General features: G+C 65.7%; 42 protein-coding genes and 1 tRNA gene (1 of these 43 only partly in view). 14 read left to right on the top strand and 29 right to left on the bottom strand.

All coding sequences use genetic code 11. From position 1 onward, the window contains the following. From LQG66_RS24955 to LQG66_RS24935, 5 genes are all read right to left on the bottom strand, one after another. On the bottom strand, nucleotides 1-400 hold the 5' portion of the coding sequence (locus LQG66_RS24955; RefSeq protein WP_231327927.1) for an AprI/Inh family metalloprotease inhibitor. The gene continues 197 nt to the left of window position 1, outside the view; the window shows 400 of its 597 coding nt (coding positions 1-400); it begins with the start codon at nucleotides 398-400; its stop codon lies off the left edge, out of view. Nucleotides 401-495: 95 nt separating this feature from the next. Further along, the gene (locus tag LQG66_RS24950) at nucleotides 496-1,479 is read right to left on the bottom strand and encodes a 2-hydroxyacid dehydrogenase (protein WP_231318308.1); all 984 of its coding nucleotides are present in this window, start codon (nucleotides 1,477-1,479) and stop codon (nucleotides 496-498) included. After that, on the bottom strand, nucleotides 1,479-2,294 hold the full coding sequence (locus tag LQG66_RS24945) for an ABC transporter permease (protein ID WP_231318307.1): 816 nt from the start codon (nucleotides 2,292-2,294) through the stop codon (nucleotides 1,479-1,481). Before LQG66_RS24945 ends, LQG66_RS24950 begins: the two co-directional genes overlap by 1 nt. Next, the gene (locus LQG66_RS24940) at nucleotides 2,291-3,097 is read right to left on the bottom strand and encodes an ABC transporter ATP-binding protein (protein ID WP_231318306.1); all 807 of its coding nucleotides are present in this window, start codon (nucleotides 3,095-3,097) and stop codon (nucleotides 2,291-2,293) included. Before LQG66_RS24940 ends, LQG66_RS24945 begins: the two co-directional genes overlap by 4 nt. Before the next feature lie 24 nt (nucleotides 3,098-3,121). Beyond that, nucleotides 3,122-4,141, bottom strand: a complete 1,020-nt coding sequence (locus LQG66_RS24935) for an ABC transporter substrate-binding protein (protein WP_425601241.1) — start codon at nucleotides 4,139-4,141, stop codon at nucleotides 3,122-3,124. Between the two features lie 98 nt (nucleotides 4,142-4,239). On the opposite strand from LQG66_RS24935, the gene LQG66_RS24930 reads away from it, so the two are divergent. The 7 genes from LQG66_RS24930 to LQG66_RS24900 all read left to right on the top strand — a co-directional run bounded on the left by LQG66_RS24930 (nucleotide 4,240) and on the right by LQG66_RS24900 (nucleotide 15,857). Continuing rightward, nucleotides 4,240-5,055: a creatininase family protein gene (locus LQG66_RS24930; RefSeq protein ID WP_231318305.1), complete on the top strand. Its 816-nt coding sequence runs from the start codon at nucleotides 4,240-4,242 to the stop codon at nucleotides 5,053-5,055. Between the two features lie 145 nt (nucleotides 5,056-5,200). Further along, nucleotides 5,201-5,479, top strand: a complete 279-nt coding sequence (locus LQG66_RS24925) for a hypothetical protein (protein WP_231318304.1) — start codon at nucleotides 5,201-5,203, stop codon at nucleotides 5,477-5,479. A 373-nt stretch (nucleotides 5,480-5,852) separates the two neighbouring features. Continuing rightward, nucleotides 5,853-7,847, top strand: a complete 1,995-nt coding sequence (locus LQG66_RS24920; RefSeq protein ID WP_231318303.1) for a carbohydrate porin — start codon at nucleotides 5,853-5,855, stop codon at nucleotides 7,845-7,847. Nucleotides 7,848-8,350: 503 nt separating this feature from the next. Continuing rightward, nucleotides 8,351-9,661, top strand: a complete 1,311-nt coding sequence (locus LQG66_RS24915) for a hemolysin family protein (protein ID WP_231318302.1) — start codon at nucleotides 8,351-8,353, stop codon at nucleotides 9,659-9,661. Nucleotides 9,662-10,663: 1,002 nt separating this feature from the next. After that, nucleotides 10,664-12,397 carry an ABC transporter permease gene (locus LQG66_RS24910; RefSeq protein ID WP_231318301.1) on the top strand — a complete coding sequence of 578 codons (1,734 nt, stop codon included), beginning with the start codon at nucleotides 10,664-10,666 and terminating at the stop codon, nucleotides 12,395-12,397. 15 nt (nucleotides 12,398-12,412) lie between these two features. After that, on the top strand, nucleotides 12,413-13,714 hold the full coding sequence (locus LQG66_RS24905) for an ABC transporter ATP-binding protein (protein WP_231318300.1): 1,302 nt from the start codon (nucleotides 12,413-12,415) through the stop codon (nucleotides 13,712-13,714). Between the two features lie 46 nt (nucleotides 13,715-13,760). Beyond that, on the top strand, nucleotides 13,761-15,857 hold the full coding sequence (locus LQG66_RS24900; RefSeq protein ID WP_231318299.1) for a DUF4139 domain-containing protein: 2,097 nt from the start codon (nucleotides 13,761-13,763) through the stop codon (nucleotides 15,855-15,857). Between the two features lie 298 nt (nucleotides 15,858-16,155). Here LQG66_RS24900 and LQG66_RS24895 read toward each other — a convergent pair whose 3' ends face one another. The 3 genes from LQG66_RS24895 to LQG66_RS24885 form a co-directional block, all read right to left on the bottom strand. Next, nucleotides 16,156-17,781 carry an FMN-binding glutamate synthase family protein gene (locus LQG66_RS24895; protein WP_231318298.1) on the bottom strand — a complete coding sequence of 542 codons (1,626 nt, stop codon included), beginning with the start codon at nucleotides 17,779-17,781 and terminating at the stop codon, nucleotides 16,156-16,158. A 249-nt stretch (nucleotides 17,782-18,030) separates the two neighbouring features. Continuing rightward, nucleotides 18,031-19,596: an acyl-CoA synthetase gene (locus LQG66_RS24890; protein ID WP_231318297.1), complete on the bottom strand. Its 1,566-nt coding sequence runs from the start codon at nucleotides 19,594-19,596 to the stop codon at nucleotides 18,031-18,033. A gap of 210 nt (nucleotides 19,597-19,806) precedes the next feature. Then, on the bottom strand, nucleotides 19,807-20,580 hold the full coding sequence (locus LQG66_RS24885; RefSeq protein ID WP_231318296.1) for a ferredoxin--NADP reductase: 774 nt from the start codon (nucleotides 20,578-20,580) through the stop codon (nucleotides 19,807-19,809). Between the two features lie 285 nt (nucleotides 20,581-20,865). Between LQG66_RS24885 and LQG66_RS24880 the strand changes: the two genes are divergently transcribed. Next, nucleotides 20,866-21,810, top strand: a complete 945-nt coding sequence (locus LQG66_RS24880; protein ID WP_231318295.1) for an ATP-grasp domain-containing protein — start codon at nucleotides 20,866-20,868, stop codon at nucleotides 21,808-21,810. A gap of 26 nt (nucleotides 21,811-21,836) precedes the next feature. Here the strand turns inward: LQG66_RS24880 and LQG66_RS24875 are convergent, their stop codons facing one another. Together LQG66_RS24875 and LQG66_RS24870 are read right to left on the bottom strand one after the other, a co-directional pair. After that, entirely contained in the window at nucleotides 21,837-22,763 is a 927-nt protein-coding gene (locus LQG66_RS24875) for an amino acid ABC transporter substrate-binding protein (protein ID WP_231318294.1), read from the bottom strand. A gap of 11 nt (nucleotides 22,764-22,774) precedes the next feature. Further along, nucleotides 22,775-24,070, bottom strand: coding sequence for a dicarboxylate/amino acid:cation symporter (locus LQG66_RS24870; RefSeq protein ID WP_231318293.1), 1,296 nt, complete (start codon nucleotides 24,068-24,070; stop codon nucleotides 22,775-22,777). Between the two features lie 382 nt (nucleotides 24,071-24,452). Here LQG66_RS24870 and LQG66_RS24865 point away from each other — a divergent pair, with 382 nt between their 5' ends. Next, a complete protein-coding gene (locus LQG66_RS24865) occupies nucleotides 24,453-25,592 on the top strand; it encodes an FAD-dependent monooxygenase (RefSeq protein ID WP_231318292.1) in 1,140 nt (379 codons plus the stop codon). After that, on the top strand, nucleotides 25,589-27,202 hold the full coding sequence (locus LQG66_RS24860) for a benzoate-CoA ligase family protein (RefSeq protein WP_231318291.1): 1,614 nt from the start codon (nucleotides 25,589-25,591) through the stop codon (nucleotides 27,200-27,202). Before LQG66_RS24865 ends, LQG66_RS24860 begins: the two co-directional genes overlap by 4 nt. 38 nt (nucleotides 27,203-27,240) lie before the next feature. Here the strand turns inward: LQG66_RS24860 and LQG66_RS24855 are convergent, their stop codons facing one another. Both LQG66_RS24855 and maiA read right to left on the bottom strand, forming a co-directional pair. After that, nucleotides 27,241-27,750: a MarR family winged helix-turn-helix transcriptional regulator gene (locus LQG66_RS24855; protein WP_231318290.1), complete on the bottom strand. Its 510-nt coding sequence runs from the start codon at nucleotides 27,748-27,750 to the stop codon at nucleotides 27,241-27,243. Continuing rightward, complete coding sequence (gene maiA, locus LQG66_RS24850; RefSeq protein ID WP_231327925.1) at nucleotides 27,740-28,372, bottom strand: maleylacetoacetate isomerase; 633 nt, start codon at nucleotides 28,370-28,372, stop codon at nucleotides 27,740-27,742. The genes LQG66_RS24855 and maiA overlap by 11 nt, the downstream gene beginning before the upstream one ends. A 101-nt stretch (nucleotides 28,373-28,473) precedes the next feature. Here maiA and gtdA point away from each other — a divergent pair, with 101 nt between their 5' ends. Continuing rightward, the gene (gtdA, locus tag LQG66_RS24845) at nucleotides 28,474-29,511 is read left to right on the top strand and encodes a gentisate 1,2-dioxygenase (protein ID WP_231318289.1); all 1,038 of its coding nucleotides are present in this window, start codon (nucleotides 28,474-28,476) and stop codon (nucleotides 29,509-29,511) included. Between the two features lie 5 nt (nucleotides 29,512-29,516). Here gtdA and LQG66_RS24840 read toward each other — a convergent pair whose 3' ends face one another. The 12 genes from LQG66_RS24840 to LQG66_RS24785 all read right to left on the bottom strand — a co-directional run bounded on the left by LQG66_RS24840 (nucleotide 29,517) and on the right by LQG66_RS24785 (nucleotide 43,832). Further along, the gene (locus tag LQG66_RS24840; protein ID WP_231318288.1) at nucleotides 29,517-30,347 is read right to left on the bottom strand and encodes an ABC transporter permease; all 831 of its coding nucleotides are present in this window, start codon (nucleotides 30,345-30,347) and stop codon (nucleotides 29,517-29,519) included. Further along, nucleotides 30,340-31,113, bottom strand: coding sequence for an ABC transporter ATP-binding protein (locus LQG66_RS24835; RefSeq protein ID WP_231318287.1), 774 nt, complete (start codon nucleotides 31,111-31,113; stop codon nucleotides 30,340-30,342). The genes LQG66_RS24840 and LQG66_RS24835 overlap by 8 nt, the downstream gene beginning before the upstream one ends. A gap of 42 nt (nucleotides 31,114-31,155) precedes the next feature. After that, a complete protein-coding gene (locus LQG66_RS24830) occupies nucleotides 31,156-32,157 on the bottom strand; it encodes an ABC transporter substrate-binding protein (protein ID WP_231318286.1) in 1,002 nt (333 codons plus the stop codon). Nucleotides 32,158-32,268: 111 nt separating this feature from the next. After that, nucleotides 32,269-32,691 carry a hypothetical protein gene (locus LQG66_RS24825; protein ID WP_231318285.1) on the bottom strand — a complete coding sequence of 141 codons (423 nt, stop codon included), beginning with the start codon at nucleotides 32,689-32,691 and terminating at the stop codon, nucleotides 32,269-32,271. A gap of 179 nt (nucleotides 32,692-32,870) precedes the next feature. Beyond that, a complete protein-coding gene (locus LQG66_RS24820) occupies nucleotides 32,871-33,356 on the bottom strand; it encodes a hypothetical protein (RefSeq protein WP_231318284.1) in 486 nt (161 codons plus the stop codon). A 139-nt stretch (nucleotides 33,357-33,495) separates the two neighbouring features. Continuing rightward, the gene (locus tag LQG66_RS24815) at nucleotides 33,496-34,182 is read right to left on the bottom strand and encodes an alpha/beta hydrolase family protein (protein ID WP_231318283.1); all 687 of its coding nucleotides are present in this window, start codon (nucleotides 34,180-34,182) and stop codon (nucleotides 33,496-33,498) included. Between the two features lie 115 nt (nucleotides 34,183-34,297). Next, nucleotides 34,298-36,331 (bottom strand): methyl-accepting chemotaxis protein, encoded by a 2,034-nt coding sequence (locus tag LQG66_RS24810; RefSeq protein WP_231318282.1) that lies wholly within the window; start codon nucleotides 36,329-36,331, stop codon nucleotides 34,298-34,300. A 15-nt stretch (nucleotides 36,332-36,346) separates the two neighbouring features. Next, a complete protein-coding gene (locus tag LQG66_RS24805) occupies nucleotides 36,347-37,291 on the bottom strand; it encodes a TRAP transporter substrate-binding protein (RefSeq protein WP_231318281.1) in 945 nt (314 codons plus the stop codon). A 209-nt stretch (nucleotides 37,292-37,500) separates the two neighbouring features. Next, complete coding sequence (locus LQG66_RS24800; RefSeq protein ID WP_231327924.1) at nucleotides 37,501-39,516, bottom strand: methyl-accepting chemotaxis protein; 2,016 nt, start codon at nucleotides 39,514-39,516, stop codon at nucleotides 37,501-37,503. A 35-nt stretch (nucleotides 39,517-39,551) separates the two neighbouring features. Next, a complete protein-coding gene (locus LQG66_RS24795; protein ID WP_231318280.1) occupies nucleotides 39,552-40,529 on the bottom strand; it encodes a TRAP transporter substrate-binding protein in 978 nt (325 codons plus the stop codon). A 188-nt stretch (nucleotides 40,530-40,717) separates the two neighbouring features. After that, a complete protein-coding gene (locus LQG66_RS24790; protein ID WP_231318279.1) occupies nucleotides 40,718-41,356 on the bottom strand; it encodes a Rossmann-fold NAD(P)-binding domain-containing protein in 639 nt (212 codons plus the stop codon). Between the two features lie 157 nt (nucleotides 41,357-41,513). Next, nucleotides 41,514-43,832, bottom strand: a complete 2,319-nt coding sequence (locus LQG66_RS24785) for a Tex family protein (protein WP_231318278.1) — start codon at nucleotides 43,830-43,832, stop codon at nucleotides 41,514-41,516. A gap of 196 nt (nucleotides 43,833-44,028) precedes the next feature. Between LQG66_RS24785 and LQG66_RS24780 the strand changes: the two genes are divergently transcribed. Continuing rightward, the gene (locus LQG66_RS24780; protein WP_231318277.1) at nucleotides 44,029-46,089 is read left to right on the top strand and encodes an ATP-dependent helicase; all 2,061 of its coding nucleotides are present in this window, start codon (nucleotides 44,029-44,031) and stop codon (nucleotides 46,087-46,089) included. Nucleotides 46,090-46,343: 254 nt separating this feature from the next. Here the strand turns inward: LQG66_RS24780 and LQG66_RS24775 are convergent, their stop codons facing one another. Next, nucleotides 46,344-47,297: a fatty acid desaturase gene (locus LQG66_RS24775; protein WP_231318276.1), complete on the bottom strand. Its 954-nt coding sequence runs from the start codon at nucleotides 47,295-47,297 to the stop codon at nucleotides 46,344-46,346. Nucleotides 47,298-47,313: 16 nt separating this feature from the next. Further along, a complete protein-coding gene (locus tag LQG66_RS24770) occupies nucleotides 47,314-48,345 on the bottom strand; it encodes an alpha/beta fold hydrolase (protein ID WP_231318275.1) in 1,032 nt (343 codons plus the stop codon). A gap of 877 nt (nucleotides 48,346-49,222) precedes the next feature. On the opposite strand from LQG66_RS24770, the gene LQG66_RS24765 reads away from it, so the two are divergent. Continuing rightward, nucleotides 49,223-50,275: an LLM class flavin-dependent oxidoreductase gene (locus LQG66_RS24765; protein ID WP_231318274.1), complete on the top strand. Its 1,053-nt coding sequence runs from the start codon at nucleotides 49,223-49,225 to the stop codon at nucleotides 50,273-50,275. Nucleotides 50,276-50,497: 222 nt separating this feature from the next. On the opposite strand, the gene LQG66_RS24760 is transcribed toward LQG66_RS24765, so the two are convergent. Beyond that, nucleotides 50,498-52,612, bottom strand: coding sequence for a tetratricopeptide repeat protein (locus tag LQG66_RS24760; protein WP_231318273.1), 2,115 nt, complete (start codon nucleotides 52,610-52,612; stop codon nucleotides 50,498-50,500). Nucleotides 52,613-53,014: 402 nt separating this feature from the next. On the opposite strand from LQG66_RS24760, the gene LQG66_RS24755 reads away from it, so the two are divergent. Beyond that, nucleotides 53,015-56,554, top strand: coding sequence for an autotransporter domain-containing protein (locus tag LQG66_RS24755; protein WP_231318272.1), 3,540 nt, complete (start codon nucleotides 53,015-53,017; stop codon nucleotides 56,552-56,554). A gap of 73 nt (nucleotides 56,555-56,627) precedes the next feature. Here the strand turns inward: LQG66_RS24755 and LQG66_RS24750 are convergent, their stop codons facing one another. Continuing rightward, nucleotides 56,628-57,320, bottom strand: coding sequence for a flavin reductase family protein (locus LQG66_RS24750; RefSeq protein ID WP_231318271.1), 693 nt, complete (start codon nucleotides 57,318-57,320; stop codon nucleotides 56,628-56,630). A gap of 206 nt (nucleotides 57,321-57,526) precedes the next feature. Further along, nucleotides 57,527-57,603: transfer RNA gene (locus tag LQG66_RS24745), tRNA-Arg, on the bottom strand. Nucleotides 57,604-57,671: the final 68 nt, after the last annotated feature.

The raw sequence follows: 57,671 nt of genomic DNA, 5'->3' as shown, positions 1-57,671 counted from the left end.
CGTTGCCGGCGTCGTTGTTGGTGAGCACCAGACTGCAGATCGTGGCGCCGTTGCCGCGGACCATGGCCCAGTCGCCGATCATCTGGTCCATCGATTTCGCCAGCGACCGCGCCGCGGCCAGGTTCTGCAGGATGTAGACACCCTCGCCCTGGCGCAGGCCCTCGAGGATGCCGGCCTCGACCTCGGTGAAGTCGATGACGGCCTCGCCGTTGGCGGCCTGGAGGCTGACGATGTCGAGGCCCTTCACGTTCCAGCCGGCGATGTCCTTGGTGAAGGGCAGTGCCGCCGCGCAGCTCGGCTCCAGCTCGAGCTTCTGCCCGCGCGGCGCGGCGTCGGGCTTCAGGGTAACGACGCAGGTCTTGCTGCGATCGGTGGTCGCGAGCTCCCACTGCCCGATCATCGCCTTCTTCAGGCTGGTCGCGTCCTGCGCGCCAGCAGCCATGCTCGCGGCGAGCACCGACAGCAGCGCGATCGTCAGCAGGAGGGAGCGATTCATCAGCGGCCTTTCACCGGCGTTTCCGGAACGGGCGTCAGCGGCGGCTTGCCAGCGAACCAGACCTTGAGATTGTCGACCACCAGTTGATCCATCGCGTTGCGGGTTACGATGGCAGCCGAGCCGATGTGTGGCAGCAGCACGACGTTGTCCATCGCCCTGAGCTCCTCGGGCACCAACGGCTCCTTCTCGAACACGTCGAGGCCGGCGGCGAGAATGGTGCCGGACTTGAGCGCCGCGATCAGCGCCGGCTCGTCGATCACCGAGCCGCGGGCGACGTTGACGACGACGCCGCGCGGTCCGAGCGCCTTCAGCACCTCCGCATTGACGATCCTGTTGGTGCCGGCGCCGCCCGGCACGATCACGACCAGCGTATCGACGTCCTTCGCCATCGCGAGCAGGTCGGGATAGTGCTTGTTGGCGACGCCGGCGGCCGGCTTGCGCGAATGATAGACGACGGGCACCAGCGAGGCTTCGAGCCGGCGCGCGATCGCCTGGCCGATGCGGCCCATGCCGATCATGCCGACGGTGCGGTCGCGCAGCGAGCCGACGCTCAGCGGATAGGGCTTCGACGTCCACTCGCCGGAGCGCACGAAGCGGTCGGCCTTGATGAACTCGCGGCACGTGGCGATCAGCAGCCCCATGGCGACGTCGGCGACCTCCTCGGTCAGCACATCCGGCGTGTTGGTGACGATGATGCCGTGCTGGCCGGCGTGGCTGGCCGCGATGTGGTCGTAGCCGACGCCGAAGCTTGCGATCATCTCCAGCTTCGGCAACATCGCCATGACCGCGGCATCGGTCTTGACGGTGTGGAAGGTCACGGCGACGCCGCGGATCCGGCCCTTCACATCCGCCGGCAGCGCTTCGAGATCGGCCTGCGTCGTCGCATGGTGCACGTTGAAGCTGTCCGGAAAACCTTTTTCCAGGATCGGCCGCAGCGGCCCATAGATCAGAACATCGATCTTGTCAGACGAAGTGGCCGCCATCAGGTGTCCTTTCCGAGCGCGCTCTCGTGCCAGCGCCGCAAAACGAGGTGCGAAACTAGCGCCAGCAAGCCATAGATGACAATCCCGGCGACCGACAGCAGCACCAGCGCTGCGAACATGCGGGGTATGTTGAGACGATAGCCGGATTCCGCGATGCGATAGGCGAGACCCGAGCCGGCGCCGGCGCTGCCGGCCGCGATCTCGGCGACGACAGCGCCGATCAGCGACAGCCCACCTGCGATGCGCAGGCCCCCGAGAATATAGGGCAGCGCCGCGGGCAGCTTCAGATAGCGCAGCGTCTGCCAGCGCGAGGCGCTGTAGAGCTGGAACAATCCGGCGAGATTGCGGTCAACCGAGTTGAGACCGAGCGCCGTGTTGGACAGCACCGGAAAGAAGCCGACGATCCAGGCGCAGACGACGACGGCCGTCTGCTGCGGCAGATAGATCAGAAGCAGCGGCGCGATCGCGATCACGGGCGTGACCTGCAGCACCACGGCATAGGGAAACAGCGCCCATTCCAGCCATTTCGACTGGTTGAACAGCAGCGCCAGCGCGATGCCGCCGAGCGCCGCGGCAACGAAGCCTTCGAGCGTCGTGATCAAAGTGGTCAGCAGCGACTGCGCAAGGATATCCCAGTCGGCGATCAAGGTCTTCAGCACCAGCAGCGGCCCCGGCAGCACGTAGGGCTGGATGCCGTTGAGGCGCACCACCAGCTCCCACGCGGTCATCGCGGCGACGAAGACGAGCGCGGGAAAGACGAGGCTCGCGAGACGCGTGCCCGCGGCGGATGTCGCTCGCTCACGCACGCCGCTCACAGCGCATGCACTCCGGTATAGGCCGGCGCCAGCGCGTCCGACACGCTGCGACAATAGCCGGCATAAGCGGGCGAGCTGCGAAACGCGTCGTCGCGCGGTGCGCCGATATCGATCTTGATCTCGGCGCTGAGCCGGCCGGGCCGCGCCGTCATCACCAGCACGCGTTGCGACAGATAGACCGACTCGAACACCGAATGGGTGACGAACACGACGGTCATCTTCAGACTGCGCCACAGCGCCAGCAGATCATTGTTGAGACGGAAGCGCGTGATCTCGTCGAGCGCGGCGAACGGCTCGTCCATCAGCAGGACGTCCGGGCGCGTCACCAGCGCCCGCGCCAACGAGGCGCGCATCTTCATGCCGCCGGACAATTCGCGCGGAAAGGCGTCGGCAAAATCAGAGAGTCCGACCTGCGCAAGCGCCGCATCGACCCTTGGCCGTACCTCGGCGGCAGGCACATGCGCGAGCGTCAACGGCAGGCCGACGTTGTCGCGCACGCTGGTCCAGGGCATCAGGGTCGGCTCCTGGAACACGAAGCCGATGCGATGGCCGGGCCTCGTCTCCGACGCCGCCGCGGCGACCTCGAGCGCGCCGCTGCTCTGGCTTGCAAGGCCCGCGATCAGCCGCAACGCCGTCGACTTGCCGCAGCCGGACGGACCGAGCAGCGAGACGAACTCGCCCTCCGCGATCGCAAGATCGATCGGCCCCAGCGCGACAACGCCGGTGTCGTAGACCTTGGTGACGCCGCGCAGGCGCACCGCGGTCCTGACGGCGCCGCTCTCGGACAAAGGGGACGAGCTCATCTGCTGCAGGCGCCGGTCGCGCGTCTACTGCTTCGGCCTGAGATCGACGCCGACGCCCTTGTTGACGAAGCGCAGCGTATAGGACTTGCGATAGTCGATCGTCGGCTTGACCACGCCGGCCCGCACCATCTTGTCGAAGAAGCTCATGACGCGCTCGTCGGTCATGGCGCCGATGCCCTTCTCGACGCTGTCGCCGGAATCGACGATGCCGTACTCCTTCATCTTGGCGACCGAATAGGCGAGGAGATCGTCGGTCATCTCCGGGTTCATTTTCTTGATCAGCGCGTTGCCGGCCGAGTTGTCGCCGTAGATGTAGTGGTACCAGCCGACGATCGAGGCATCGACGAAGCGCTGCACCAGGTCCGGCTTGCTTTCGATCAGGTCGCGCCGCGTCTCGATCAGGGTCGAATAGGTGTTGAAGCCGTTGTCGGCGAGCAGGATCACGCCGGGCTTGAAGCCGGCGGCGCGCTCGACCGCGAACGGCTCCGAGGTGACGTAGCCCTGCATTGCGCTCTGCGCGGTGGCGATAAAGGGCTGCGGATTGAACGTGTAGGGACGCACGTTCTTCTCGGAGAACCCGTATTCCGACTTCAGCCATTGATAGTAGCTGGAAATGCCTTCCTTGGAGACGAACAGGGTCAGCGGCTTCAGCTCGTCGAGTTTGGTGATCCTGGACTCGGGGTGCGTCAGCAGCACCTGCGGGTCCTTCTGGAACATCGCCGCGATCGACACCACCGGGACGTTGTTGGCGACCGCATCGAACGACATCAGCGTGTTCGCCGCCATGAAGAACTCGATCCTGCCTGAGATCAGCAGCATGCGGTTGTTCTCGTTGGGACCGCCCGGCACGATCGTCACGTCGAGTCCGTATCGCTTGTAGGTGCCGTCGGCGACGGCCTGGAAGAAGCCGCCATGCTCCGCCTCGGCCACCCAGTTGGTGCCGAACGACACCTTGTCCAGGGTCTGGGCCGTGGCCGCCGGGACCATCGCACCCGCGACGAGCAAAGCCGCCATTAACGTTCGCGACAGAAGCCCCTGCGTCATGATTGGATTCCCCGGTTGGTCTCGCCCAAGATGCCCGTCGAGATGTTATTATCGGCGATAAGTACCCTGCCCGACGGACGAAGGAAACAGCCTGCACGATGACCTTGCCGCCCCGCGACTGGACCGAGCTGCACTGGCCCGCGATTGGAACGCCCGAGACCGCGCGCTGGATCGCGGTGCTGCCGCTCGCCGCCACCGAGCAGCACGGGCCGCATCTGCCGCTCGGCACCGACGTCTACATTGCGGAAGCCTATCTCGCCCGCGTCCGTGCGCTGCTGCCGCCCGCGCTGCCGGCAACCTTCCTGCCGGTGCAGCCGGTCGGGATCTCGACCGAGCATGTCGACTATCCGGGCACGCTGAGCTTGCCGACCGACGTGGCGCTGAGGAGCTGGCAGGCGATCGGCGAGAGCGTGGCGCGCGCCGGGATCAGGAAGCTCGTGATCGTCACCAGCCATGGCGGCAACAGCGCCGCGATGACGTTGATCGCGCAGGACCTCCGCGCCGCCCATCGCATGCTGGTGGTGACGACGTCCTGGTCGCGCTTCGGCGTGCCCGACGGCCTGTTCTCCGCCGACGAGCTGCGTCACGGCATCCATGGCGGCGCCGTCGAAACCTCGATCATGCAGGCCTGCCATCCCGCACTGGTGCGCAGCGACGCGATCGCGAATTTCGCATCATCAGGCGCTGAGATGGAGAAGAATAACCGCGTGCTGTCGACGCAGCGGCCGGCGCCGATGGCTTGGCAGACGCAGGATCTCAATCCCAGCGGCGCGGTCGGCGATGCCACCCAGGCCTCGGCAGAGAAGGGCGAGCGCGTGCTCGACCACGGCGCACGCGCGTTCTGCGCGCTGCTCGAGGACGTCGATAACTTCGACGTGAACACACTCGGCGCAGGCCCTCTGGCGGGGCGCTAGAGCGACGCCAAACCTCTCCATTTCCTTGAGAATTTTGATCGCACCGCGGTCCCCATCAGGCGATTCGAACCGAATTTGAGAAGCTCCCGTCCAATTGGCAAGCGGCCAGGAACGGCCGCTCCAACGCAGAACAGGAGCCTTCACCATGTCGATCAAGACCAAGATTGCCGCCCTCGCGCTTGCCGCGCTCGCCGTCACCGGCAGCATCGCCGCGACATCCACGCCTGCCGCCGCCCACGGCTTCCATCACGGCTGGGGTTGGGGCGTCGGAGCCGGCCTGGTCGGAGCCGCTGTCGTCGGCAGCGCCATCGCCGCCAGCAACGAGGGCCCTTATTACGGCGGCGGCTATCGCTATTGTCGCTGGGCGCCGCAGTACGACGTCTACGGCCGGTATGTCGGCCGCGTCAGGGCCTGCGGCTATTGATGCCACGGCGTTCGCCTCGCCGAGCCGCCGGTCCAAGGCCCGCTCCCCGCCTCGCCCATCCGGCACCACCTTGCTCCCCGCCCGTGACGCGGGTGTCCCATCTCCTCCCATCCGCGTCTCGAAAGCCCGCCCGGCCGCCCCGGGCGGGCCTTTCTGTTGCATGGATGTCACAGCTCCCAACCGGAAGTGGGATCGAGAGCCGCAATCTTGCTGTTGCAAATTATTTGCAATAGAAATCATCCACAAATTGCCGCATGCTGTCCACACTTCCGAACGAACATGGGCTACGCCGTAATCTTCTCGTGACTGTGCGCAGGCAATGAGGTTCTGACCTCAGTCTGTGTCGTGTGCCTTGCCTTAGGACTTTGCTGCCATGATCCGCTCGAACTGCACCAGGGAGATGACCCTGGCCGGCGCCATGATCGCCGTGCTCGGCCCGCTCGCCGTGCCCGCCGCTGCCGCCGACCTGCCCCTCAAGGCCCGGATGGCGCAGACGGTGTTCGACTGGACCGGCCTCTATGTCGGCGCCCACGCCGGCTATACTCGTGACCACGCCCAGGCGACCCTGACCGACCCGAGCGGCGTGGCCACGGCCGGCAGCCCGTTCAGCGGCCTGACCGGCGGCGTGCAGGCCGGCTACAACTGGGTCACCCGATCCGGGCTGCTGCTCGGGCTCGAGGGCGATTTCAGTTTTCCGAACTATCTCACCTCGAACCACACCGTCGCCAGGCTGGGCACGGCGCAGTCGAGCGTGGGGGAGCTGTGGGACTATGTCGCCACCGCGCGCGGCCGTGTCGGCTACGCCAATGGCGACTGGCTGGTCTATGCCACCGGCGGCCTTGCCTGGACCGGCGGCCGCTTCATCAACACCAATGCGGCCGGCGAGGACGAGAAGTTGCTGACCACCCGGCTCGGCTGGGTTGCCGGCGCCGGCATCGAGCGCGGCTTTGCGCCGCATTGGAGCTGGCGGCTCGAATACCTCTACAGCCGCTTCGAGAACGGCGGCGTCGGTTTCTCCAACGGCGCCAGCTATTCATCCGTGCTGGACTTCCAGACCTTGCGCGTCGGGCTCAACCGCAAGCTCGATTTCGCCGGCGGCAACGACCTCAAGCTCAAGAGCGATCCGTCCGATCCCGAATCGGACCGCTGGGAGATCCATGGCCAGGCCACCGTCATCGGCCAGGGCTATCCGGCCTTCCGCGCCGCCTACACCGGCACCAACAGCCTGACCCCCGCGCGCCAATTCCAGGAGACCTGGAGCAACAGCCTGTATCTCAATGCGCGGCTGTGGGACGGCGGCGAGGTCTATTACAATCCCGAGCTGCTGCAGGGCTTCGGCCTCAGCAACACCGTCGGAGCCGGCGGCTTCCCCAACGGCGAGGCACAGAAGTCGGACTTCCCCTACCCGCACTACAACACGTCGCGGCTGTTTCTGCGCCAGACCTTCGGCTTCGGCGGCGAGCAGGAAACGCTCGGCAGCGGCCAACTGCAGCTCTCCGGCAAGCAGGATATTTCGCGTCTCACGTTGCAGATCGGCAAGTTCGCCGTGCTCGACGTGTTCGACGGCAACGCCTACGCCAAGGACACCCGCAAGGACTTCATGAACTGGTCGGTGTGGGCGCCGGGCGCGTTCGACTACGCGGCCGATAAGCTCGGCCTAACCTACGGCGCCACCGCCGAGCTGAATCAGAAGAATTGGGCGCTGCGCGCCGGCTATTTCCTGATGGACGCCGTGTCGAATTCGAGCAATTTCGACATGAACGTGTTCCGTCGCGGCGAATATGTCGTCGAGCTGGAGACGCGCTATCAGCTGTTCTCGCAGCCGGGACATTTGCGCACGATCGGCTGGTTCAACAGCGTGTTCGCCGGCAGCTTCCGCGAAACGCTCGACAACCCCGCGCTCAACCTCGATATCAGCCAGACCCGCCGGGGCCGAGGCAAGTTCGGCTACGTCATAAGCTTCGACCAGGCGCTGTCGGACGATGTCGGCCTGTTCGGCCGCTGGAGCTGGAACGACGGCAAGAGCGAGATCATGGCGTTCACCGACATCGACTCCAGCCTGTCGCTCGGCACCTCCATCAGGGGCGCCCGCTGGGGCCGCCCCGACGACACGATCGGTATTGCCGGCGTCAGCAACGGCCTGTCGCGTGATCACCGCGCCTTCCTCGCCGCCGGCGGGCTCGGTCCGCTGATCGGCGATGGCGGACTGAACTATCGACGCGAAAGCATCATCGAGGCCTACTATGCCTATTCCATCAACAAATACCTGACCTTCACCGCCGACTACCAGTTCGTCAACAACCCCGCCTACAACGCCGATCGCGGCCCGGTGTCGATCTTCTCAGGGCGGTTGCACGGGGATTTCTGAGGGCGGCAGGTCGCGACGCACTGCGCACGGCAACCGATATCGCGCATTCAGTGTCGTCCCCCGCGAACGACACTGAATGTGACGCTAGCGAGGAGAACAAAGCTGGCGAGAAGAACAAGGCTGTCGTCCCGGGCAAGCCCGATGACGCAAAGCGTCGGCGGGCGCCGACCCGGGACCCATACCGCGTGATCTCTCGAAGGCGCTTAGAAGGAAGACGAATCTCCGCCAAACGACGGTGGTGGTCATTGGGCAAGGTGACTGCCAGCGACATCCCTCGATAACTTCCGCGGTATGGGTCCCGGGTCGGCGCCTGGGCCGCGCTGGCGCGCTGCCGAGGCTTGCCCGGGACGACAGCGGGGGAATGCACGCGGCAATTCCTCAAACGAACCAGTCTCCACTGCATACCCATGCGCTCACCGCAACGCGGCAATGGGCGGCAGCCGTCCCTATATGGTAGGACCTGTCTCCGTTCCCCGCCCCTCCGGGCACCTCACCAGGTCGAAATGCTGTCCGCCGAACTCGCGATCATTGTCGTCCTCATCGTCGTCAACGGCCTGTTGTCGATGTCCGAACTCGCGATCGTGTCGTCGCGGCCGGCCCGGCTGGCCATGCTGGCAGAGAAGGGCATATCCGGCGCGCGCCGAGCGCTCACGCTGGCGTCGGACCCGGGCCGCTTCCTGTCGACCGTCCAGATCGGCATCACCCTGGTCGGCGTCCTCTCCGGCGCCTTCTCGGGCGCCACGCTGGGCCAGCGCCTGACGAACTGGCTGCTGGAACTCGGCATGTCGGCTTCCGTCGCCGACATCGTCGGCGTCGGCCTCGTCGTCACCACCATCACCTATGCGACCCTGATCGTCGGCGAGCTGGTGCCGAAGCAGCTCGCCTTGCGCGACCCCGAGGCGGTTGCCGTCCGGGTGGCTCCGGCCATGCAGGTGCTCGCCAAGGTGTCGCTGCCGCTGGTGGTGCTGCTCGACCTCTCCGGCAAGCTGATCCTGGCGCTGCTCGGCCGCTCCGGCGACGCCGAGGAGAAAGTGTCGGAGGCGGAGATTCACCATCTGGTGCGCGAGGCCGAGACCGCGGGCGTGCTGGAGCCCGGCGAGAAGGAGATGATCGCCGGCGTGATGCGGCTCGGCGACCGTCCGGTCGGCGCCATCATGACGCCGCGCCCCGAGGTCGATGTCGTCGACCTCAACGACGATCCCAAGGTGATCCGCGAATTGCTCGCCAAGAGCCCGCATTCGCGCCTGCCCGTGTCCGACGGCGAGCGCGACCGCCCGATCGGTGTGCTGCAGGCCAAGGACATGTTGGCGGCTTACTTGCGCGACGAGACGCTGGACCTGCGCAGCCTGGTCCGCGAGGTGCCGATCATTCCCTCGACCGTCGATGCACGCGACGTGATCGCGATCCTGAAGGTCTCGCCCGTCCACATGGGGCTCGTCCACGACGAGTACGGCGCGTTCGAGGGCGTGGTGACCGCGGCGGATATCCTGGAGTCGATCGTCGGCGCGTTCTCATCGGAGCAGGGCCCGCCCGAGCCCGCCTGTGTTCGCCGCGACGACGGTTCGTTGCTCGTCTCCGGCTGGATGCAGCTCGACGAGTTCGCCGACGTGCTGGCGATCGAGGTGCCGCCGCATCGCGGCTATCACACCGTCGCCGGCCTCGTGCTGCAGCACTTCGGCAGCGTGCCGGAGGTCGGCCAGAGCTTCGAGCTCGAGGGCTGGCGCTTCGAGATCATCGACCTCGACGGCCGCCGCATCGACAAGATCCTGGCGACGAAGCTTGCCCCGGATGGCGGCGAGCCGAATGTGGGATAGTGGTGGCCCTGCTGTCGCTGCAATGACAGTGCGCCCCCTCTCCCGCTTGCGGGGGAGGGCCGGGGTGGGGGCGCCACAGCGGCAGTCTTTCCGGAGCATTCCCCCACCCGCATCGCATCTATCGATGCGATGCGACCTCCCCCGCACGCGGGGGAGGCGCACACCGAGCGAGCGGCGCGCTATTTGCTCCACTCACGATACCCATTCTCGGTTCGCCCGTCGGGCAGAGTGACGATTGCGAACACGCCGGCTGGTCGCAGATCAGCTCCGTACGAAGCCTGCGCCAAAACACTCATTTCTCCTGCACGCTCAATATGAAGCTCCCTTTCAAGAGCCTCGACCAAAAATAAATCTCTTCCGAAAATCATAAAATCAGGCTTATGCTCCCTCCCGTTCCGGTCCTGATGAGGGGCGTACGCGTCGTCACGAACGCTGGACCGGCAATGCGATGGACGTGACGGCGGCGCTGGACGAGCGCTGATGTCACGGACGGCGAAATCGTGTGGTCCCGACCTCCCGACGCTGAGGTCCGCGCAATGCGCCGACGGCGCGTTGTCGCCACGGTGGCCAGAAAGCCCGGCGCACCGGGGAGAGCACGTATAAGCCGTAACACTATCGCGCAGGGAGGGCCGGGTCATCCGGCTGAACCTGTGGTACCTGCCGCCTGCATTTTTCTCGCAGGCGGGCCACGGGCCTCAGTCGAGGTCCGACCTTCCCTGCGCCCTCACCTTGCGACGAGGGCTGAACTTCAGGCATACCCCGGACATCGGATGTCGCGGGAACGTGAAGACGTGCCCCGCGTATCCTTTGATACGCCAGCTGATACGCCGGGCCGCGGCCCGGACCACGGCAGCCGTCACTGGATATCAAACCATCACACAGCGCACTTAGGGTGCGGATTTGATCGGCTGTCAGGCCGGCTTGAACCAGCCCCATGCGCCATGACAAGGACACGTCCGGAGCCATCGGCGATGGCTGCGGACGACGAGACGAGACACGCGGATGATGCTTCAGGACCTCCGTACGACCGTGCTGCGGGAAGCCGTGCGTCCCAATATCTGGGACATTGTCGCGCTGATCATCGTGGTCGGCGCGATGGTCCTGATCGTGTATGGCGGCGAGCAGACCACACAGCCGCTATCGGCGCTGGACACCGCTCCGGTCACGCTCGATCCCGCCAACCTGCCGCTCTACGCGCTGCGGACCACGCTCCGCATGCTGCTCGCGATCGCGTGCTCGCTGGTCTTCACCTTCGTCTACGCGGCGCTGGCGGCCAAGAGCCGACGCGCCGAGATCGTACTGATCCCGCTGCTCGACATCCTGCAGTCGGTGCCCATTCTCGGCTTCCTGACCTTCACGGTCGTGTTCTTCATGAACCTGTTCCCCGGCAGGGTGCTGGGGGCCGAGCTGGCCTGCGTGTTCGCGATCTTCACCAGCCAGGCCTGGAACATGACGTTCAGCATGTACCAGTCGATGCGCAACGTGCCGAAGGATCTGGAGGATGCGACGCGCAGCTTCCACCTCTCCGGCTGGCAGCGCTTCTGGCGCCTCGACGTGCCGTTCGCGATGCCCGGCCTGATCTGGAATGCGATGATGTCGATGTCGGGCGGCTGGTTCTTCGTCGTGGCGTCGGAGGCGATCACGGTCGGCAACACCACGGTGACCCTGCCGGGCATCGGCTCCTATGTGGCGCTCGCGATCCAGCAGAAGGATCTCGCGGCGATCGGGACCGCGCTGCTGACGATGCTGCTGGTGATCACGGCCTATGATCAGTTGCTGTTCCGCCCGATCGTGGCCTGGGCCGACAAGTTCCGGTTCGAGCAGACCGCCTCTGGCAATCCGCCGAGTTCGTGGATGCTCGATTTGTTCAGGCGCACCCGCGCGCTGCGGTCGCTGTCCATTCCCTTCGCCGCGCTCAACCGCACCTTCTCCAACCTGCGCCTCAACTGGCCGCAGGCCTGGAGCGGCCCCGTCCGCCATGCGCCGCCATCACAGCTGGTCGATGGCCTCTGGCTTGCCGTCGTCATCGTCGGCTGCGCCTATGCCGGCTGGAAGACCTATCTCTACCTCTCGGCGACGCTGGCGCCGTCCGATGTCCTCACCGCCATCGGCTACGGCCTGATTACGCTCGTCCGCGTCGCTGTGCTGATCGCCCTGGCCTCGCTGATCTGGGTCCCCGTCGGCGTCTGGATCGGCCTGCGGCCGAAGCTCGCCGAGCGGCTCCAGCCGCTGGCGCAATTCCTCGCCGCATTCCCCGCCAATCTCGCCTTCCCCGTATTCGTCGTGCTGATCGTCCGCTACGGCCTCAATGCCAATGTCTGGCTGAGCCCGCTGATGATCCTGGGCACGCAGTGGTACATCCTGTTCAACGTGATCGCCGGCGCCAGCGCCTTCCCGACCGATCTGCGCGAGGCCGCCGCGAGCCTGCAGCTGACCGGCTGGCGCTGGTGGTTCAAGGTCGTGCTGCCCGGCGTCTTCCCCTATTACATCACCGGCGCCATCACCGCCTCCGGCGGCTCCTGGAACGCGGCGATCGTCGCCGAGGTCGCGAGCTGGGGCGATACACACCTGACCGCGAGCGGCCTCGGTGCCTACATCGCCGCGGCCACGGAGCGCGGCGACTTCCCGCGCGTCGTGCTCGGCATCGCGGTGATGTGCATTCTCGTCACTCTGTTCAACCGGCTGCTGTGGCGGCCGCTCTACGCCTTTGGCGAACGCCGGCTGCGGCTGGGCTGACCGGGAGAATTTGTCATGCGCGACCAGGTCAAAGACACATCGCTGATCGAGATCAGAAGCGTGAGCCGGCTGTTTCCGAAGGGCAGCGGCGAGGATCTCGTCGTGCTGGAGAAGGTGGACCTCACGATCCGTGCCGGCGAGATCGTCGGCCTGCTCGGCCGCTCCGGCTCGGGCAAATCGACGCTTCTGCGCATCATCGCCGGGCTGGTGTCGCCCTCCTCAGGCGAAGCAAAATGCCGCGGCGAGATCATCGCAGGTCCCCCTGTTGGCGTCGCGATGGTGTTCCAGTCGTTCGCGCTGTTTCCCTGGCTCACCGTGCTGCAGAATGTGGAGCTCGGCCTGGAGGCGCTCGGCATCGAGGCGGCCGAGCGGCGCAAGCGGGCGCTCGCGGCGATCGACCTGATCGGCCTCGACGGCTTCGAATCCGCGTTTCCCAAGGAGCTGTCCGGCGGCATGCGCCAGCGCGTCGGCTTCGCGCGCGCACTGGTCGTGCATCCGGACCTCCTGCTGATGGACGAGCCGTTCTCGGCACTCGACGTGCTGACGGCCGAGACACTCCGCACCGACCTCGTCGATCTCTGGACCGACGGACGGCTGCCGATCAAGTCGGTGCTGATGGTGACGCACAACATCGAGGAGGCCGTGCTGATGTGCGACCGCATCCTGGTGTTCTCCTCCAATCCCGGCCGCGTCGCCGCCGAGTTCAAGGTCGACCTGCCGCATCCGCGCAACCGGCTCGATGCGGCGTTCCGCCAGCTGGTCGACAGTCTTTATGCGCGCATGACGCAGCGGCCCGAGCCGAAGCTGCCGAGCACCGCGAGCGCCGGTGTCGGCATGGTGCTGAGCCACGTGTCATCGAACTCGATCTCAGGCCTGGTCGAGACGCTCGCCGGCGAACCCTATAATGGGCATGCCGACCTGCCGGTCCTGGCGGGCCATCTGCAGCTCGAGGTCGACGAGATCTTTCCGTTGGCCGAGGCGCTGCAGCTGCTGCGCTTCGGCCAGCTCAGCGAAGGCGATCTGACCTTGACCGAGGCCGGACGGCGGTTCGCCCATCTCGATACCGACGAACGCAAGAAGCTGTTCGCGCAGCACCTGATGGAGAACGTGCCGCTGATGGGGCTGATCCGCCGCGTACTCGACGACCGCCCCGCGCACGCCGCTCCGGCCGCGCGCTTCCGCATCGAGCTCGAGGACTACATGTCCGAGCACTATGCCGACGAGACGCTGCACACCATCGTGTCATGGGGCCGCTATGCCGAGCTGTTCGCCTATGACGAGCAGTCCGAGACCTTCAGCCTGGAGAACCCGCATTGATCCCGCACTTCGCAAGTGATGCGCGAGCTTGGAACAGGAATCATCAATGAAGCCCCTCATGCGCTTAACTCACGTCGCAGCCGTGATCGCCATATTCAGCGTGGCCGCGATGCCCGCCATGGCGGGGGATCTCGCGCTGAAGCGCGTCATGCTGTCAGCCGGCGGCGTCGCCTATCTCGAGCACGAGGCGGAGGTCACCGACAACGCCGAACTGACGCTCGATGTGCCGCTCGGCCAAGTTGACGACGTGCTCAAGTCGATCGTCGTCTATGACAATAAAGGCGGCGTCGGCAGTGCGCAGCTCGCCGGGCGCGATCCGCTCAGCCAGATATTCAACGACCTTCCGTTCGCCGCGGACACTCTTACCTCGCCGGCCGCATTGCTCAACGCCCTGCAGGGCGCGGAGATCAAGGTAGGGGCGAGCAAACCGATCGTCGGCCGGTTGCTTCAGGTGGTCCCCGAGACGGTGCAACTCGGCGACCGCGGCACCCTCACCCGCAACCGCGTCAGCGTGTTGACCAGTACCGGTCTTCAGCAGTTCATGCTCGAGGATGCCGACAGCGTGAGCTTCGTAGACCCGGCGCTGCAGGCGCAGGTCGATAAAGCGCTCAGCGAGATTGCAACGCATCGCGCCAAGGATCGCCGCCAGATCGTGCTCAAGATCCAGGGCAACGGCACGCGCACCTTGCGGGTCGGCTACGTCGTGGCAGCCTCACTGTGGAAGGCAAATTACCGCGTGACGTTGCCGCAGGACCTGAAGGCTGACAAGGCCCACCTGCAGGGCTGGGCCGTGCTGGAGAACATGAGCGGCCAGGACTGGAAGGGCGTCGAGCTGACATTGCTCTCGGGCAATCCGGTGAGCTTCCGGCAGGCAATCTATGAGGCCTATTATGTGACCCGTCCTGAGGTGCCGGTCGAGGTGCTGGGCCGCGTTCTGCCGAAACCCGACACCGGCGTCCTGGCGTCCGAACAGGCACGTTCCAACCAGGAGAAGCGATCAGCGACCGAATATCGAGATCGAACGCAAGTGTTTCACTTTGGGGGAGGAACATCATTCGGAGGAGAGCCGGCGGAAGCGCCAAAGCTCCAATATGATCGCGCTCCGAGTGCCCTGACGGGCAAATCGCCTGATGCGGACCAACAATTGATTTCCCGTGCTCTAGGCACCGCGGAAGCCGAGGAAGGCGCCACCCAGGTCTCTTTCCGCATTCCGACTGCCATCCGCATCGGCAGCGGCCAATCGGCGCTGGTGCCGATCGTCGAGCGCGATCTGCCGATCGAGCGGCTCGCCCTGCTTCAATTCTCCACCAGCACGGCGCGCCCGTTCGCCTCGCTCCGGCTGCGCAACGACACCGCGTTTGGCCTGCCGCCTGGCGTCCTCACCATCTACGAGCAAACCGGCGCAGGCATGACCTATGTCGGCGACGCCCGGCTGGCCCCGTTTCCGGTGGGTGAGAGCCGTCTGGTGAGCTACGCGGTCGATGAAAAGACCAAGGTCGCCCAAGAGACGCAGTCGACCTGGGCGATCAGCAAGGCCGCGATCGCACAGGGCGTCCTGACGCTCACGCGCACCCAGCGGCAAATGATCGTCTACCGGATCACGGCGCCGGCGACCGAGGATCGGCGGCTGATCATCGAATATCCGAAATCCGCGAATTGGACTCTGGTCGAGCCGGCCAAGGCCGAATTGACCGCATCGACCTATCGGATCACCGTCGACCTCAAGGCCGGCGAAGCAAAGACGGTGACGATCAGATTGGAAGCCCCGGTGATGGAGACATTGAGCGTCGCCAACATGGAGGGGGCTCAGATTGCCGCGGTGACCAGCACGGACAGCGTAGCTCCGGCAGTCAAGAGCGCCTTCGCGGAGCTTGCACGGCTGCGGCGTGTCGTCGACGACAAGAAGACTGTCGAGGCTGACCTTCACAGCAAGCTCGAGGCGCTGCAATCCGACCAGTCGCGCATCCGCGACAACATCGGCAAGATCGGTCCCGACAGCGCCCTGTACAAGCGCTATCTGGAGAAGCTGGCTGAGCAGGAGACACAATTCGAGACGCTGCAGGCAGCAGCCGCCAAGGCCGCGGCAGACACCCAGGCCGCGCGTGCGAGCGTGGATGCCTTCATTGCGAAAATGACGATCTGATTGGAGGCAATTCACTCCGTGGGTATGGGTCTCGGCTTACGTCTTGAGAGATGCGCACATCCTGGAAGACGTTTCGCGAGGTCCCGCGCAGACGAAGATGGCCCTCTCCCCTTGCGGTGGAGGATTGGATGGGGGCCTCGCGGACCGAGTTCGTGGAGAGTTCCCCTCACCCGGTCGCCATCTTCGACGGCATCCGACCTCTCCCCGCAAGCGGGGCGAGGTTGAAACCAGCGTACCGCAAGATGTGTGCGTGCCGCGGCGCTTGGCAGGGACGACACCCAAAATGCGGAAAATGGTCCTATCCCACCGCCGCGAACGTCTCCGCCCGCGCCATCGCCCAGGCGTCGCGGAAACGAACGTCCTGGGTGCCGTCGAGCAGCTCTCCGGGCCGCAGCGCCGGATAGAGCTTGGCGAAGGAGGCGACCTCGGTGGTCGAGGTGCGCTGCGAGAAGTGGATCGGGCGCAGGTCCTGCGGATGTTCGAGACCGGCGGCGGCCAGCAGTTCGGACAACGCATGCAGGGTGGCGTGGTGATAGTTGTAGACGCGCTCGAGCTTGTGCGGAACGACGAGCGCGCGACTGCGCGTCGGATCCTGGGTGGTGACACCGGTCGGGCAACGGTCGGTGTGGCAGCTCAACGACTGGATGCAACCCAGCGCGAACATGAAGCCGCGCGCCGAGTTGCACCAATCGGCGCCGATGGACATCGCGCGCGCCATGTCGAAGGCGGTGGCGATCTTGCCGGAGGCGCCGATCCTGATGCGATCGCGGATGTTCATCCCGACCAGCGCATTGTGCACGAAGTTGACGCCCTCGCGCATCGGCATGCCGAGATGGTCCATGAACTCCAGCGGCGCCGCACCTGTGCCGCCCTCGTTGCCGTCGACGACGATGAAGTCCGGGTAGATGCCGGTCTCCAGCATCGCCTTGCAGATCGCCAGAAACTCCCAGGGATGGCCGATGCACAGCTTGAAGCCGGCCGGCTTGCCGCCCGACAGCCGTCGCATCTCGCCGATGAACTGCATCATCCCGACAGGCGTGGAAAAGGCGCGGTGCGCCGAGGGCGAGATGCAGTCCTCGCCCATCGCGACGCCGCGGATCTTGGAAATCTCCTCCGACACTTTCGCGGCCGGCAGCACGCCGCCATGGCCGGGCTTGGCGCCCTGGCTGATCTTGAGCTCGACCATCTTGATCTGGTCGGTGGCCGCGACGCGCGCGAAGGCCTCGGGGTCGAAGCTGCCGTCGTGATGGCGGCAACCGAAATAGCCGGAGCCGACCTCCCAGATGATGTCACCGCCCATTTCGGCGTGATAGGGGCTGAAGCCGCCCTCGCCGGTGTCGTGCGCGAAGCCGCCCTTCCTGGCGCCGCCGTTGAGTGCGCGCACCGCGTTCGGACTCAGTGCGCCGAAGCTCATGGCGGAAATGTTGAAGACCGATGCCGAATAGGGTCTTGCGCAGTCGGGGCCGCCGATCACGACGCGGTATTTCTCCTCCGCGCGCGGCTTGGGCGCCACCGAGTGATGCATCCACTCGTAGCCCTCCCGATAGACATCCTCCTGGGTGCCGAACGGACGCTTGTCCAGCACCATCTTGGCGCGCTGGTAGACCACCGCACGGGTATCGCGCGAGAACGGCATGCCGTCCTTTTCGCTCTCGAAGAAATACTGCCGCATCTCCGGCCGGATCTCTTCGAGCAGAAACCGCAGATGCGCGGAGATCGGATAGTTGCGCAAGACCGCATGACTCTTCTGCACGAGATCCCGGACGCCGAGCAAGGTCAGCGCGCCGAAGATCAGCAGCGGAATCAGAACGAGATCGAAGATCTTGCGGTCATAGATGCCGAGCACGAGCAGCAGAGCCGTCGCGACGGCACAGACCGTCAGCACGATGAAGCGCGGCGAGAACGGAAGCAGCAGCGTATCCATGGGATACCTCTGGGGAGATCTTGGACGGTCGTGACCAGTGACGATACTACGGGTATCGCGAAGCAATCGTTACACAAGCTCGCGGGATCGACCATCGATGATGTCACAATGTCGATAGCCACAAACTATCGACATTGGCGCTGCGACATCAACCCGCCGGATGACCAGATCCGGCGACGGTCCAAGCACGGACCGGCGGCCTTCGATCGGGACCCGCCGGGCGACGACGCCGGTCGGCGGGGGCGCGCCTCAACCTTGCGCGAACAGCCCGGAATGGGCCTCGCGCAGCTGCCGCTTCAGGAGCTTGCCGCTCGGGTTTTTCGGCAGTGCATCGACGAAGACGACACGCTTGGGCGCCTTGAACGAGGCCAGCCTGGCGGACGCCTGCTTGAGCACGGCCTCTTCCGTCAGCTCGCAGCCGGACTTGACCACGACCATGGCCACGACGGCCTCGACCCAGCGCGGATGCGGCAGGCCGACGACGGCGACCTCGGACACTTCCGGGATCAGGTACAGCGCCTCCTCCACCTCGCGGCTCGCGACGTTCTCGCCGCCGGTCTTGATCATGTCCTTCTTGCGATCGACGATCGTGATGTAGCCTTCGTCATCGATGGTCGCGAGATCGCCGGAGTGAAACCAGTCGCCCTGGAAGGCCGCGGCGGTGCGCTCGTCATCGTGGAAGTAGCCGAGCATGAGATGCGGCGAGCGGTGCACGACTTCTCCGACCGCGCCCGGCGCGACATCATTCATGTCATCGTCCACCACGCGGGTCTCGACATTGAGAACGGCGCGGCCGCAACTGCCCGGCTTACGCAGCTGATCCTCAGGCCCCAGCATCGTCGCCAGCGGCGCGATCTCGGTCTGGCCGTAGAGGTTCCACAAGCGCACCTTCGGCAGCCGCTGCGCCAGCTCGCGCAGCACCTCGACCGGCATGATCGAGGCGCCGTAATAGCCCTTGCGCAGGGTCGATACGTCCGTGGTCTCGAACAGCGGCGAGCGCAGGATCGAGATCCAGACGGTGGGTGGCGCGAAGAACGAGCTGATGTGATATTTCGCGATCAGCGGCAGCAGATTGTCCGGCGTCGGAAACGCCGTGATGATGTTGGTGGCGCCGACATAGATCGACGGTCCAAAGAACACGTCGAGCTGCGCGCAATGATAGAGCGGCAGCGCATGCAGGGTGACGTCGTCCGCCGCGATCCCGGCATCGACGACGCAGCTGACATACTGCCAGATCACCGCGTCATGGGTCAGCATCGCGCCCTTCGGCAGCGACTCCGTGCCCGACGTGTAGACGATCTGCGCGACGTCGCTGCCGGCGAGCTCGACCTCGGGCACGGACGCGGTGCAGGACGCGAGCTCGGCGAAGTCGATCATGTCGGCCTGGCGCTCGCTCGGGCTCTCCGAGGGGAGCCAGATCAGCTGCTCGACCGACGGCGCCAGCGCCTTGGCGGCGCGCGCCACGCCGGCAAAGCCGCTGTCGGTCGCGAGCAACCGCGCCCCGGCATGCTTGAGGATGTAGGCGACCTCCTCGGGCTTCAACATGAAGTTGATCGGCACCAGAACGGCGCCGAGCCGCGCCAACGCGAAGCGCAGCGCTGCGAAGGCATGCGAGTTGCGGGCGAGGATCGCGACACGCTCGCCCCTGCCGACGCCGCGGGATGCGAGCCCTGCAGCCAAGCGGTCAGCGATGTCGTTGAATTCGGCGTAGGTCCAGCTGACATCGCCGCAGATCACGGCCGTCTTGCGGGGCGTGCGCGCCGCGCTCCGGCGCAGGAGGTCACCGAGCGTCTGCCGCCGTACGATGGAACCCATGGTCATCCCCCCTGTATTCAAGGGGATGGCCGCCTTTCAGGCGATCCAAGTCCCCTCCCTGTTTCGCGCCGGACGTTCGAGCATCCGGTCTTGCGGCTGAAAATCGCACGGCCGCTTCGGAGCTTGCAAGGAGGATATTGCCAGCAAAAAGAGCGCCTCGATTGCGCCGAGGCGCTCCGGCATCGATCTCAGAACAGGGGGAGCGGCAGATCAGCGCTCGACGAAGGCCTTCTCGATCACGAAATGACCAGGCGTGTTGCCGCTGCCTTCGAGGAAGCCTCCGGATTCGAACATGCCCTTGAGCTCGTCCAGCATCGCCGGGCTGCCGCACATCATGATGCGGTCCTTGGCGATATCCAGCGGCGGCTGGCCGAGATCGTTGAACAGCTGCTCCGAGGAGATCAGGTCCGTGATGCGACCACGGTTCCGGAACGGCTCGCGGGTGACGGTCGGGTAATAGGCGAGCTTCTCCGACAACAGCGGGCCGAACAGCTCGTCATCCCGCAGCGTCGCGACGACGCTCTCGCCATAGGCCAGCTCGGCGACCTGGCGACAGCCATGGACCAGGACGATGCTCTCGAACCGGTCATAGACGTCGGGATCCTTGATCAGGCTCACGAACGGCGCAAGGCCGGTGCCGGTCGACAGCAGCAGCAGCCGGCTGCCGGGCAGCAGGTTGTCGGGGATCAGCGTGCCCGTGGCCTTGCGGCCGACCAGGATGGTGTCGCCTTCCTTGATCTTCTGCAGCCGCGACGTCAGCGGTCCGTCCTGCACCTTGATGCTGAAGAACTCGAGCTCCTCCTCGTGATTGGCGCTCGCCATGCTGTAGGCGCGCAACAGCGGCCTGCCCTCGACCTCGAGGCCGATCATGGCGAACTGGCCATTCTGGAAACGGAAGCCCGCGTCGCGGGTCGCCTTGAAGGAGAACAGGGTGTCCGTCCAGTGCTGAACGGAAAGAACTTTCTCTTTGTAGAACGCGCTCATGATGTTCGTTTCTTCACGCAGGCTGAGATTGGAAGAAATGGATCGCGACGGTAAAAGTCGACAACTCGCTGTAAGTCTTCGGGAATTTCGCCGACTGATGTACACAAACGCAGCCGGAAATCAACCCGCTGCAATGCACAATCGATAGCGGGCAAATGCATGCCAGCCTATGCTCCATATGGCACCACCAAACTCGTTTGTACACTAACGATCTCGGCAAGATACTTGCGGCGATCGCGTTTTCACAGCACTTAAATTCCGCAAACCCTGACCAATGCCTGAGCAATGCCGACCGTCCCTCGGATCCTGATCGGTGCAATCAAGCGCTACTGCGCCGAGCGCGCGATCGCGCTCGATATCCGGGCGGACGGCTGGCTATTCGTGCTCGATCATCCCGCCGGACGCCACCTGATCTTCGGCTATGACCTTGGGCTGAACAGTGCCGTGGCGCACAGATTGGCCAGCGACAAGGCGGCGGCCGCGGAGCTGCTGGCGCTGTCAGGAGTGCCCGCGGTGCCGCATACGTTCTTCATTGCGCCTGCGTTCAGCGGGCGCGCGGAACCGCCCTGGCCTTCGATGTTCGAATTGCTCGAAGCCCATCCGCGCGGCGGCGTCGTCAAACCCAATGAAGGGACCTCCGGTCGTTCGGTCACGCGCGTGGCAACGCGGGACGAGCTGAAGCGAGCGGCCGGCGCCATCTTCGACATCGGCGTGAACGTCGCGGTCTCCCCCTTCGTGGAGATCGAGGACGAAGTCCGTGTCGTGCAGCTCGACGAGGCACCGCTGATCGTCTACCGCAAGCAGCGGCCCAGCGTGACCGGCGACGGTGAGCAATCGTTGCAGGAATTGGCGCTCGCGGCAGTGGCGCCCGTCGGTCGCGAGCGGATGCTGGCGCGCCTGCGAGCCGAGCTCAGCGTGGCCGAACTCGCGGCTGTGGTGCCCGCTGATGCGCGGCGGCTCCTCAACTGGCGGCATAATCTCGAAGCGGGCGCAACGCCGGTGCTGCTGGACAGCGGCCCGGCGCGCGATGCCTGCGTTGCGCTGGCAAGGACGGCCGCAGGGGCCATCGGCATCCGCTTCGCATCGATCGATGTGGTGCAGGTGAATGGAAGCTGGCAGGTACTGGAGATCAATTCCGGCATGGTGATGGAAGTACTCGGCAGGTTCCATCCTGATCTGGTCTATGCGGTGTACCGCACCGCGCTGGACGAGATCTTTGGGCAGCTGTGACCGTCGCCATGGCTTCGACAATCAAATCAGTTGTTCGCGCCAGGACTGTCGTCGAGCACGTGGAAGGCCTGCTCGAGCTGCGGAGAGATCGCCACGTTGAGCCGCTCCCCGGTCGGCAGACGGCCGACGAACCATTTGTTGTAGAGCGGAATCAGGTCGTGGTTGGAGCCGAGCCTGCGGAAGGCGCGCTCGACCACGGTGGTGAGCTGCGGCTCGCCCTTGCGGAACATGATTCCGTAGGGTTCGTAGGACAGGTAATCCCCGGCGACCAGGAACTTGTCCTGCGACTTGTGCCGCGCGATCAGGCCGGAGAGCAGGATGTCGTCGGTGGCGAACGCATCGACCTTGCCGTTCACCAGCATCTGGTAGGATTGCTCGTGATCGGGCGCGGTCACGACCGTGAGGCCAAGCGCGAACTTCTTGTCGACGTCGTGCATCGCGACTTCATTGGTGGTGCCTTTGGTCACCACGACGGTCTTGCCCTTGAGATCGGTCGCGGCCGAGATCGCCGAGCCCTTCGGCACCATCAGCTTGGTGCCGGCGACGAACATCAGCGGCGAGAAAGCCACCTGCTTGGCGCGTTCGGCATTGGCGGTGGTCGAGCCGCATTCGAGATCGATCTTGCCGTCCACCACCGCGGCGATGCGGTCGTCGGAGGTCACCTTGACATGCTCGATCCGCAAGGCGGGATCGTCGATCTCGGTGCCGATCTCCTCGACGATGGCTTCGCACAGCTCGAGACTATAGCCGATCGGCCGTCCCGCCTGATCCAGGAAGGAGAACGGCGGCGAGCTCTCGCGGTAGCCGAGATGGACGACATGCCGCGTCTTGATCGCGGCAAGCGTCGGCGACAAACCTTCGCCGCCTCCGCTCTGCGCCACAGCAGAGCGTGCGAAAGCGAAGGCGAGCACTGCGCCGACCGCGACCCGTGCGAAGCCTGCGCGACGGCGCATCGTCCCCTCCATCAGTGTCCGGCCATGGCCGGGACCTCGCCGGGAATCATGTCCGGCGGCACCACGTCGGACGGCCCGAGCGCATGCTCCGGCCCGAGCTCGCCTTCCCACTTCGCGACCACCGAGGTCGCAAGCGTGTTGCCGATCACGTTGGTGGCGCTGCGTCCCATGTCGAGGAAGGTGTCGATACCCATGATCATCAGCAGCCCCGCCTCCGGAATGCCGAACTGCGACAGCGTCGAGGCGATCACCACCAGTGACGCCCGCGGCACGCCAGCCACGCCCTTCGAGGTCACCATCAAGGTCGCGAGCATGGCCAGCTGGGTCCCCAGCGACATCTCGATCTTGTAGGTCTGGGCGATGAAGATGCTGGCGAACGTGCAATACATCATCGTGCCGTCGAGATTGAAGGAATAGCCGAGCGGCAGCACGAAGCTCGATATGCGCTTTGAAGCACCGAAGCGGTTCAGGCCCTCGAGCGTCTTCGGGTAGGCCGCTTCCGAGCTCGCAGTCGAGAACGCGATCATCAGCGGCTCGCGGATCAGCTTCAACAGATGGCTGTAGCGCGGCCCGATCACCACGAAGCCGACCACCACCAGGATCGCCCACAGGATCAGGAGCGACAGATAGAAGCCGCCCATGAACACGATCAGCTTCCACAGCACGCCCAGCCCGTTCTTGGCCACCGTCGCGGTGATCGCGGCCCAGACCGCGAGCGGCGCGAACAGCATGACGTAGCCCGTCACCTTCAGCATGATATGGCCGATATCGTCGATCAGCTGCAGCAGCGTCTTCGACCGCTCCGGCAGTGCGCCCATCGCAACCGAGAAGAAGACCGCGAAGATCACGATCTGCAGGATCTCGTTCTGCGCCATCGCATCCGCGATCGAGGTCGGAATCAGATGAGTCAGGAATTTCTCCACCGAGAACGCCGACACCGGCAGGCCGGTCGATTGGGTCTTGTCCGGCAGGGCTCCCGGGAAGTTCGCGCCGGGCTGCAGCAGATTGACCATCACGAGGCCGAGCAGGAGTGACACGAAGGAGGCGCTCAGGAACCATCCCATCGTCTTGGCGAAGATGCGCCCGAGCTTCGCTCCGGAGCCCATATGGGCGATGCCGCCGACCAGGGTCGCAAACACCAGCGGCGCGATGATCATCTTGATGAGCCGCAGGAACAGCATGGCGATCAGGTTGATGTCGGCGGCAAGCTCAGCCCGGCTATCCGGCATCAAATTGAAGATCAGCGTCCCCATCACGATGCCAAGCACCATCGCAATCAGGATGTATTGCGTGAACCTGTTCGACATTCCGTACCCCCAAGCAGAACTCCCGGCAGAGTTAAGTTTGGCAGATTTTGACAAGGGCGCAACATGTCGCAGCCTGTCAGGATGCGGATTTGCCGATGTTGCTGCCAGGCGCGCTGAGTCTGCAGCGCACAATCTGGGCAGGTGACTACGTAGCGCGCGAAGATCTGCATGAAGAACCGGCAATGCGGCCGGCCGGAGAGCGACGACGGGTTGGGAACACGCCGAGGGTACTGACCGGCCTTCCGGCGGCCGGGAACCGTCGCAAGGGCATTTGTCCCGGTCGGGCTGTTCCCACGACCGCAGATTCCGCTGGCGCCTTCCGCGCCGACGGATTAGGCTCCGATCCAAATTAAACAGTATACTGTCAATTGGGAGAGCGTCCTTGCGCATCGCCGTTCTCGGCGGCGGCCCTGGCGGGCTGTATTTCGCCTATCTCTGGAAGAAGCGGCATCCGGCTGCGGTGGTGGATCTGTTCGAACAGAACCCGGCCGGCGCGACCTGGGGCTTCGGCGTCGTCTTCTCCGACCAGGCTCTGGAATTCCTGCGCGCCGACGACTCCGGGACCGTGGACGCGATCGCGCCGCACATGGAGAGCTGGCGCAACATCACGCTCAACCTGCGCGGCGAGAGCGTCGAGATCGACGGCGTCGGCTTTTCCGCCATCGGCCGGCTCGAGCTGCTCAAACTGTTGCAGGCGCGCGCCGAAGGTGCCGGGGTCAATGCACGGTACGGCACGGCTATCCAGTCGCTGGATCAGCTCGCGGGCTACGACCTCGTCGTCGCCGCCGACGGGTTGAACTCGCTGGTGCGGCGCGGCTTCGAAGGCGACTTCGGCTTCTCCGTCTCCTACTCCAGCAACAAGTTCGCCTGGTACGGCACCAGCAAGACGTTCCCTACGCTGTCGCAGACATTTGTCGCGACCGAGTACGGCACCTTCAACGCGCATCATTATCGCTACGCCCCGGACATGAGCACGTTCCTGGTCGAATGCGATCGCGCCACCTGGCAGGCCTACAATTTCGCCGAAAAATCCGTCGACGAGTCCCGGTGCATCTGCGAGCAGATCTTCGCTGCCACGCTCGACGGCCACACACTGGTCTCCAACAGATCGGTCTGGCGCAACTTCCCCTGGGTCTGGAACGAGCATTGGTGGCACCGGAACATGGTGCTGATCGGCGATGCCCTGCATACCGCGCACTTCTCGATCGGCTCCGGGACGCGGCTCGCGATTGAGGACGCGATCGCGCTGGCCAAGGCGCTCGATGCCGAAAGCAAACTCTCGGATGGCCTCGCCCGTTACCAGGCCGAGCGGCAGCCGATCGTCAAGAAGTTGGTCACCGCCGCCCGCACCAGCGCCAACTGGTACGAGTCATTTCCTGCGCACATGAAGCTCGGCCTGTTAGATTTCGCCCACAGCTACATCACGCGTTCGGGGCGGATCGATGATGGCCGGCTGCGTGTAATGGCGCCGCAATTCATGGCACGCTACGAGGCGACTCGGGACATGGGAGACCGCCGATGACAACCGAGATCGCCGATCATGTGCCCAGCGACAGCGCGGGCGCCCGCGAAATCGGTTTCACCATTCCGGCCCGCTACAATGCCAGCCGCATCCTGTTCGACAACCTTTCCAACGGCAACGCCGACAGGCTCGCGCTGACCGGTCCGGCAGGCCAGCGCAGCTATGCCGAGCTCTGCGCCGAGGCTTCCCGCTGGGGCAACGGCTTTGCTTCCCTCGGACTGACGCGCGGCGACCGCGTCCTGCTGTTCCTCGACGACACGCCGGCCTATCCGGCCGCTTTCTTCGGCGCGGTGCGTGCGGGCTTCGTGCCGCTGCTGATCAACACGCTGACACCGCCGGACCTCCTGCAGTTCTATCTGGCCGATTCCGGCGCAAAGGTCGCCGTCGCAGACGCCGAATTCGCCGCGCGTTTCGACCATCAGGCCTGCGCGGATACGGCACTGCAGACGCTGATCGTCGCCAGCGGCGAGACGCCGACAACCGCCGCGCCGTCGACGGTCACGGCCGATCGATGGCTGCGAGACTTCGCCGATCAGCTTGCGGAGGCCGACACCGACCGCAACGAGATGGCATTCTGGATGTACTCGTCCGGCTCCACCGGCCGGCCGAAAGGCATCGTCCATCTGCAGCACGACATGGCGTATAGCGAGCAGGCCTTCGCCCGGAACGTGCTGCGGCTGAAGCCGGACGACATCTGCTTCTCGGTGCCGAAGATGTTCTTCGCCTACGGCTTCGGCAACGCGATCACCTTTCCATTCTCCGCCGGCGCAACGACGTTGCTGCTGCCGGGGCAACCGAAGCCGGCCGCCATCTTCGATGCGATCCGCCGCTTCCGTCCCACCGTGTTCTTCGGCCTGCCGACGCTCTACACCGCGATGACCAAGGCCGACGGCGCGAAGGAGGCGGACTTTTCGTCACTACGCCTGTCGGTCTCCGCGGCCGAGGTGCTTTCTGCTGACGTCTTCAACAGCTGGAAGAGTCTCACCGGTCTGGAGATCGTCGAAGGCCTCGGCTCGACCGAGGTGCTGCATGTTTATCTCTCCAACCGAGAGGACCTGAAAAAGCTCGGCGCGGCCGGCCTGCGCGTGCCCGGTTACGAGATTGCACTGCGTGACAGCGAGGGGCGCGAGGTCGGGACCGACGAAGAAGGCATTCTCTGGGTCCGTGGCGATTCCAACACGCCGCTCTACTGGAACCGGCCGGACAAGACCGCGGAGACCATCCGTGACGGCGGCTGGATCTATACCGGCGACCGCTTCGTGCGCGATGCCGACGGCTTCCACTTCTTCCGTGGCCGCGCCGACGATCTCGTCAAGATCTCCGGACAGTGGGTATATCCGCTCGAGGTCGAGCTCTGCCTCGCCGAGCATCCGGGCATCAGGGAATGTGCCGTGTTCGCGCACGAGCTGCCGGACCGACGGATGAGCCTGAAGGCGGTCGTGGTGACCAACGACAGGCCCGATGACGAGGCGACGATCACCAAGGCGCTGCAGGACTACGTGAAGGCGAAGCTGCTGCCCTACAAATACCCGCGCGAGATCGTCTTCATCGACGAACTGCCCAAGACCGGCACCGGCAAGATCGATCGCCAGGCGGTGATGCGGCTGTGAGCGAACACCGTCCAAACGAGGCCCACCCGCGCCTACGATCAGCCGGCCTTGCCGAGATGTTCCAGCGCATCCTCGGCGCGCAGCGGCACCCGCGAAACCTCGTTGTTGAGATCGACGAGCTGCGACAGCAACGCCATCAGCGCCTTGCGGTCGGCCGGCCTCAGCGGCGCCAGCATACGCGCCTGCGCGCGATCGACAGACGGCATGATGTTGCGCAACAGCACCCCGCCTGCCCTGGTGAGGTAGAGCAGCTTGACCCGTTTGTCGTCGGCCGAAGGCTTGCGCTCGATATGCGCCTTGGCCTCGAGCCGCTCGATCACGCTGCCCAGCGTCGAACGGTCGAAGGCGATCACGGAGGACAGCCGCGTGGCATCGATGCCCGGATGGTTCTGAATGGCAACCAGGGCGGCGTATTGCACCGGCGTCAGATCGAACTCCCTGCATTCCTCGACGAAGATCGAGACCGCGATCTGCTGCATGCGCCGGAACAGATAGCCCGGCTTGGTGTAGACCGCGTCCATCGTGATGACAGGCGGCTTACTCGGCATCGGGCTGACGCTCCGGGGCAGCATCCGCGAATGCCGGCAACGCCTTCGCTGCGGCTTCGGCCTGCAGCAGTCGCGGGAACGCCCCGACATCGACGCCGAAGCGGCGGGCATTGCCGAGCTGCGGCACCAGGCAGAGATCGGCCAGTGTCGGCGCTGCGCCGAAGCAGAACGGACCCGGCTCATGCTTGACCAGGGCCTCGCAGGCCGACAGCCCCTCGCGATTGGCCCAGCCGGCCCACGCCGTGACCTTGTCCTCGGGCAAGCCGAGCTCGCGCAGCCGCGCCAGCACCTTCAGATTCTGGACCGGATGGGTATCGCAGGCGAGCACCTGCGCAAACGCGCGGACCTGCGCGCGGCGCAGGGGATCCCGCGGCAACAGCGGCGGCTCGGGATGCGTCTCATCGAGCCATTCGATGACGGCGAGCGACTGGATGAGGACGGCGCCGGTATCGTCCTCGAGCGTCGGCACGAAGCCCTGCGGATTGAGCGCGAGATAGGCCGGCGCGCGCTGCTCGCCCTTGCGAAGATGATGCGGCAGGTGCTCGGCCTTGATGCCTTTGATGTTCAGCGCGATCCTGACGCGATAGGACGCACTGCTGCGGAAATAGCCGTGCAGCTTCATCATGGCACTCCTCCGATATGATAGCTCTGGTTGCAATTGACCGTAACGGAATTGGCAGTATACTGTCAATTACTAACGAAATTTGATCACTGGAGGCGCCTATGGCCGCAGCATCGACGCCGGAACGCGAGGCGTTCTACAAGAAGATCGACGGCGAGAACATGACCGCGCTGTGGACCGTGATGAGCGACCTCATCACACCCGAACCGAAGAGCGCCTGCCGTCCGCATCTGTGGCAATTCGCGGCCATCCGCGACTACATGGTGGAGGCCGGACGGCTGATCACCGCCAAGGAGGCCGAGCGGCGTGTGCTGATCCTGGAAAATCCGGGCTTGCGTGGACAGTCCAAGATCACGACATCGCTCTATGCCGGCATCCAGATGGTGATCCCGGGCGACGTCGCACCGGCTCATCGCCACAGCCAGTCGGCGCTGCGCTTCGTACTGGAGGGCAAAGGCGCCTTCACCACCGTCGACGGCGAGCGCACCCTGATGCAGCCGGGGGACTTCATCATCACCCCGTCGATGACCTGGCACGACCACGGCAACGAGACCTCCGAGCCGATGTTCTGGCTCGACGGTCTCGATATCCCGCTGGTTCAGTTCCTCGACGCCTCGTTCGCGGAGGGGTCGCAGGAGGATCAGCAGAAGGTGGCGCGCCCCCCGGGCGACAGCTTCGCCCGTTACGGCCATAACCTGTTGCCGGTCGACGCCAAGCGCAGCTCCAGAACGTCACCGATCTTCAACTATCCCTATGCCTATACGCGGGAAGCCCTGGAGAACGCCAGGCGGAGCGCGCAATGGGATGCCTGCCATGGATTGAAATTGAAATTCTCCAATCCCGAGACCGGCGACTTCGCGATGCCGACGATCGGCACCTTCATTCAGCTGCTGCCGAAGGGCTTTGAGGCGGCGCGCTATCGCTCCACCGACGCGACGGTGTTCACGGTGGTCGAGGGCAAGGGACGCAGCCGGATCGGCGACACGACCTTCGAATGGGGTCCGCGCGATCTGTTCGTCGTGCCGAGCTGGCAATGGGTCAGCCACGAGGCGGACGAGGATGCCGTGCTGTTCTCGTTCTCCGACCGCCCCGTACAGGAGAAGCTCGATCTGTTCCGCGAGGACCGCGGCAATGCGTGACGCGCTCAGCGCCAGTGCAGGAGGCGCGCTTCCAACATGCTGATCAGCTTGCCGACCGTGAGACCGAACAGGGACAGGATCAGGATCCCCGCCATCAACTGATCGGTCTGCATCAGGTTGCCGGCCTGCAGCACGAAGGTGCCGATGCCGGTCTCGGCGCCGATCATCTCCGCCGAGACCACCAGCATGAGGGCGACGGACGCGGTGATGCGGAATCCGGCCAGGATCGACGGCAGCGCGCCGGGCCAGATCACGCGGCGCACGATGGTCGGGAACGGCACGTCGAAGCTCTGTGCCATGCGGATCAGGTTGCGCGGCACGGCGTCGACGCCGCTATAGACCGAGATCGTCGTCGAGAAGAACACGCCGAGCGCGATCGTCGCGATCTTCGGCTGCTCGCCGATTCCGAGCCAGAGAATGAGGAGCGGCAGCACGGCGATCTTCGGGATCGGAAACAAGGCCGAGACGAAGGTGATGCCGATGCTGCGCGCGATCGGCCACAGGCCGATCGCGAAACCGACCACGATGCCGGACGCGGTGCCCAACGCCCAACCCGGCAGGATGCGCAGCAGCGAGGCCGAGACGTGCTGCCACAGCGCGCCGCTCTCGGCGAGCCGATCAAGCGCGCGCATGATCGTAAGCGGCGTCGGCAGAAACAAGGGATTGACCAGCGCGAGGCCGCCGATCAGCTGCCACAGGCCGAGCGCCGCGGCGAGCGCGAGCCAGCCGGCCCAGCGGCTCGCCGCCGGCGTGAAGCCGCCGCCACGGAACCGCACTGGCCGGGGCACGGCGTCGCCGGTGGCGTGGGCCGCTTCGGAATTCGCGCGATCAAGCATGCTGGACCTCGCGCTCGGCATCGATCGCCTCGGTTCGGATCAGCGACCACAGCTCGTTCTGCAGGTCCAACAATTGGGAGCGCGCCGCTGCGTCACCCCGGCTGCGCCGCGCCCCGGGCACGCTGACCACCTTCCGGATGCGGCCAGGGCGGCGCGACAGCACGACGATACGGTCGGCCAGCCGCACGGCCTCCTCGAGATTGTGCGTGACGTAGACTACGCCCATGGTGCCGTCGGCGAGCAGCTTGACGAAATCCTCCATCAGGAGCTCTCGGGTCTGCGAATCCAGTGCCGACAGCGGCTCGTCCATCAGCAGGATTGCAGGCCGCACCGCCAGCCCACGGGCGATCCCGACGCGCTGGCGCATACCGCCCGACAGCTGCTTGGGATAGACCGCGCGGAAGTCGACCAGCCCGGTCCGATGCAAAGCATCGTCGACGGCGGCGGCGCGCTGCGGCGTGGACAGAGACGTATGCAGGAGCGGGAAGGCGACATTCTCTGCGACGCTCGCCCAGGGCAGCAGCGCAAAATCCTGGAACACGAAGGTCACGGGATTGAGGCTGCCGTTCGGCGCAGCTCCGCGTAGCATGGCCTGACCGCCGCTCGGCTGCAGCAGCCCACCGAGGATCGACAGCAACGTGCTCTTGCCGCAGCCGGACGGACCGACGACGGCGACGACCTCGCCCGCCCCGACCGTGAACGAGACGTCGTGAAGCACCTCGAGAGCATCGAAGCGATGGCTGATATTTGCGGCGATCAGGTCCATGTCAGACGATTCCGGTGCCGTCCACGCTTTGCGTCTCTCCGATCAATCCGGCTTCACATAGTCTTTGGCGATGATCGCGGCCGCATCATAGCCCGGGTCCGCAAAGCCCTGCGACTGCAGCCATTTGATCTGGCTGTCGATGTTCTTCACGTCGAGCTTGCCGTCGGGATCGATGTAGGCGCAATTGCCAACCACCTGCTCGACCGGCAGGTTGGTGTACTTGCCGATGATCTCGAGTAGCGGCTTGGTTCGCTCGTCGATGGCGGCAGTGCCGTCCTTCACCGAGGCGAGCACGACGTCGTGATACTCGCGCTCGGCCCGCTGCAGCGAGGCAAGCAGCTTGCCGATCAGCGCGGAGTTGGCCAGGGTCTTCGGTCCGGCGAACACCCCGCTCACCTGCCAAGGCGTCTCGTCGCCGACCCAGCCGAGGTGCTTGACGGCGCCCTCCTCCATCAGCTTGCGCGCTGCGGAGACCGGCATCAGGGCGGCATCGACGGTCTCGCCCTTGATCGCGGCCGCCATGTTCGACATCGACTGCAGCGGCACGATCTTCACATCGGCGAGCTTGAAGCCGTATTTATCGGCGAGCAGGCCGAGCGAGTAATGAAAGCTGGAGCCCACCTGCGTCATCGCCACGCGTTTGCCCGCGATGTCCTTCGGCGTCTTGAGACCCGCCTCATAGGCCTTGTTGCTGGCGAAATAGCCGATCAGCGGAAAGCCTGGACGGTCACGACTCATGCCCGCGATGATCTTCAACGTTCCCTTGCCGGCGAGGTTGTAAAGTCCTGCCGTGAACGCGGTCACCCCGACATCGACATCGCCGGTCGCGGTTGCCACCGCAATGGGTTGCGCCGCGTCGAAGAACTTCAGTTCGACGTCGAGACCAGACTCGCGGAAATAGCCCTTGTCCAGCGCGATGAAGACCGGCGCTGACGATGACAGCCGTAGCACGCCGATCCGGACCTTCGCCTCGTCCGCCTGCACCGCGCTGACGGATACGAGGCTCAGAAGCGTAGCAAGGACAAGGTTCACGTATCGAAACATTGCGTTCTCCAAGCTCCGGCCATCCCCGCGGAACTGGCCCGGCGGTGACCCCGACTTGTTGCAATATTTCGAGCCGGATGTCGCGGCAAATCTTCCTGCCGGCGGCTGTCCTTAGGGGCCGGCGGCCTTGGTCGCGCCGGTCAGGAATTCTCCCCCGAACTTGCACAGCTCGCTGTCGGCTTGGCAGCTGAGGCTCGAAGACGCGTTGGTCGGATTCGCCGGGCGGCACGCGCCCCTTGCAGGGATCTTCCGGATCTCACCTTCGATCTTGAAAATGATCGCGTCGATTGGATAGACGAGGGTCTTCGCGTGCTGCCGCTGCGCCAGCCCGCCCGGGCTCGAAAAGGTGATCATCGTACCATCGAGCGTCACGAAGTAGAAACCGGTCCGCCCGTCGACATAACGGGTGTTGAGCAGAACATCCTTGCAGTCGGACGCACGGTCTCTTCCCGCGATGGTGAGCTTCCTGCACGTGCCGTGCAAAGTATCGGTGCCTTTCAGACCGTCCTCCGCATGGACCGCCGTCGCCGTCACGCAGCGCTAAGCATCAGCAGTGATAAAGACGAAAGAATCCTTTCCATTGCAATCCTCGAAAAACCGCTGTTGCTGAGTAGCTTCGCGTCGCCTGCCGCGCTGTCACCAGGGGCATTGTCTGCGGATGCGCTAGCGTGTGCGTCAGCTTGTCTCCCGGTCGGGCGCAACAGCTGATCGCCTCAGAAAGTCTTCACCTCCGGCTTCTCGCCATTCGATAGGAAAGTCGCTTCGAAGCGGCCAAGCTCGCTGTCGGCGGAGCACTCGATGAGCGAGGGACCCTTGAATGGGTTTCCATACCGGCAGCGACCCTTGGCCGCTACGCGATTGATCTTCTTGTTTGGGTATTGACCGATGATCACGAGGTCGACCGGCGCGACGTGTTTGTCGGACCCGGCCCTCTCCTCCAGATCGCCACGGTTCGAAAACGTGATCACACCACCATCGAGCAAAGTGAAATAGACCCCGGTGCGCTGATCGTCGTAATCAGTATTGAGAAGACTGCCCGTGCACTCCAGGCTGCGATCCTTGCCCGCGATGACCAGCTTCTGGCATGTCCCCTTCACGATGGCCATGCCCGTCAGGCGGGAGTCCGCGCGTCCTGAACCTGCCGATATCAAGAGCATGCCGGCGACAAGGATGGTCGTAGCCAGCACTGCTGATTTCATCGAAAGCCCCTCTCCTGGGACCGTCGGCGAAACTATGACTCAACCTGAGGTGAGAGAAATGTTCTTTTTTTCTCATTCGATTTTATCGCAATGAACGTGCTGCGGGGAATGAGATTACCGGCGCGAGCTCAAGATGTCGTCAGGCGCCGGGCAGGGCGTCACACCAAACCGCGAACGCCTGCGTCAGCTCGTCCATGACGGCCCGAGCGTTTCGGCCCGAGCGTGCAGGTACATGGAAGGCGTGATCGGCCTGCTCGATCCGATGCAAGGTCGCGCGCCGTCCGAGCCGTTGGACGACGGGTTCGAGCAGCTCCATCTCCGCGAGCTTGTCGCGCGTGCCCTGCAGGAACAGCATCGGAATTTCGACCGCATCGAGGTGATCGGCGCGTGTGACGGCTGGTTGTCCAGCCGGATGCAAGGGGAAGCCGAAGAACACGAGGCCCGTGACGCCCGGCAGCGGTGCGGCGCTTTGCGCCTGCGACGTCATTCGCGCTCCGAAGGATTTGCCGCCGGCAATCAAGCGAAGCCCCGGACAGAGCCGCGCGGCTTCCGCCACCGCCGCACGCACCGTGGCCTGGGCCACGGCGGGTGAATCAGGCCGCTTGCTGCCTTTCTCCAGGTAAGGGAACTGGAAGCGCAGCGTTGCGATGCCGCGCGCGGCAAGACTTTCGGCCGCATCGTTCATGAACACGTGCGTCATGCCGGCGCCCGCGCCGTGGGCGAACACGAAGCAGGCCCGCGCCTGCGGCGGCGCGATCAACAGCGCGGACACTGTGCCGGCGCCGTCGACCGGAATGGCGAGAGAACGCGACTGAGAAGCGGACATTGTAGCAGCTTGCGTCCGCGCCCCCCTGGAGGTCAACGTCGACCGCTCGAACTGCAAGGGCGGCGGTCAGTCGCCGCCCGCATGACCCGACCCATTTGATCGCGAGCAGCGGCGATCAGGCCGCGGTGCGGATCGTCTGCAGGAAGTCGTCGACATTGCTCTTCAGCGATGCCGCCTGCTGTTGCAGAGCGGCAGCGGCCGTGAGCGCAGCCTCCGCGCCGGCATCGGTCTGACCGGCAACCGCGCGCACGTCGCCGATCTCCTGCGTCACGGCTGCCGTGCCGTTGGCGGCCTGCTCGACGTTGCGGGCGATTTCGCTGGTCGCGGCGCCCTGCTGCTCGACCGCGGCCGCGATCGCGTTGGAGATTTCGGCGATCTCCTTCACCGTCGTACCGAACTGCGCGATCGCCCCGACCGTCTCCTCGGTGGCATTCTGGATGGTCGCGATCTGGCTCGAGATCTGCTCGGTCGCCTGCGCGGTCTGGGAGGCGAGGTTCTTGACCTCGCTGGCGACAATCGCGAAGCCTCTGCCGGCGTCGCCGGCTCGCGCCGCCTCGATCGTGGCGTTGAGGGCCAGGAGATTGGTCTGGCTCGCGATCGCCTGGATCAGCTGCACGATGGTGCCGATCCTTTCGGCCGCGCTGGACAGCCCGTTGATCAGGTCGGATGTCCGCTGCGTCTCATGCGTGGCCCTGGTCGAGACTGAAACCGAGCGCTGCACCTGACCGGAGATCTCGCGAATCGAGGCCGCGAGCTCCTGGGTCGCCGAGGCCACGGTCTGCACGTTCACCGAGGCCTGCTCGGCGCGCGTCGCCACCGCCTCCGCCAGCCCGCGGCCGCGTTCGGCGACGCGCGCAAGCTCCTTGGCACTATGACCCATCTCCGAGGCCCGGCCGCCGACGCCGGTGATGACGCCCTGCATGCCCTGCTCGAAGCGCCCGGCGAGATCGGACATCATGCGGGCGCGCTCGGCTTCCGCGGCCTCGCGCTGCGCCGCGGCATCCTGCTCCATCCTTCGGACGGCAAGCGCATTCTCGCGGAATATCTCCACGGCGCGGGCCATCCGCCCGATCTCGTCGCGCTGCTCGCCGCCGGGAATTGGCTGCTCCAGTTCGCCAGCCGCCAGCGACTGCATGCGGTCGGTCATGCTGCGGATCGGGCCCGAGACACTGGCGCCGATCAACCAGGCCAGCACCGCACCGAGCACCACCGCGCCAGCCGCCGTCACGATGACGGTCTGCCTGGTGTCCTCGACGGCCACGCCGGTTCTTGCGCCCTGCTCCGCACGCGCCGCGCCGAGCTGCTGGTTGATCCGGCCGACCTCTGAGTCGATGGTCGCGCTGGCCTTGGCGAGATCGGCCTGCTTGGCACGCAGGTCATCCGCGCCCTTGATCACCTCCTCGAGCGCGGACGCATCAGCCGTAAGCGCCTCCTTCAACGCCACAACCAGCATCTTCAACTTGGCTTCGCCGGTCGGAGCGATTTCGCTCTCAGTGGCGCCGACAGCGGCCTGCGAATTGGCCAAGGCATTCTTGGCATCCACCGCATCGGCGGTCGTCATCGTCGAGCCATAGCGCATCACCGAGACACGGACGCCGTCCACCGCGGCGGCCAGGCGCAACGGCTGGAACAGACGCTCCGTGCCGGTTCGATTGGCAAGCGCGACCTGGATGCCGGCGACGTCAAGCCCGGCGGTGGCGCCATGCGCATCGGTTTTGGCCGTCGCCGCGCGCAGCCGGTCGACCGATTCGGCCGCAGCAGAGAACGAGGATCGGTAGCTGGTCAATGCAGTGCGGACGGGCGCGATGCCCTGGGCAATGGCCGGCAGCTTGCCATAGCGCTGCTCGGCCTGATCAGCGAGCCGACTGACAGTTTCGATTGCGTTCGCCGCAAGGTCCTTGTCGCCGATATTCCAGGTGCGGATGAACTTCTCGACCGCACCATTGGCGCCGAGCAACGCCGCGCGCACTTGCGACATGCCGGCATCTCCGGCTGCGCTGGTAACGAGTTCATCCACCGTGCCGCCGATACGTCCGACCTGGACCATGGCAAAGCCGCCGAGCAGCACGAGGAAGGACAGCACCAAGGCGAAGCCGCCGAAAATGCGCGGCCGGACGCCGATCCACGAGAGTGAAGATGACAGTTTCACGGAAATCCCCAAGACTTAGCGAGTTGACCGGATGGCGGCGATCAGCTCCTTGCCGAACCGCTTCTCAAATTCGGGATCGAGCGTCTTCACCGCATCGACGAAAGCCTGGCGATCGATCTTGTCGACGACCTCCATTCCCGCGGCGCGCAGCTCCTGCAGCTTTGCCTCATCGACCTGCGCCTGCCAGGTCGCTTCGGCGCCGGCCTTGGCGGCCGCCATCAACGCGTCCTGATCGGCTGGATCGAGCTGCTCGAACATGGCGCGATTGGCCACGAACGCGACCGGCGCGAAGAAATGACCTGACATGGTCAGGTACTTCTGGACTTCGAAGAAGCGGCTCGTCGAGATCGTGGTCAGCGGATTTTCCTCGCCGTCCAGTCGCCCGTCCTTCAAGGCGCCATAGACCAACGGGAAGTCCATCGGAATCACTTCGGCGCCAAGAGCCTTGAATGCCATCTTATAAGTCTCGTTGGGAATGACGCGGATCTTGAGGCCCCTGATATCCTCCGGGCTGCGGATCGGGCGCTTGGAGTTGGTGAGATTGCGAAAGCCCTGCTTGCCGAGGGCCAGCAGCACCAGCCCCTTGTCAGCGAATTTGGCGGCGATCTGTTTGCCGATCGGACCCTGCATCACCGTTTTGGCATGCGCCTCGTCGCGGAACAGAAATGGAATGTCGAACACACTCAGCTCGGAAACGACAGAGCTGACGACGCCGCCGGTCAGCACCGCCACATCCAGGGCACCCGATCGGGTCGCTGCAAGGATGATGGGCTCGCCGCCAAGCGCATTGCCCGAACGCCCATCGACGATGAAGCGATGACCTTCCGCGAGCTTCTCGCGGAATAGTTCGGGGCCGGACGCCACCGAGATCATCCGCGGCATGGCCGCGCTGTGATGTGGCACAAGCAGCGCCGCCACCGTCACTACGGCGACCCCAAGCTCTCGAATCGTCTTACTCATCTTTCCACCGTTGCGTTCAGCACCTGAAAGTACCTACCAAGAAATGGTAGGTAAGATATTAAGAGCGGTATCGCGGTGCTGCGCGCAGAAAAATATTGCTCGTCGACAAGCCAACAACCAAAGGCCCGCACGTATGGACGTGCGGGCCTCGTCGCCAAGTAGTCCCGAGATTCGGAATTGCTAATCCAAGTAGTTCCGAAATCCGGAGATCAGGCCGCGGTGCGGATCGTCTGCAGGAAGTCGTCGACATTGCTCTTCAGCGATGCCGCCTGCTGTTGCAGAGCGGCGGCGGCCGTGAGCGCAGCCTCCGCGCCGGCATCGGTCTGACCGGCAACCGCGCGCACGTCGCCGATCTCCTGCGTCACGGCTGCCGTGCCGTTGGCGGCCTGCTCGACGTTGCGGGCGATTTCGCTGGTCGCGGCGCCCTGCTGCTCGACAGCGGCCGCGATCGCGTTGGAGATTTCGGCGATCTCCTTCACCGTCGTACCGAACTGCGCGATCGCCCCGACCGTCTCCTCGGTGGCATTCTGGATGGTCGCGATCTGGCTCGAGATCTGCTCGGTCGCCTGCGCGGTCTGGGAGGCGAGGTTCTTCACCTCGCTGGCGACGATCGCAAAGCCTCTGCCGGCATCGCCGGCTCGCGCCGCCTCGATCGTGGCGTTGAGGGCCAGCAGGTTGGTCTGGCTCGCGATCGCCTGGATCAGCTGCACGATGGTGCCGATCCTCTCGGCCGCGCTGGACAGCCCGTTGATCAGGTCGGAGGTCCGCTGGGTCTCATGCGTAGCGCGGGTCGACACCGTCACCGAGCGCTGCACCTGACCGGAGATCTCGCGAATCGAGGCCGCGAGCTCCTGCGTCGCCGAGGCCACGGTCTGCACGTTCACCGAGGCCTGCTCGGCGCGGCTCGCCACCGCTTCCGCAAGTCCGCGACCACGCTCCGCGACCCGCGCGAGCTCCTTGGCGCTCTGCCCCATGTCGGTGGCACGGCCGCCGACGCCGGTGATCACGCCCTGCATGCCTTGCTCGAAGCGACCGGCCAGATCGGCCATCATCCGGGCGCGCTCGGCTTCGGAAGCCTCGCGTTGCGCCGCCGCGTCCTGCTCCATGCGGCGCACGGTCAGGGCATTGTCGCGGAACACCTCGACCGCGCGGGCCATCCGCCCGATCTCGTCGCGCTGCTCGCCGCCAGGAATCGGCTGCTCCAGTTCGCCCGCCGCCAGCGACTGCATGCGGTCGGTCATGCTGCGGATCGGACCCGAGACGCTGGCGCCGATCAGCCAGGCCAGCACGGCACCGAGCACCACCGCCCCCGCCGCCGTCACGATGACGGTCTGCCTGGTGTCCTCGACGGCCACGCCGGTTCTTGCGCCCTGCTCTGCGCGCGCCGCGCCGAGCTGCTGGTTGATGCGGCCCACCTGGACGTCGATCGCGGCGCTGGCCTTGGCGAGTTCGGCCTGCTTGGCGCGCAGGTCGGCGGCGACCTTGATCACGTCTTCGAGCGCCGCAGCATCTGCCGTGAGCGCGTCCTTCAGCGCTGCGACCAGCGCCTTCAGCTTGGGGTCATCGACACCGGCCATCTCGGCTTCCGTATCGGTGACTGCAAGCCTCGCATAGACGAAGCTGAGCCTGGCATCGTCGGCATCGCCCATCGAGAGCGAGCTTGTATATCGCATCACCGCGATGCGGACTGCATCGACGACGCTGGCAAGGCGCAGCGGATTGAGCAGCGGCTCGGCACCGGCGCGATTGGCCAGGGCGACCTGGATGCCGCCAATATTGATCCCGGCGACGGCGCCCAGTGCATCGGTCTTCCCGGTCGCCGCGCGCAGGCGGTCCACGGCGTCGGCAGCGGCGGCGAACGACGCGCGGTAGGTCGCGAGCGCGTTTCGTACCGAGCCTGCGCCCTCAGCGATCACCTTCAGCCGGCCGGATTGCTTCTCAACCTGATCGGTGAGCTCGCCGACGCCGTCGATTGCCTTGCCGGCCGCATCCTTGTCACCGACGCTCCAGGTGCGGATGAATTTTTCCACCGCGCCATTGGCGGCGAGCAACGCGGCGCGTACCTGCGTCATGCCGGCATCACCGGCCGCGCTGGCAACGAGCTCGTCCACCGTGCCGCCGATCCGCCCGACCTGGCTGATGGCGAAGCCGCCGAGCAGCACGAGGAAGCTCAGGATCAGCGCAAAGCCGCCGAAGATCCGCGGGCGGACGCCGATCCACGACATCAACGAAGAGAGTTTCATGGAATTGCCCGGCTGTTTCACGGAGTGGACCTGATGGCGGCGAGCAGCTCCTTGCCGAACCGCTTCTCGAATTCGGGATCGAGCGGCTTGACCGCATCGACGAAGGTCTTGCGGTCGAAGGATTCGATGACCTCCATGCCGCCCTTGCGCAGATCGTCGAGTTTCTGTGAATCCAGCTGGGCCTGCCAGGTGACCTCTGCAGCCGCCTTGGCGGCCGCGACCAGCGCTTCGCGGTCACTCGCATCCAGATGCTCGAACACCTCGCGGTTGGCGACGAAGGCGATCGGCGCGAAGAAATGTCCGGTGAGCGTCAGATATTTCTGAACCTCTTCGAAGCGATTGGCCGCGATGGTCGCGACGGGATTCTCCTGGCCGTCGAGACGCCCGTCCTTGAGCGCGGCATAGACCAGCGGAAAGTCCATCGGCATCACATCCGCACCCAGGGCCTTGAAGGTCATCTGGTAGACGGGGTTCGGAATCACGCGGATCTTGAGGCCCTTGACGTCGTCAACGGTGCGGACGGGCCGCTTCGAATTGGTGAGGTTGCGAAAGCCCTGCTTGCCGAGCGCCAGCAGCACCAGACCCTTGTCGGCGAATTTGGCGCCGATCGCAGCCGCAACCGGCCCTTGCGCCACCGCCTTGGCGTGCGCGGTGTCACGGAACAGGAAGGGAATGTCGAAGACACCGAGCTCGGGGACGACTGCGCTGGCGATGCCGCCGGACACCACGGCGACGTCGACGGCACCGGTCCGGGCCGCGGCCAGCACCGCCGCTTCGCTGCCGAACGCGTTGCCGCCGCGCTCGTCGACGATGAGCCGCTTGCCCGTGAGCGCCAACAGCTTCTGCCGGAATTCATCGGCCCCGATCTGCTGCGGGTTCTGAGTTTGCGAATTGAAGACCAGCGAAACCATTCGTGGTGAGGCCGCCGCCTGCAGCGATCCGGCCAGTGCGGCGACAAATACCGCGAGGCAAAATTCCCAGACATGTCTACGCATAAGGCACCGATTCCGTGACCGAGGATGCCGAAGCTAACGAAAAAGTATGGTTAAGGTCTTAAGGGTGGAATCGCCATCAGGTTCAACTCGCCGGCCAGAGCGCCGAAAGCCGCGGCGCCCCCCGCACGCCGCGGACAACAGGCCGGCCGAAGCCCGTCCGGTGTCGCCGGCTCCAAGCCGCCATGCAACTAGGTCGGCGATCGACGCATCGCCCCCGACAACAGGATTCGCTTTCCCGCGATGGACGGAACGGTGGCGAGAAGCGCATCCGCAACATCACGCGCGTGAATGGGCTTGTAGTTCGACGGGATCAGGAAGCCGATGATCCGGTTCAGTGCGCCGCCCCATTCCTCGCCGGGCCGACTCGGCTGCCCCAGCTCCGCCCGCGCGCCCACGAGCAGCGACGGCCGCGCGATGACCAGGCCCTCGAATGGGAGCTCGGTCAGCTCATCCTCGAGCTCGCCCTTTACGCGGCTGTAGAAAATCCGCGACTTGGAATCGGCTCCCATGGCGCTGACCAAGCCGACACGCTTGGCGCCGCTCGCAAGCGCGGCCTTGGCAACGGCGAGGTTCGCATCATGGTCGATGGCGCGAAAGGCGGCCTGGCTGCCGGCCACCTTGATGGTCGTCCCGAGTGCCAGGTACAGCTCGTCTGCCGGCGGCAAAGGCGGCAGCGCCGCGAAGTCCACGACATGGGCCGTCAACTTCGGGGACGCACCCGGCGGCGCCCGCCGGCCGACGACGTGCACGTGGTCCACGGCCGGGTCGTCCAGCAGGCCGCGAAGAAGCTCCCTCCCGACGAGGCCAGTGGCCCCGGCGATGATCACGGTGCGGTTCGTCATGTTCGGTCCTCGCGCGCAGCCTGCCAAGCAAGGTAAGCATCACCGCGGAGATCCGGAAGACGGCAAAGGCACGACGTCGAATGCCATGACGCCGCGCAGGGGGCATGTCCTGCGCGGCGCCGGTTCGTCATGCAGCGATGCCTCAGACGCCCTTGCGCCGCTCCGCCGCCTTGGCCATGGCCGCGGCAAGCGCACCGCCACCGGACGGTTTCTCCTCGCGGGTGGTCATACGCGCCGCCGCCGCCGGCGGCCGCGCGCTGGTCCGCTTCTCCCCCTTCGCCGGCAGCGGATCGGACAGGCGAAGCGTCAACGAGATGCGGTTGCGCGGCACGTCGACGTCCAGCACCTTGACCTTCACGACCTGGCCCGGCTTCACCACCTCGCGCGGATCGTTGATGCGCTTCTCCGACATCGCCGAAATATGGATCAGGCCGTCCTGATGCACGCCGATATCGGCGAAGGCGCCGAACGCGGCCACGTTGGTGACGGTCGCCTCCAGGATCATGCCGGGCTTGAGATGGGTGATCTTCTCGACGCCCTCCTGGAAGGTCGCGGTCTTGAACTCCGGACGCGGGTCGCGGCCGGGCTTCTCCAACTCCTTGATGATGTCGGTGACGGTCGGCACGCCGAAGCGCTCGTCGGCGAACTTCGCCGGGCTCAACGCCTTCAGCACCTTGGTCTCGCCGATCAGCGCCTTGATGTTGCTCTTCGTCGCCTCGAGGATCTTCTTCACGATCGGATAGGACTCGGGGTGCACGCCAGAGGCATCGAGCGGATTGTCGCCGTCGCGGATGCGCAGGAATCCGGCGCACTGCTCGAACGCCTTCGGCCCGAGCCGCGGCACTTCCTTCAGCTTGTCGCGCGTCGGGAACGGACCATTGGAATCGCGATGCGCGACGATGTTCTGCGCCAGGCTCTCGCCGATGCCGGAGACGCGCGCCAGCAACGGCGCGGAGGCGGTGTTGAGATCGACGCCGACCGCGTTCACGCAGTCCTCCACCGTGGCATCGAGCGCGCGCGCGAGCTCATATTGATTGAGGTCGTGCTGATACTGGCCGACGCCGATCGAGGCCGGCGGCACCTTGACCAGCTCGCCGAGCGGATCCTGCAGGCGGCGTGCGATCGACACCGCGCCGCGGATCGACACGTCGAGATTGGGGAATTCCTTGGCGGCGAATTCCGAGGCCGAATAGACCGACGCGCCGGCTTCCGACACGATCGCTTTGGTGAGCTTGAGATCCGGCTTCAGCTTCATCAGATCGTTGACCAGCTTCTCGGTCTCGCGCGACGCGGTGCCGTTGCCGATTGCGACCAGGTCGATGCCGTGCTTCACGCAGAGCTGCGCCAAGGTCAGCATGCTCTCGTTCCACTGCCGCTGCGGCTCGTGCGGATAGATCGTGGCGTGATCGACGAACTTGCCGGTGCGATCGATGACGGCGACCTTGACGCCGGTGCGGAAGCCCGGATCGAGCCCGAGCGTGGCGCGACCGCCGGCCGGCGCGGCGAGCAGCAGGTCGCGCAGGTTCGCCGAGAATACGCGCACCGCTTCCTTTTCGGCCTCCTGCCACAGCCGCATGCGGATATCGAGCGCGAGCGAGGTCTTGATGCGGGTACGCCAGGCCCAACGCACGGAGTCGGACAGGAACTGATCGGCGGGCCGGCCCTGGCGCGAGATGCCGAAGGTCACCGCGATGCGGTTCTCGTACAGCGACGGGTCCTTGGAATCCTCCGGCTCGCCATCGCCGAAATCGAGCTGCAGCACCTCTTCCTTCTCGCCGCGCAGCATCGCCAGGATGCGGTGCGACGGGAGCTTGGTGAACGGCTCGGAGAAATCGAAGTAGTCGGCGAACTTGGCGCCCTCGGTCTTCTTGCCGTGCCGCACCGACGATTTGACCGCGCCGCGGCCCCACATCTCCTCGCGCAGCGAACCGACGAGATCGGGGTGCTCGGCGAAGCGCTCGACCAGGATCGCGCGCGCGCCTTCCAGCGCCGCCTTGACGTCCTTGACCGGATTGTCGCCGTCCTTCTTGATGAAGGCCTTCGCCTCGACTTCCGGAGCCTTCATCGGATCGCCGATCAGCATGTCGGCGAGCGGCTCGAGCCCGGCTTCCTTGGCGATCTGCGCCTTGGTGCGGCGCTTCTCCTTGAACGGCAGATAGATGTCTTCGAGGCGCGCCTTGGTGTCGGCGGTGGCGAGCGCCAGCTCGATCTCCGGCGTCATCTTGCCCTGCGACTTGATGCTCTCGATGATCGCGGTGCGGCGCGCATCCATCTCGCGCAAATAACGCAGCCGCTCCTCCAAGGTGCGCAGCTGCGTGTCGTCCAGCATCCCCGTCGCTTCCTTGCGGTAGCGCGCGATGAACGGCACGGTCGAGCCGCCGTCGAGCAGGTCGATCGCAGCCTGGACCTGGGCATCCCTGACGGAGAGCTCAGCGGCGATGATGGAGGCAAAATTCGACACGGTGTTCTTCCGAGATTCGTGACGGGGGCTGATTGGATAGGAGTGCACACGCGCCAGCGCAAGCGGCAGCCGGACGCTCTGTGGGCAACCGTGACAAAAAAGACTGGTTGCGAATCATGTAAAACGCTGTCGCGACTGGCCCATCTCGTTGCACATGCGGAGCAAATCGCAGATTCTTACGAGCTGAGGATGATTCGTGCAGGCCACCGCTGCGACATATCTCGACGATCTGAATCCGGAGCAGCGCCGCGCGGTCGAGCATGGCGGCGCCTTTGCCACACCGGGCCCGCCGCTGCTGATCATCGCCGGCGCGGGTTCGGGAAAGACCAACACGCTGGCGCATCGCGTCGCGCATCTCCTCGTCAACGGCGCCGATCCGCGCCGAATCCTGTTGATGACGTTCTCGCGCCGCGCCGCCAGCGAGATGAGCCGGCGGGTCGAGCGCATCGCCCGCAAGGTGCTGGCCGGCAAGGCCGAAGCGATCACCGCCGGGCTCACCTGGGCCGGCACGTTTCACGGCCTGGGCGCGCGAATGCTGCGCGAGCATGCCGAGCGCATCGGCCTCGATCCTGTGTTCACGATCCATGATCGCGAGGATTCCGCCGACCTGATGAATTTGGTGCGGCACGAACGCGGCCTGTCCAGCACGCAGCGGCGGTTCCCGACGAAGGGCACCTGCCTTGCGATCTACTCGCGCTGCGTCAATGCCGACATGCCGCTCGACGAGGCGCTGGTGCGGCACTTTCCCTGGTGCGCGGAATGGGCGGGCGAGCTGAAGGGCCTGTTCGCGGCCTATGTCGAGGCCAAGCAGGCCAATGCCGTGCTCGATTACGACGACCTGCTGCTCTACTGGGCGCAGATGATGGCAGATGCGACAATCGCGCAGGAGATCGGCGACCGCTTCGACCACGTGCTGGTCGACGAATATCAGGACACCAATCGGCTGCAGTCGCAGATCCTGCTCGGATTGAAGCCGAATGGAGCGGGCCTCACCGTCGTCGGCGACGACGCGCAGTCGATCTACGCCTTCCGCGCCGCCACCGTGCGCAACATCCTCGATTTTCCCGATCAGTTCAGCCCGCGCGCCGACATCGTCACGCTCGACCGCAACTACCGTTCGACGCAGCCGATCCTCACTGCCGCCAACGGCGTCATCGGGCTGGCGCGCGAGCGCTTCACCAAGAACCTGTGGACGGATCGCACAAGCTCCCGCAAGCCGCAGCTCGTGACCATCAGCGACGAGGCCGACCAGGCCCGTTATGTCGTCGCGCAGGTGCTGGCGAAGCGCGAGGAAGGCATCGCGCTGAAGCAGCAGGCCGTGCTGTTCCGCACGTCCTCGCACAGCGGGCCGCTCGAGATCGAACTCACACGACGCAACATTCCATTCGTGAAGTTCGGCGGCTTGAAGTTCCTTGACGCGGCCCACGTCAAGGACGTGCTGGCCTGCTTGCGCTTCGTCGAGAATCCGCGCGACCGCATCGCCGGCTTCCGCGTGCTGCATCTGATTCCCGGCATCGGCCCGGCTTCGGCGCAGCGCCTGCTCGATGCCGTCAGCGACAGTGCCGATCCGATCGCACGTCTCTGCGAGCAGCCGGCGCCCGCGCGCGCCGGCGACGACTGGACGGCCTTCGTGCGCACGCTGCAGCAGCTGCGATACACGGACTGGCCGGCCGATATCGAGCGCGTCAGGCACTGGTATCAGCCGCATCTCGAACGCGTCCACGAGGACGCCGAGGTGCGCAGCGCAGACCTGCTGCAGCTCGAGCAGATCGCGAGCGGCTATCCCTCGCGCGAGCGGTTCCTCACTGAGCTGACGCTCGATCCCCCCGATGCGACCTCCGATCAGTCCGGCGTGCCGCTGCTCGATGAGGACTATCTGATCCTCTCCACCATCCATTCCGCCAAGGGTATGGAATGGAATTCGGTCCATGTGCTCAACGTCGTCGACGGCTGCATGCCGTCCGATCTCGGCGCCGGCACAAGCGCCGAGCTGGAGGAAGAGCGCCGGCTGCTCTATGTCGCGATGACCCGCGCCAAGGACGACCTGCATCTGCTGGTGCCGCAGCGCTTCTTCGTCCACGGCCAACCGGTGCGCGGCGATCGTCATGTCTATGCCTCGCGCACCCGCTTCATTCCCGAGGCGCTGGTGCCGCTGTTCGAGCGCACCAGCTGGCCGCGCGTGCAGCCAGGTCGGACCGTCGCCAGCCAGGGCCCGCGCATCGACTTGGGCGCCCGCATGCGCGAACGCTGGCGGTGAGCGGACGCCGCCACGGCAGCAGCGTTCGCACGGTGCTGATGGCCGCGCCCTCTCCCCTTGTGGGAGAGGGCATCACCGATACCAGCGTCGTACTCACTCGGGTGAGGGGTTTGTCTCCACAGCATCACCGCCTCTGCGGAGACAAACCCCTCACCCGGCATGATCGAGCTTTGCTCGATCATGCCACCCTCTCCCACAAGGGGAGAGGGTGCACCGAGGGCGTGGCGATTGCTCGAACACGAACTCATCATACGTCAGCCTTCGTTTCCCTCCCACTGCGCACGAAACCACGCCCGAGTCTGCCGCGTCACCGCGATATAGCCCTGCCCACGATGCGTGATCTCGCCGTCGACGATCTCATGCAGTTGCGGCAGCGCATGGAACGGCACTGACGGATAGGCGTGGTGCTCGACGTGATAGGGCATGTTCCAGGCGAGCCAGTGCACGAAACGCGTGGTGAACGTCGTGCGGGTGTTCTGGAAGGCGCTGCGGGTGTGGTCGCAGCCAACGTGTTCGGCATAGAGATAAGGCCGCAGGATCAACTGGCCCAACAGCAGCGGCAGCACCCAGACCCAAAGCAAGAGCGCGCTGTGAAGAACGAGCGAGCCGAACAACAGCAAGGCGTAGCCGGCGACGTAATAGCGCGCCTCGCGCACGATGCCGGCGCGGCGGCCGGCCGGCACCCACGGCACGGTGACCTGCCCGGTGACGGCATGCTTCAGCAGCAGCCGGAGCCGGCCGGCGACCTGCTGCAGGCCAGAATAGGCGATCGCAAGCTGCGTCTCCGAGCGCGGCTTCGGGCCGACGATCAGCTCCGGGTCCCGGTCGGGATCCTGGGTGTGGCGGTGATGCTCCCAGTGGAACAGGCCGTAATATTCGTAAGGAAGCCCGATCACGAAGCCGGAGATGGTGCCGACGGCGACGTTCAGCGCACGGCTGTCGAACGCGGTCTTGTGCGCGGTCTCGTGCACGGCCATGAACAGGAACGCCACCAGCACGCCCTGCAGCAGCATCAAGGGCAACGCCGGCAACACGCCGTAAGCCGACGCGACCAGCCAGATCAACGTGCCCATCGCGATGATCGCGCCGTAATGGCCAAGCGTGCGCAACGCGCCCTGCAGGTTCGATCGTCTGCACAGCGCCTGCAGCATCGCCGGCGTCAGCAGCTTCGGGCGGGGCGCGAACTCGTCGGTGGTCACATCGGACATGCAAAGAGCCCTGCGGTCAGCTGTTGAGAAGGGCCGACACTGCGACTTTGATGAAGTCGCGGTCGGCCGGGATGCGGATCGGATTGCCGGCACGGTGGCCGTGGATCGATGGGATCGGCCGTAGCTCGGGGGAGCCGGCGTTCACCAGCTTGGGGAGTTCGCGCTCGTTGTCGCGCCAATCGAAATAGCGGTCGGTCCGGCCGGGCATCAGCAGCATGCGTGCGGTGATCGCGCCGAGCGCGCGATCGAGATCGCCACCAAAGGCCGCGCAGTTGCTGATGTCGCCGCCCTGCCAGATCGCGATCTGCGTCAGCAGGTTGTTCGCGTCGCGATGCGCGAAGGCGGTGTCCCAGACGCCGGCGAGATAATCCTCCTGCGTGGCAAAGCCCTGCTCGCGCCAGACCTCGTCGCGATAGAACTCGTAGGACATCGCCCATCCCGCATAGATGCGCCCCATCGCCCGCAGCCCCGCCACCGGCTTCTCCACGAAGCGGCCGCCTCTGTACGCGGGATCGGCGGTCAGCGCCGCCTTCACGGAGTCGAGGAACAGATGGTTGTAGGGCGAGCAGCGCGCGCTGCCGCACACGACCGCGGCGCGCTCCACCATGTCGGGATGACAGGCAGCCCAGTGATAGGCCTGCATGCCGCCCATCGACCAGCCATAGACCAGCGCGATCCGGCTGATGCCGAACCGTTCGACCAGCAGCCGTCGCTGCACCGCGACCGCATCGTGATAGCTGATCACCGGGAACGGCGCGCCGCCGGGCAGCTCGGACGTATTCGACGGCGATGACGACAGCCCGTTGCCGAACAGGTTCGGGATGATGATGAAATAGCTGTTGGGATCGAGCGCGCCACCCGGCGCGACCAGCCATTCGGTGTCATAGTGCTGGGCACCGAACGATGTCGGATAGAGGATGACGTTGTCCTTGGCTGCATTGAGCGTGCCGTAGGTCTTGTAGGCGAGTCGCAGCGACGGGAACGTCTCGCCGGATTGCAGCCCAACATCGCCTGCCTCGAAGATCTGATAGTCGCTGTCTGAAGTCATGCACGTGATTCCGGGTGCTCAATGCGCCAAGCCTACGTGATGCGCGGCAGGCCCACACGCCCATTTTTTGGCATGGCCTGATCGCGCAAGAGGCGCGACTGGCAGTTCGGCTCGGCCGCGACGGCGCGTTCTCGCGGCCGGTTGCGCCCGAGTCTTGCCGGATGGAACACCCTCGAAAACGTGAGGGTGCAGGGAATGCCGGGTGAAGGCCTCACCCATGGCCCGCCTGCGAGAAAAATGCAGGCGGCAGGTACCACAGGTTCAGCCGATCAACCGGCATTCCCTGCGCGATGGGCTTACGGCTGCTCCGTGCTCTCCTCGGTGTCCGGGCTTGTTAGCCACCGTCGCCCGTGGGATCATCAAAACCCACCGGCTTGGCATCAGCGTCGGGATGCCGGGACCACACGGCTTGACCGTCCGCAGCAGATCGTTCGTCGGCGCGACAAGCACGCTGCGATCCACTCCGGCCACCGCCTCCCTGCCTCGCGTCTCGTGACGACCGCGCGTACGCCCCTCATCGATGAGGCAGGATGGGCGCAATAGAGCATAGTTTCTGGAAAAACGAAAGAGAAATTTTTCGGGCTCCTTCTGACCGCGGCGAGGGAGATCCAAGCTTGTGCTCCTCGTCTCTCCTCCGTCATGGCCGGGCTTGTCCCGGCCATCCACGTCGTCCGGCGGACCTGGATAGACGTGGATGCCCGGGACAAGCCCGGGCATGACGCGTCAGGAATTCGCAGGTGCCCTCGTCGCACGAGGTATGGTCGTCGCCCCAACACAGAAACCTTGTGTTTCGCCAGAGCCGCCTTGCAATCCGGTTCCGCCCCTTCCAGCTGACGAGCAGAGGCCGTATGACGGCCCGACGAAAATGGAATGAGACATGACCACAGCAATCGAATTCGGCCTGGACACGTTCGGCGACGTCACCCGCGGCGACGATGGCGCGATGGCCTCGCATGCCCAGGTGATCCGCGACGTGGTCGAGGAGGCGGTGCTGGCCGACCAGCTCGGCCTCGATTTCATCGGGCTCGGCGAGCACCACCGCGGCGACTTCGCGATCTCGGCGCCGGAGGTGGCGCTTGCGGCGATTGCGGCGCGCACCACGAAGATCAAGCTCGGCTCGGCGGTGACGGTGCTGAGCTCGGATGATCCGATCCGCGTGTTCCAGCGCTTCTCCACGCTCGACGCCGTCTCGAACGGCCGCGCCGAGGTGATCCTGGGCCGCGGCTCGTTCACCGAATCCTTCCCGCTGTTCGGCTTCGACCTGAAGGACTACGAGGCGCTGTTCGAGGAGAAGCTCGATCTGTTCGTCAGCCTGCTGCCGCAGCAGCCGCTGACCTGGCAGGGCAATCTGCGGCCGCCGCTCAAGGATCAGCTGGTCTATCCGCCGGTCGAGAAGGGCCGGCTGAAGGCCTGGATCGGCGTCGGCGGCAGCCCCGAATCGGTGGTGCGCGCCGCGCATTATGAATTGCCGCTGATGCTCGCGATCATCGGCGGCGATCCGAAACGGTTCGCGCCCTATGTCGAATTGTATCATCGGGCGCTCAAGCAGTTCGATCGCGAGGTGAAGCCGATCGGCGTGCATTCGCCGGGCTATGTCGCCGACACCGACGAGCAGGCGCGCGAGGAGCTGTGGCCGGACTACAAGACCATGCGCGACCGCATCGGCCGCGAGCGCGGCTGGCCGCCGATGGGCCGCGACGAGTTCGTGCAGGAGGCCGATCACGGCTCGCTCTATGTCGGCTCGCCCGAGACGGTGGCGCAGAAGATCGCCGCGACGATCAAGGCGCTCGGTATCTCGCGGTTCCAGCTGAAGTACTCGGCCGGCCCGCTGCCGCATGCCAAACTGATGCGGAGCATCGAGCTGTATGGCAAGGTGGTGGTGCCGCGGGTAAGGGAGTTGGTGGCGCAGACGTTGACGCCTGCGTCCTGATCGTCGGAGCCGTATTTGCCCTTTGGTAAGCCATCACTCGCGCGACACCCACTGCTGTCGTCCCGGCCTCTGCGCCGGGACCCATAGCCACCGAACGAAAATTTGCGAGGGCTGGTAACTCCAGCTCGCCCGACAACCTCCGCCGCGGAGTATGGGTCCCGGCGCGTAGGCCGGGACGACAGCGGAGGAGTGGACAGAGCACCCCTCACAATGCCGCCTTTGTCAGCACACGTCCAAAGTGCTCGGCAGCAGCAGCTCGCGCTCGCCCGCTGCCACCCGCGCAAGCTCCTCGGCCGCCCGCGCGAGCACGCCGTCCCAGGCCATCGGCCGGTCCTGCCGGAACAGCCGCATGGTCGGATACCACGGGGTGTCGGCGCGGTCGCGCAGCCAGCGCCAGTCGAGCGCGTAGGGCAACAGCACCCACACGGGGCGGCCGAGCGCGCCGGCGAGATGTGCGACCGAGGTATCGACGGAGATGACGAGGTCGAGCGCGGCGACGGCGGCTGCGGTCTCGGCGAAGTCCTTCAGCAGCGGCGCGAGATCGACGACGTCGGTGCCAAGCTCGGCGAGCGCGGGCGCATCGTCCGGCCGCGGCTCCTTCTGCAGGGAGTACAGCTGCACGCCTGGCGTCACGAGCCGCGGCAGCACGGCTTGTGCCGCCAGCGAACGCTGGCGGTCACCCTTGTGCCTGGGATTGCCGGCCCAGACGACGCCGACCTTGAGCTGCGGCGCGTGTCCGAGCACGTTGCGCCAGGCGGCGACCTTGATCGGATCGGCGGCGAGATAGGGCACGTCGGCGGGGATGGTCGCGAGCGTCGTGCCGAAGATGCGCGGCAGGTCCATCAGCGGCAGTTGCAGGTCGAACGACGGCAGCGCCTCGCCGCGCGCAACCACCGTGACGCCGTCCAGGCCAAGCAGCAGCTGCGCGAGCGCCGGCTGCACCTGCAGCACAATCGCGCCGCCCATCGTCTTCACCTGCGCCACATAGCGCACGAATTGCAGCGCATCGCCGATGCCGTATTCGGCGAACAGCAGCAGCGTGCGGCCGGCAAGCGGCTCGCCGTGCCATTCCGGCGCGTCGAAGCGCGGCATGCCCGCGGAGAGATCAGGACAGTCGCGCCCCCAGCGATGCTCGGCAAAGCCGTTGACGAGGTCGCCGCACATCAGGAGGAAATGCGCGTGATTGTAGCGCGCCAGCGCATTGTCGGGCGCGAGCGCGACCGCCCGGTGCGAGGCCGCCAGCGCGGCGTCGATGTCGCCGGCGTTGCGCAGCGCCACCGCGAGATTGGCGTGGCCCTTGGCGTAGTTCGGATCAGCCGCGATCGCGCGGCGATGCGCCGCGACCGCCGCGTCGGTGTCGCCGCGCATCTCACTGATGATGCCGAGATTGGTATGTGCCGGCGCATGATCGGGCTGCAGCGCCAGCGCAAGCTTGCAGGCGGCCGTCGCGCCGTCGAGCTGGCCCGTCCCGCACAGGCAGGCGCCGAGATTGCTGAGCACGACGACATCGCCGGGATTGAGCACCGCCGCGCGGCGATAGGCCTCGACGGCCTCGGCCGGGCGGCCGGCCTCGTGCAGCGCGTGGCCGAGCAGCCGCGCGGCGTTGGCATCGCCGGGCGCGAGATCGCAGGCCTGGCGATAGTGGATCGCGGCATCGGCGAAGGCGCCCTGCCGGTACCGGATATCGCCCAGGCTCACGTGAAGGCCGGCGTCGACCGGACGGGCGGCCAGCGCCTGCAGAAAAGCGGGCACGGCCTCCTCGTACTTGGCCTGATCGACGAGGACCTGCGCCAGCGCCCGCCAGGCCTCGGGATAGGCAGCGTCGCGCTGGAGCAGGTCGCGATAGACGGCTTCGGCCTCCGGCAGGCGGCCCTGCCGGCTCAGGGCGAGCGCAAGGTTCCAGCGCACGCGCGAGAGCGCCGGATCGAGCGCCAGTGCGTGGCGGTAGGCGGCCTCCGCATCAGTGAAGTGCGCGAGCTCCAGCAGCGCGGTGCCAAGCTTGCTGTGAATCGTGGCATCGAGCGGCCTCAGGCTCGCGGCGCACGCGAAGGCATCCGCGGCGCCGTCGCGCTCGCCTTTGACGGCCAAGGCATCGCCGAGCGTCACATAGGCCGGCGCGTGGTTGGGATCGCGCGCGAACACGCGGGTCAGCAGCGCAGCACCGTCCGCCATGCGGCCGTCGGCGAAAGCGAGGATCGCGGACAGATGCAGCGCCGGAAGATGATCCGGCTGGCTGTCGAGAATGTCGCCGCACAGGGCCTGCGCCGGACCGGCCCGCCCCGCATTATAGTGATCAGCCGCCTCGATCAGCAGCCGCTCGACAGCCACAGCCCCCATGATGTCCCCACGTCCCTACACTCGGATGCAAGCTTCAACGTGCGGCTGCGCGATTTCAGGCAGGTCTTCGGGACCGATGATGCTGTTCGAGCAGCATGCGGCGTGGATCGATGAGCTGGAGCCACCACAACCCTGGCCATCGAATCGATCAGCGCCACACCAAATTGTTAGTAAGACTCACGCTGCGCGAAGCAGGACTTTTCGCGCCCATCCTGGATTGTGTGTCTTTCCGACGACAGACACTGACTAATGGACGTCGCTAACAATCCGTTAAGAATCTGAAACAATCGGTAAATAGTGACGGCGGTGGGGCAAGAAGCTGTCCACCGCCGGTGCGCGGCTGTCCCCGCCGGACTCTCACGGGGTCCGGCATCATTGCTGGTGGTGTGGGGGCACTCGAAAATGTCGTCGTCTGCGTATCTGAAGTTCTGGAAATATGCCGCTTTGGGCTCGGCGCTGCTGCCCTTCGCCGCCAAGGCCGGCGACATCCCCACCACCCCGCCGGTGAACTTCACCAACTCGAGCACCGCGACGGTCGGCTCGACCATGGTGAACGTGGTTGATTCCTACACGAACCTGATGCTGAACGATCCGACGCTCGCCAACGGCACGGGCGTCATGGAGCAGAACCTCCAGACCGTCATCCGCATGACCAATGCGCGCACCACAGCGCAGACGCTGGAGGCGATCCACGACGACCGCACCAGTCAGCAATACAGCGTGCTGAACGGCCTCGGCGTACTCACCGGCTACTTCATGACCGGCACCGGCGCCTCGGCCAGCGGCACCACGCCGAACAGCCTGACGCCGACGACCTATGCGCCGTACACGCTGCAGAACTTCCAGTCGAACATCAACTATCTGAACAGCGCGAGCTGGGGCGCCACCAGCTTCGGCAACGGCACCGCGACGCCGCTGGCGTCCGCCGTGAACTTCGTCAACAACGTCGTCCGCAACAACTCGTCGACCGAGCCGTCCAAGCGCACCTTCGAGCGCTACATGGGGTCGACCGCGCCGGTGACCAACCCGGGCGCGTTCGGCGCATCGGTGAACCAGACCACGGTGAGCCCGCTGGCGGCGGCGTTCGGCAACTACAACGCCACCACCAAGACCGGGCTGACCACGGCCGACACCGCCAACATCGTCGTTCCCACCTATTACGGCAACCTCACGATTCCCGCCGTCTACGGCAACGCCACCAACTGGGTGCGCGGCTTCACCGTGACGCAGGCGATGATCGATGCGCAGAACACGGCCAACGGCACCAGCCTGACCTATCTGACGGTGCCGAATGTCGGCGCCATCGTGAACGGCGTGCTGCAGCCGACCCAGTTCACGATCGGCGACTATGTCCCCGGCATCGGCGCCGCCTCGCGGCCCTACCGGCTCTCGACCGACGTCAACGTGCCGACGCCGCTGCTGCAGATCATCAACAGCACCAACCCCTATGCCGATGGCGGCTTCATCAGCGGCCACACCAATTCCGGCTACACGCAGGCGCTTGGGCTGGCCTTCCTGGTGCCGCAGGAATATCAGAGCCTGCTGGCGCGCGCCGCCGATCTCGGCAACAACCGCATTCTCGCCGGCATGCACTCGCCGCTCGACGTGATCGGCGGCCGCGTGTTCGCGACCGCGATCGCGGCGACCAACATCTACAACGCACTGTATGATTCCAACGGCGACCGGGTCGACTGGACCAATCCCGCCAACACCTCTGCCTACGCGGTCTATCAGGCCTACACCCAGACGCAGTCTTATATCTCGCAATCCTGCGGCACCGTCAGCGTGCAGGCCTGCATCCTGCAGGCGCAGGGCGGCGCGGCCGCGATCGCCGCGGCCTCGAAGGACGTCAATCTCTCCGGCACCGATCCGTCGAGCTACACCTACCGCATGACCTACGGCATGCAGCTCGCCGGCGTCAGCACCACCTTGCCGGAGAACGTTCCGGTGCAGGCGCAGGTGCTGCTGCTGACGCGCTTTCCGTATCTGAGCGATGCGCAGCGCACCGAGATCCTGAAGACGACGGCGCTGCCGTCCGGCTATGCGCTGCTCGACGGCAACACCTGGGACGGCTGGGGCCGCATCAACCTCTACAAGGCGGCCTATGGCTACGGCGCCTTCAACGGCGCGGTGTCGGTCGCCATGGATGCGGCGCAGGGCGGCTACAACGCCTTCGACATCTGGAGCAACGACATCTCCGGCGCGGGATCGCTGACCAAGGCAGGCTCGGGCACCTTGGTGCTCGCCGGCAACAACAGCTACAGCGGCGGCACCACGGTCAGCGGCGGCGCGCTGGTGGTTGCGGCAGGCGCCGCGGTCACGAGCCCGATCAGCGTCGGCGCCGGCGCGACCCTGAGCGGCCTCGGCACGCTCGGCGACGTCAGCGTCGCCGGCACCTTGGCGCCAGGCTATCAGGCGGTCACGGGCCTCACCGGCCAGGCCGGCAAGCTCACCGTGCTCGGCAGCCTCGCCTTCACCAGCGGCGCGACCTACGCGCTGCAGTTCACGCCGGGCAGCTTCAGCACGACCAGCGTCTCCGGCACGGCGACGCTGGCGGGACAGGTGACGGCGAGCTTCGCGAGCGGCATCTATGCGGCCGGCAGCAAGGTCGCAATCGTCTCGACCGGGTCCGGCGTCAACGGCAAGTTCTCCGGCTTCAACACGACGATCACCGGCACCACCAACGTCACCCCGACCCTCAGCTATGACGGCCAGAACGCCTATGTCGCGCTGAACCAGGCCGCGCTGCCATCGCTGCCGACGACCGGCGTCAGCGGCAACGGCCGCAAGGTCTATGATGCGCTCAACAGCGCCGTGAACAAGGGCGGCACGCTGCCGTTACAGCTGCAGTCGATCTACTTCCAGAGCGCGTCCGGGCTCGGCGCGACGTTCAACCAGATCGCCAGCCAGAGCGCGCCGGCGGGCACGCAGAGCCTCGGCCAGAGCATGACGGGCTTCCTCACCACCGTGCTCGATTTCGGCGGCAATGGACGCAACGGCGGTTTCGCCTCGAACGGCAACGGCTCGCCGATGATGGCCTATGCCGAGGCCTCGAACGGCGCCGCGGGCAAGGCCGCGAAGATCTTCACGAAGGCGATGCCGGTAGAGCCCGTCTGGGCGGTGTGGGGCTCGGCGTTCGGCGGCGGCGGCCGCACCGGCGGTGATGCCGCGGCCGGCAGCCAGGATGTTTCGTCCACGATCTATGGTCTCGCCACCGGCGCCGACTATCGGCTGGCGCCGGACCTCACGGTCGGCTTCGCGCTCGCAGGCGGCCAGACCAGCTTCAATGTCGCGCAAGGCGGCGGCTATGGCAGCTCGGATTTCATCCAGGCTGCGGCCTATGCGACCAAGCGCTTCGGCCAGGCTTACGTCTCCGGCAGCCTCGCCGCGGGCGCGCATTGGATGTCGACGACGCGCAGCCTCGCGACCGGCGCCGTCGAAACGCTGCGGGCGAGCTACACGGCGCCGACCCTGGCAGCGCGGGCCGAGACCGGCTATCGCTTCGATCTCGGCTTCGGCAGCCTAACGCCCTATGCGGCCGTGCAGCTGCAGCAGGTGTGGAGCCCGTCCTACACCGAAACCAGCTCGCTCGGCGCCGCCGGCACCGCGCTCACCTTCGCCTCGCGCGACACGACCCTGCCGCGCACCGAGCTCGGTGTCTGGGCCGACCGCCGCATCTCCGAGACGTTCCTGGTGCGTGGCCGCGCCGCCTGGGCACACGACTACAATCGCGACGCCTCGGTCACGGCGACCTTCCAGACCCTGCCAGGTGCGAGCTTCGTCACGACCGGAGCGCGGATCGCCGCGGATTCGGCGCTGCTGTCGGGCGTGGCCGAAATCGCCCTGACGTCGCATTTCACGCTGTCCGGCCAGATCGACGGCCAATTCGCGCCATCAGCCACGTCCTGGGCCGGAACGGGGCGCCTGAAATATCATTGGTAAAGTGACCGCTCGCCGTAATCGGGAGCCGCGCCCGCAAGGTCGCGGCTCTTTCTTTGCCGACATTCAGACGGCCTCAACCCGCCACGGCATTCACCAGCGCCGGCGCCTTGCGCGCGCGGTCGACGTCGGGACTGCGATAGGCCGCTTCCGGAATGGTTGCGAGCCGCGAGTCGTCAAGGCGCGGGCCGAGGCCATAGAACTGCTGGAAGCTCATGATCAGCGGCCGCCACTTGTCAGGATCGATGCGGTCCTGCGCGCCGTCCATGAGGATGGCGCCGTCGACATGAACGCGCTGCACGCGCACCTCGATGCACTGGATGTGCCCTTTCAGCAGCGCGTCATCATCGGCAATGCCGTGCACCGCTTCGACGCGCGCCTCGAGCTGGACCGGACATTGGCGGACGCGCGGCGCGGCAACGGTTTCGGAGCTGGTTGCGGTGAGGCCAGCCAGGGCAAACTTGTCCGGCTCGTGGCGATAGCCTTTGCGGAGCTTCATCGCCGGCACCGGATCCGAGCCCGTGGTCAGCGCGAGGCGATCGACCGCGGCGACGAGATCGACCGACGGCAGGTTCAGCACGCACTCGCCGGTGCGCCGCATGTTCTGCGGCGTCTTCGATCCTGCCGCGAGGCCGAGCATGCAGCGCCAGCCGAGCCAGAACGCCGACGACATCGGCGCGAGGTTGAAACTACCGTCCGCGTTGACGGTGCTGATGAGGACGACGGGCGTCCCGAAATAGAGGATGCCCGGCTCGATCGTCGTGTGCATGATTCGATACTCCAGGTGATGCATGTCGGCGGCACCGTCGCGCGCCGCGCGGACGGGGCTCCAGCCTCCGTCTCACCCTGGAAGGTTCATCGATCGGGACGACGCGCTCCACCCGATTCCCGAGCGGGAGGGACGAGCGCACGACGTCAAGACCTGGAGACGATTCGATCTGGATTAAGACTGCGCGCGCCCGAGGCGGCGGCAAATGGCGATCCCGGCATGACTCGAACATGCGACCTACGGTTTAGGAAACCGCCGCTCTATCCAGCTGAGCTACGGGACCGGAGCCTGCACCGAAGTGCACCTGCTTCGGTGCCTCCATAGCAGACCCGGCCACCGACCGGAAGCCTC

It is taken from the genome of Bradyrhizobium ontarionense (assembly GCF_021088345.1).
GTDB lineage: Bacteria > Pseudomonadota > Alphaproteobacteria > Rhizobiales > Xanthobacteraceae > Bradyrhizobium > Bradyrhizobium ontarionense.
The sequence above is the reverse complement of the archived record's forward strand: the minus strand, read 5'-3'. Positions and strand labels throughout refer to the sequence as shown.

What these genes read in the sequence shown, in the direction of transcription:
- LQG66_RS24950 (WP_231318308.1), bottom strand. Translation starts at nt 1,479, where the DNA reads ATGGCGGCCACTTCGTCTGACAAGATCGATGTTCTGATCTATGGGCCG.
- LQG66_RS24940 (WP_231318306.1), bottom strand. Translation starts at nt 3,097, where the DNA reads ATGAGCTCGTCCCCTTTGTCCGAGAGCGGCGCCGTCAGGACCGCGGTG.
- LQG66_RS24935 (WP_425601241.1), bottom strand. Translation starts at nt 4,141, where the DNA reads ATGACGCAGGGGCTTCTGTCGCGAACGTTAATGGCGGCTTTGCTCGTC.
- LQG66_RS24930 (WP_231318305.1), top strand. Translation starts at nt 4,240, where the DNA reads ATGACCTTGCCGCCCCGCGACTGGACCGAGCTGCACTGGCCCGCGATT.
- LQG66_RS24925 (WP_231318304.1), top strand. Translation starts at nt 5,201, where the DNA reads ATGTCGATCAAGACCAAGATTGCCGCCCTCGCGCTTGCCGCGCTCGCC.
- LQG66_RS24920 (WP_231318303.1), top strand. Translation starts at nt 5,853, where the DNA reads ATGATCCGCTCGAACTGCACCAGGGAGATGACCCTGGCCGGCGCCATG.
- LQG66_RS24915 (WP_231318302.1), top strand. Translation starts at nt 8,351, where the DNA reads ATGCTGTCCGCCGAACTCGCGATCATTGTCGTCCTCATCGTCGTCAAC.
- LQG66_RS24910 (WP_231318301.1), top strand. Translation starts at nt 10,664, where the DNA reads ATGATGCTTCAGGACCTCCGTACGACCGTGCTGCGGGAAGCCGTGCGT.
- LQG66_RS24905 (WP_231318300.1), top strand. Translation starts at nt 12,413, where the DNA reads ATGCGCGACCAGGTCAAAGACACATCGCTGATCGAGATCAGAAGCGTG.
- LQG66_RS24900 (WP_231318299.1), top strand. Translation starts at nt 13,761, where the DNA reads ATGAAGCCCCTCATGCGCTTAACTCACGTCGCAGCCGTGATCGCCATA.
- LQG66_RS24895 (WP_231318298.1), bottom strand. Translation starts at nt 17,781, where the DNA reads ATGGATACGCTGCTGCTTCCGTTCTCGCCGCGCTTCATCGTGCTGACG.
- LQG66_RS24890 (WP_231318297.1), bottom strand. Translation starts at nt 19,596, where the DNA reads ATGGGTTCCATCGTACGGCGGCAGACGCTCGGTGACCTCCTGCGCCGG.
- LQG66_RS24885 (WP_231318296.1), bottom strand. Translation starts at nt 20,580, where the DNA reads ATGAGCGCGTTCTACAAAGAGAAAGTTCTTTCCGTTCAGCACTGGACG.
- LQG66_RS24880 (WP_231318295.1), top strand. Translation starts at nt 20,866, where the DNA reads ATGCCGACCGTCCCTCGGATCCTGATCGGTGCAATCAAGCGCTACTGC.
- LQG66_RS24875 (WP_231318294.1), bottom strand. Translation starts at nt 22,763, where the DNA reads ATGCGCCGTCGCGCAGGCTTCGCACGGGTCGCGGTCGGCGCAGTGCTC.
- LQG66_RS24870 (WP_231318293.1), bottom strand. Translation starts at nt 24,070, where the DNA reads ATGTCGAACAGGTTCACGCAATACATCCTGATTGCGATGGTGCTTGGC.
- LQG66_RS24860 (WP_231318291.1), top strand. Translation starts at nt 25,589, where the DNA reads ATGACAACCGAGATCGCCGATCATGTGCCCAGCGACAGCGCGGGCGCC.
- LQG66_RS24855 (WP_231318290.1), bottom strand. Translation starts at nt 27,750, where the DNA reads ATGCCGAGTAAGCCGCCTGTCATCACGATGGACGCGGTCTACACCAAG.
- maiA (WP_231327925.1), bottom strand. Translation starts at nt 28,372, where the DNA reads ATGAAGCTGCACGGCTATTTCCGCAGCAGTGCGTCCTATCGCGTCAGG.
- gtdA (WP_231318289.1), top strand. Translation starts at nt 28,474, where the DNA reads ATGGCCGCAGCATCGACGCCGGAACGCGAGGCGTTCTACAAGAAGATC.
- LQG66_RS24840 (WP_231318288.1), bottom strand. Translation starts at nt 30,347, where the DNA reads ATGCTTGATCGCGCGAATTCCGAAGCGGCCCACGCCACCGGCGACGCC.
- LQG66_RS24835 (WP_231318287.1), bottom strand. Translation starts at nt 31,113, where the DNA reads ATGGACCTGATCGCCGCAAATATCAGCCATCGCTTCGATGCTCTCGAG.
- LQG66_RS24830 (WP_231318286.1), bottom strand. Translation starts at nt 32,157, where the DNA reads ATGTTTCGATACGTGAACCTTGTCCTTGCTACGCTTCTGAGCCTCGTA.
- LQG66_RS24820 (WP_231318284.1), bottom strand. Translation starts at nt 33,356, where the DNA reads ATGAAATCAGCAGTGCTGGCTACGACCATCCTTGTCGCCGGCATGCTC.
- LQG66_RS24815 (WP_231318283.1), bottom strand. Translation starts at nt 34,182, where the DNA reads ATGTCCGCTTCTCAGTCGCGTTCTCTCGCCATTCCGGTCGACGGCGCC.
- LQG66_RS24805 (WP_231318281.1), bottom strand. Translation starts at nt 37,291, where the DNA reads ATGAGTAAGACGATTCGAGAGCTTGGGGTCGCCGTAGTGACGGTGGCG.
- LQG66_RS24800 (WP_231327924.1), bottom strand. Translation starts at nt 39,516, where the DNA reads ATGTCGTGGATCGGCGTCCGCCCGCGGATCTTCGGCGGCTTTGCGCTG.
- LQG66_RS24795 (WP_231318280.1), bottom strand. Translation starts at nt 40,529, where the DNA reads ATGCGTAGACATGTCTGGGAATTTTGCCTCGCGGTATTTGTCGCCGCA.
- LQG66_RS24775 (WP_231318276.1), bottom strand. Translation starts at nt 47,297, where the DNA reads ATGTCCGATGTGACCACCGACGAGTTCGCGCCCCGCCCGAAGCTGCTG.
- LQG66_RS24770 (WP_231318275.1), bottom strand. Translation starts at nt 48,345, where the DNA reads ATGACTTCAGACAGCGACTATCAGATCTTCGAGGCAGGCGATGTTGGG.
- LQG66_RS24765 (WP_231318274.1), top strand. Translation starts at nt 49,223, where the DNA reads ATGACCACAGCAATCGAATTCGGCCTGGACACGTTCGGCGACGTCACC.
- LQG66_RS24760 (WP_231318273.1), bottom strand. Translation starts at nt 52,612, where the DNA reads ATGGGGGCTGTGGCTGTCGAGCGGCTGCTGATCGAGGCGGCTGATCAC.
- LQG66_RS24755 (WP_231318272.1), top strand. Translation starts at nt 53,015, where the DNA reads ATGTCGTCGTCTGCGTATCTGAAGTTCTGGAAATATGCCGCTTTGGGC.
- LQG66_RS24750 (WP_231318271.1), bottom strand. Translation starts at nt 57,320, where the DNA reads ATGCACACGACGATCGAGCCGGGCATCCTCTATTTCGGGACGCCCGTC.